Raw genomic sequence first — 55,785 nt, 5'->3', positions numbered from 1 at the left:
AGCAAAGGGCCGGATGCCAGTCAGTTCCTGCGCTTCAATGTGGCTCACAGTGACAGTTTGCAGGTGCGCGAGCGGTTTTTCCGCTTGCTCGATACACAAAGTAAATAACCGACGCCCCCCAACCCTGTGGGAGCGAGCTTGCTCGCGATGAGGCCGTCACATTCAAAATTGATGCTGCCTGACACGCCGCCATCGCGAGCAAGCTCGCTCCCACAGGGGCCCGCGTCATGCTCGATATCAGCGATGACGCTAGTCCAATGTGGGAGCGGGCTTGCTCGCGAAGAGGCCGTCACATCCAGCATCAATATTGCCTGACCCACCGCCTTCGCGAGCAAGCCCGCTCCCACAGGGATTGCGGTGCCCAATGAGATCCCCGGCCACCAGATCGCTACGATTGCCGACCTCATCCTTGCCAGCTAACTTCGCCCGGTCGCTGCCAATTCAGCGACCGGGCCTGATAACCCGGGTAAGATGCCACGCAGCTGCGCCCCACGATGGTTGGCGTTTTTCTACGCCTGAGTATTCGTGTTATGGCGGCTGTGTGTGGGAGACCTTCGGGTCTGCCGGGTCCTGCATCTCCGGTTTATCAGCCTGCGCACAGCTGCCACCCATTCGCCTGATAACGAACGGGACAGCTTCACTTATGCAGGAGTTACAAATGAACACTATCGATCCGTCTGCTACACCAGTCATACCCTTCCACCTCCAGCCCAACAGGAGGTGAAGCCCAATGACCAATCCCCAAGACCTCAAAACCATCGGCCTCACCCCCTTCTCCTACCACGCCAACGAACCCCTGTTCCGCATCAATGCCGGCGTCCCGGTAACCGAAGCCCTCTACCACGCCTCCGACCTGCTCCACCTCGCGAAACTGCTCGCCTCAGACGCCGCCATGGTTCGCGACTCCGACCGACACGCCTGGGCATCACATTTTTTGCAGGACATGAGCAAGGCAATCATCGATGACGTGGTGAAGGTGCTCGATGCACCGTGTAACAACCGCGCGTAAATGAAAAAGCCCCACCGTTCTCTCGAAAGGAGGGGCTTTTGCGCTGCAAGCCGTTTCAACTTTTGGGCCAAACGATGCAGCCTATTCGCTGCAACCAAAGCTCAGGAAAACATGGCGCGCTGCTCAGCTTCGTAATGCCGGGTCTGAAAAGGCATGAGGGTTTGGGCTTTTAGGCCGAGGCCCTCACTCAACCCCCAAGAGACAGCAAGTTCATCACGGCGTCGACGCAGTGGCGTGACGGCTTGTAGCATCACGGCTTGCACGCAAGTCGAATGTGCAAAAAGCTCGAGGACATTGAGAGTTTCCGACACCCGGAGATCGGATAAGCAAGTAAATCGAGTGAATCGCTCGAGCAGATAGCCAGCACGCCGAACCTCCACTTCGTCAGAATGACGATTCAAAAAAACGCTTATCTCGCTTTCAAGATTTGAATCCGAGTACCAGACAGCTTTGGCGGCGCTCACCAAGGCAGCGTCATCCGCTTGATTCAAAGGTCTTTTTACCAGCGTGTCCAAGGCGGATGAGAGGACGTGGCCGCTATGGGGCTTCGTCATCTGTGCTCTCCAGATAATCATGCAAAATATTCGTGAGGACGGAGATTGGTGACTCCTTGTTGCCAACATATACATCAATCGCCTGCAATGCCAGTCGACGAAACTCGGTAGTCAGGATGAAACCAGCCCTGAGAAGTGCCTTGATATCACCAATGTCCTGATCGGTCGCTCTGCCCAGCTTGGAAATGGCAATGTCGACAGGTGCCGCGATATGAACGTACAGCGGGGACTCAACCGGGAACTCTGTAAAGGGAAGGCTCCGTTCCCAATAGTCCTCATGAATTGGGCCAAAACTGGTGTTGTATTGCAGGTCGTAGTTCAGCTCCATCAAGCGACCGGATCGCTCATCAACAAACTGTTCGGGTATCTCTGCGAGCATGGTTTGCAGGTGTAAACCTTCGGGAACATGAGCCTCATAAATCTCGGCATCGACGTCGGTGGAAACGCGATGATGGGTATAAAGGTGAACAGCGCAGCCACCGAACAGAATAATTTTGACCGCCCCTGGTCCTGCGTTCTCAAGCTCCAGTTCCGCTTCGACAGATTTGAACATCGAAATCAAAGCCTGCCCCAACGCTGTATTCGTATTAACACGCGGGGTGATTACCTCTGGCAGTTCCATCGTAGATCCTCTGGGATGCTTGTAATAACGGCATCCCGAGGCTAGATAGGCAACTTCCGACCCTCAACCTGAAAAACTCGTGGGAAAGCTCAGGCAAATCCGTAGGCATTTTTGCCGGTCAGGTCGCCCTATCGTAAGCGAGCTTGGTCGCGATGGCGGCAACGGACGAAACACAGGAGATGGAAACCCAATGACAAATCCCCCCAAGACCTCGGAACCATCCGCCTTACCCCATTTATTGGGTCTGACCGTGCATTTTTTCTTAAGTGGGCCAAGAAAATCTTAATAATTTGGGATTTTCTCAATTTTTTCTTAAGCGGACAGATATCGAATTCGCCTGTTAGTCCGCGTCGCGGCCATCGCGAGCAGGCTCACTCCTACAGAGATCGGTGTGCACTCAATCCAATGTAGGAGTGAGCCTGCTCGCGATGGCGGCAACACGGTCCACCAGAATCACCCCCAACAAAAAGCCCCGCTCTTCTCTCGAAGGCGGGGCTTTTTCTTTACAGCATCCGACGCTTAAGGCGCGTACGTCAGCAGCAACTCGCTCGGCACTTTGAAGTCCAGGGACATCATCACGCTCAACGCGGTAATGGTGAAGATCGAGAACACGAACAGCTTGCGTGCCCAGACCGTGTCATCCACTGCCTTGTAGCCGGTCCAGGCCATGTACAGCCAGTACATGCCCATGGCCGCGGCGACGGCGAGGTAGCTCATGCCGGCGTAGCCGCTGAAGGTCAGCATCAAGGTCGCCACGAGGAAGGCCAGGATGTAGAGCAGGATGTGCTTCTTGGCCACCTGGATGCCGCGCTTCACAGGCAGCACCGGAATCGATGCGGCCAGGTAATCGTTGAAGCGGAAGATCGCGATGGCGTAGGAATGCGGCATCTGCCACAGGCTGAACATCACCAGCAGGGTCAGCGCGGCCATGTCGAAGGTGTTGCTGACTGCGACGTAGCCAATCACTGGCGGCATGGCGCCCGACAGACTGCCCACCAGCGTGCCGTGAACCGACTTGCGCTTGAGGTACAGGCTGTAGAAGCCGACGTAGATGACGAAGCCGATGACTGCGAACAGCGCGGCCAACGGGTTGGCCACCTTGTACAACAGGGCAACGCCGGCGACACCCAGGACGGTCGCATAGATCAGGGCCAGTTTCAGGGAGATCAAGCCCTGGACCAGCACCCGGTTCTTGGTGCGTTCCATCTTCAGGTCGATGTCGCGGTCGATGCAGTTGTTGAACACGCAACCGGAGGCAACCACCAGAGACGTGCCGATCATGGCGGCCAGGAAAATGGCCAGATCGACATGCCCTTTGGAGGCCAGGAAAAATCCGCCTGCCACAGAAAGCACGTTACCGAAAATGATCCCCGGTTTGGTGATTTGGATAAAGTGCTTAAGGGACATGCGGATCTACCTCACTTCGCCATCATGAACGTGTGGATGCTGAACATGATCCACAGCGACAAGCCAACCAGCAGGACAATCACGATCGCGGCAAAGACAAACGCAATCACGTTGTTACGCTGCGCGGCCGAACGGTCCAGGTGCAGGAAGTACACCAGGTGCACCAGCACCTGGATGACTGCGAACGCGACGACGATCATCAGGGTGATCGACTTCGGCAGCGTCGGGTACATCACCAGACCGAACGGAATCAGGGTCAGGATCACCGACAGGATGAAACCGATGCCGTAGGACTTGACGCTGCCGTGACCGGCGTCGTGGCTGTCATGGCCATTTTGGGAATGAGCTGCGTTAGCCATTTACATAGTCCCCATCAGATAAACAACGGTGAATACGCAGATCCACACGACGTCCAGGAAGTGCCAGAACAGGCTCAGGCAGCTCAGACGGGTCTTGTTGGTCGCCGTCAGGCCGTTTTTCTGCACCTGATACATCATGATCGCCATCCAGATCAGACCGCTGGTCACGTGCAGACCGTGGGTGCCGACCAGGGTGAAGAACCCGGACAGGAAGCCGGAACGGCTAGGGCCGTAGCCCTCGGAGATCAACATGTGGAACTCGTTGATCTCCATGCCGATGAAGCCGGCACCGAACACGAAGGTCATGGCCAGCCAGCCCAGGACCTGCTTCTTGTTACCCCGGAAGAACGCCAGCATGGCGAAGCCGTAGGTGATCGAACTGAACAGCAGCAGAGCGGTTTCGCCCAGTACGTATGGCAGTTCGAAGATGTCGTGGCCCGACGGGCCACCCGCTACGTTGTTAACCAGTACCGCGTACGCCGCGAAGATCGATGCAAACAGAATGCAGTCGGTCATCAGATAGAGCCAGAAACCGAATACGGTCATCTCGCCCGAGTCGTGGTGATGGTCATCATGCCCATGTCCATCGACATGGGTGTGTCCAGCATTGGTCACTAAGTTCGACATGGTTTAAGCCTGTTCCAACGAGGTTTCAACACGGGTGGCGGTGGCCGGGATTTTCCCTGCCGCTACCAGACGCTTGTGCTGCTCGGCTTCGATGCGCTCGATCACGTCGACCGGCACCATATAGCCTTGATCATCACGGGCCGCGTGGATCACGAAGTAGATCACGGTGCCGGCAAGACCCGCGATGGCCAGCCACCAGATGTGCCAGATCATCGCGAAACCGAACACGGTCAACAGAGCACCCATGACCACACCGGTCGCGGTGTTGTTTGGCATGTGGATCGGTTCGTACTTGGCCGGGGCCTTGTACGCGGTGCCGTTTTCCTTGGCTTCGGTGAACGGGTCGACAACGTCGGCTTTTGGCAGCACGGCGAAGTTGTAGAACGGAGGTGGCGACGAGGTCGACCATTCCAGGGTGTGTGCATTCCACGGGTCGCCGTGTTCGCACATGTTTTCTGGTTTGTTGCGGTCACGCACGCTGACGTACAGCTGGATCAGCTGGCAAGCGATACCTACGGCGATCATCACCGCACCGAACATGGCAACGTACAGGTACGGCACCCACTCAGGGTTGGTGGTGGCGTTCAGACGACGGGTCATGCCCATGAAGCCCAGTGCATAGAGCGGCATGAACGCGACGAAGAAGCCGGAGATCCAGAACCAGAATGCTGCCTTGCCCCAACCTTCGTGCAGCTTGAAGCCGAACGCTTTAGGGAAGTAGAAACCGAAACCAGCGATGTAACCGAATACCGCACCGCCGATGATCACGTTATGGAAGTGTGCGATCACGAACAGGCTGTTGTGCAGAACGAAGTCAGCACCCGGGATGGCCAACAATACGCCGGTCATGCCGCCGATGGCGAAGGTCACCATGAAGCCCAGGGTCCACAGCACCTGGCTGGTGAAGCGCAGACGGCCCTGGTAGATGGTGAACAGCCAGTTGAATAGCTTCACACCCGTCGGGATGGAGATCAGCATCGTCGCCAGACCGAAGAAGGCGTTGACGCTGGCACCCGAACCCATGGTGAAGAAGTGGTGCAGCCAAACCATGAAGCCCAGGATCGAGATCGCGCCCGATGCGTAGACCATCGAGTGGTGGCCGAACAGTTTCTTGCCGGTGAAGGTCGAGATGACTTCGGAGAAGATACCGAACGCTGGCAGGATCAGGATGTACACCTCAGGGTGACCCCACGCCCAGAACAGGTTCACGTACATCATCGGATTGCCACCAAGTTCATTGGTGAAAATGTGGAAATCCATGTAACGGTCAAGCGTCAGCAGTGCCAGGGTAGCGGTCAGGATCGGGAACGAAGCCACGATCAGGACGTTGGCCCAGGTGCAGGTCCAGGTGAAGATCGGCATGTCCATCAGCTTCATGCCAGGGGTACGCATTTTCAGCACGGTGGCCAGGAAGTTGACCCCCGTCAGCGTTGTCCCCAGACCCGATAGCTGTAGCGCCCAGATGTAGTAGTCCATCCCCACGCCAGGGCTGTATTGCAGGCCCGAGAGCGGCGGATAGGCAACCCAGCCGGTCTTGGCGAATTCGCCGACGCCCAGGGACAGGTTGATCAGCACTACGCCGGAAACCAGCAGCCAGAAGCTCAGGGAGTTCAGGAACGGGTAGGCAACGTCACGCGCGCCGATCTGCAGCGGCACTGCAAGGTTCATCAGGCCGGTGAAGAATGGCATCGCCATGAAGATGATCATGATCACACCGTGAGCGGTGAAGATCTGGTCATAGTGTTCAGGTGGCAGGTAGCCAGGCGAACCCTCGGTGGCCATGGCCAGCTGGGTACGCATCATGATGGCGTCGGCAAAGCCGCGCAGCAGCATGACCATGGCGACGATGATGTACATCACGCCGATTTTCTTGTGGTCGACCGACGTCAGCCACTCGGTCCACAGGTAGGTCCACTTCTTGAAGTAGGTGATTGCAGCGAACAGCGCCAGACCACCGAGCGCGATCATGGAGATGGTAATCATCACGATCGGTTCGTGGAACGGGATCGCTTCCCAACTTAATTTACCAAACATCGTTTACTCCTCTGCCCCGGCAGCTGAATGCGAACTCATGTCCATCCCTTCCATTTGGGCCACTTCTTTCTCTGCTTTCTCGTGCTTGACCTTAGGACCCGGTTTCATGCCTTCGTACTTGTCGACGATGGCCTGGAACATGCCTGGGGTAACCGAGGAGTAGAGCTCGACTGGGTTGTTCTGGCTTGGCTTGGAAAGGGCTGCGTATTCAGCTTGTTCAAGCTGTTTAGGTGCCTTTTTGACTTCACTTACCCAGGCGTCGAAATCTTCCTGGGAAGTTGCGATCGCTTTGAATTTCATACCGGTGAAACCCGCGCCGCTGTAGTTGGCGGAGATACCGTCCATTTCAGCGTTCTCGTTGGCGATCAGGTGCAGCTTGGTCTGCATGCCCGCCATTGCGTAGATCTGGCCACCCAGAGCGGGGATGAAGAACGAGTTCATCACGGCGTCGGAAGTGATCTTGAAGTTGACTGGGGTGTGCGCCGGGAACACGATCTTGTTGACCGTGGCGATGCCTTGTTCCGGGTAGATGAACAGCCATTTCCAGTCCAGCGCGACCACTTCGATGGTCACAGGCTTGACGTCGGATTCCAGCGGCTTGTACGGATCCAGTGCGTGGGTCGACTTGTAGGTGACGTAACCCAGGGCAATGATGATCAGCACTGGAACAGCCCACACCGCAATCTCGATCTTGGTGGAGTGGTTCCATTTCGGGGTGTAGGTGGCGTTGGTGTTGGACGCGCGGTATTTCCAGGCGAACAGGAAGGTCATGACGATGACCGGCACCACGACCAACAGCATCAGCAGCGTTGCGGTGATGATCAGGTTTCGCTCGTCCAGACCAACCTGGCCCTTGGGATTGAGCAAGGTCATGTTGCAGCCTGACAGCAACAACGTGCCGATCAGCGGCAATAAGCCTAGTAGTCTGGGGTACCTGTTTTTACTCATCTCACGACCTCTAAAGCAGCTTGCGCAATGCAGTTGGGTTTTGATCGCCAACACTTCACCCTGCCAAGGGTTGGCATTTTTCTTGGATTGAATAAGGGCATGCCCGTTGTGCGTCAGACGCTGTACGACAAATCCCGGGCCTGCGGTGAGTTCTTATTCGAATTCGTGGTCAAAGGCCTTGTTACAGACCAATTCCATTTGGTGCGGGTAGTTGGAGGCTCCGACACCTGGGCATCGCATGAAGCCACCAGACCTCTCGACACCCTGTTTCTGCTCACGTCTGGTTAAGATTTGAGCAGTGCCGGGGATTCAGTGCGGGCGATTGTAGATATGTAACGTTGTATAAACCATGTCTCATCCCGAAATAATTTTTATCCGAACCGGCAACAATCATTAACCGTTTTCGCAAAAGTGGCGCATCTTATCGAAATTAATTCTCAACAAAAACACCACAATAAGTAGGTCTTCCACCCACAGTTCAGACAGTATCGGCCCCCTCTTCACTGCCCTTTACCTTGCCCGGAGCCCGATATGACGGGGGCTTCGGCCATTCGCCAGACCCTGTTAAAACTGCCTGCTCGCGTTCGCAATGGAAAAAACCGCAAGCCTGCAAAACAGCCCAATTTCGTTACGTTTCCATGTACCAATCCGGCCTCTTCGAACGCCCTGCGACACTGACTCTGTGACAACATGTCGCACATGTGTCGCACCCTTGGCTGTCGCACATCACGGTCTTTTTACCCGGCCTCTGAAATGCGCTGAGCAAGACAAAAAAGCCCCGGTCCTCTCTTCAAGGACCGGGGCTTTTTTGTCCGACAATTCCTGCCGACAGATGACCTCAGCGCAGCGCTTTGCGGTTACGCGACGTGAGCAAAGGCACCAGCACCACAATCAGCACGAAGGCGACCAACGCCCACTGTGCCAACGACAGACCGAGGATCGGCGGGTATGGCGTGGAGCAGAAACCATCGACCTGGAAACCCAGCGGAAAGATCTTCGCCAGCGGCAAGTCATCCACAATCGGTTGCAGCACATCGATGCCGCAACTGACCGCCGGATAGAACTGCGTATAGACGTGATGTCCGGCAACGCCTGCGCCTGCCAGCGCGCAGATCACCACCAGGGTTTCGAACACCGTGATGCTGCGACGGGTGCGCATGGCGGCGCCGATGAAGGCGAAGATCGCGATCAGCAGCAACGCATAACGCTGCAGGATGCACAGCGGGCAAGGGGCCTCGCCCAGAACAATTTGCATGTACAGCGCGCCGCCGATCAGCGCCAGGCAAATGATGCCCAACAACACCAGGTAGCGCCGTTCACGCCCCAACCGCATGGATTCATCGCTCATCGCGTTTCCCTTGAAAATTTCGATTGCCCGCCAGTCTACACGCTGGCCTGATCTTTGAGAGCTGGCGCGTAGCAAGGGGGATGTCGCAGGGAATAGACGACAGGACGGTTAAGGAGGGATTAACTTTTAACCAGAAAGATCAAAAGATCGCAGCCTCCGGCAGCTCCTACATCGGAATGGATTGCATCCTGTAGGAGCTGCCGAAGGCTGCGATCTTTATTAGGGGTTACTCCAGCGCCGCTGCCGGCCCGAAGAACTCGTAACGGCTTTGCTTCTCCGGCACACCCAGGGCTTTGAGGTGACGCTTGATGGACGCCATGAAACCTTTCGGCCCCAGGAAGTAAACATCCAGGTCACGCTGCTCCGGCAGCCATGCATGCAACTGCTGCTGGCTCAACAAACCGACCTTGTGCGCCGCCGGGCTCACGCCGTCATCTTCGGCGTAGCAGTAGAAGCGCTTGAGCTGCGGGTGACGCTCGGCCAGGCCATCGATCCAGTCGCGGAAGGCATGGACGCTGCCGTTGCGCGCGCAGTGGATGAAATGCACCGGCCGCTGAGTTTCCAGCGCAGCTTCGAGCATCGCCAGGGTCGGGGTAATGCCGACGCCGCCGCTGATCAGCACCAGAGGTTTGTCGCTGGCGGTCAGGGTGAACTCGCCCGATGGCGGGAACAACTGGATGCTGGCGCCGACATGCAACTGGTCATGCAAGTAGTTGGAAGCGCGGCCACCGGCTTCACGCTTGACGCTGATGCGGTACTGGCCTTTGTTCGCCAGCGCTGACAGCGAGTAGTTACGACGGATCTCTTCACCGTCGAGGATCAGTTTCATGCCGATGTACTGGCCGGGTTCTGCCTCCAGGATCGGGCCTTTGTCTGCAGGTTCAAAGTAGAACGAGGTGATCTCGGCGCTCTCCTCGACCTTGCCGGCCACGATGAATGCCCGCGCCCCGCGCCAGCCGCCCGGTGCCTGTTCCTTCTGGTCGTAGATGCTGGTTTCGGCACCGATGAGGATGTCCGCCAGTTGCCCGTAGGCCGCACCCCAGGCCGCGATCACTTCCGGGGTGGCGATCTCTTCGCCCAATACTTCGGCAATGGCCCGCAGCAGGCAGCTGCCGACAATCGGGTAGTGCTCCGGCAGAATCTGCAGGGCCACGTGCTTGTTGATGATCTTGGCCACCAGGTCGCCCAACTGGTCGAGTTGGTCGATATGGCGCGCATACATCAATACGCCGTTGGCCAGGGCTCGCGGCTGATCACCACTGGCCTGGTGGGCCTGGTTGAACAGTGGGCGGACTTCCGGGTATTCGGAGAGCATCATGCGGTAGAAGTGTGTGATCAGCGCTTCACCACCGCTTTCGAGAAGTGGCACAGTGGATTTGACGATGGCACGATCTTGAACGCTCAGCATAAAGTGACTCCTGGTCTTCTTGGATTGCTAACGGATTACCCTATGCCTATCAGTTTCCATGCCAACTATTTAGTCTTTATAAATCAATAAGTTAATAACTTAATAGTCATTTAGACACTGCCTGACTTATAGTCATACCGACTACACGGAGTCACTATGACTGCAAAACCCCTGCTCACCGCCCTGCTGCCCCTTGTCTCCGACCTGTCCCGCGAACTGCCCGAGGGCGAGCGTTATCGCCGCCTGCTGGAAGCCATGCGCGCCCTGCTGCCATGCGACGCCGCCGCTCTGCTGCGTCTCGACGGTGAATGGCTGGTGCCGCTGGCGGTCGACGGCTTGAGTACCGATACCCTCGGTCGGCGCTTCAAGGTCAGCGAGCACCCGCGTTTCCAAGCGCTGCTCAGCGGCCCAGGCCCGACCCGTTTCGCTGCCGACAGCGACTTGCCTGACCCCTATGACGGCCTGGTCGATGGCCTGGATGATCATCTGGAAGTTCATGACTGCATGGGTTGCCCGTTATTCATCGACGAGCGCCCATGGGGCCTGCTGACCCTCGACGCCCTCGATCCGGAGCGCTTCGAACCGATCGAGCTGGATGCCCTGCAAGCCTTCGCCAGCCTCGCGGCCGCCACAGTCAACGCCGCTGAGCGCATCGAGCGCTTGAACAACCGGGTCGAAGACGAGCATCAGCGCGCCGAGGTCTACCGCCAGGCCAGCGGCCAGCAGACTCGCGAGATGATCGGCCAAAGCAAGGCCCACAAGCGTCTGGCCGAAGAAATCAGTCTGGTGGGCGGCAGCGACCTGACCGTGTTGATCACCGGCGAAACCGGGGTCGGCAAGGAGTTGGTGGCCCAGGCCATCCATGCCGCCTCGCCCCGCTCCGACAAACCGATCATCAGCCTCAACTGCGCCGCGTTGCCCGACACACTGGTGGAAAGCGAATTGTTCGGCCATGTCCGCGGTGCTTTTACCGGTGCGCTGAACGACCGCCGTGGCAAGTTCGAACTGGCCAACGGCGGCACGCTGTTTCTCGATGAAGTCGGTGAGTTGTCGCTGACCGTGCAGGCCAAGTTGCTGCGCGTGTTGCAGAGCGGTCAACTGCAGCGACTGGGCTCGGACAAGGAGCATCAGGTCGACGTGCGCCTGATCGCGGCGACCAACCGCGACCTCGCCGAAGAAGTGCGCAGCGGCCGTTACCGCGCCGACTTCTACCATCGCCTCAGCGTTTATCCGCTGCTGGTGCCGGCCCTGCGCGATCGCGGACGCGATGTGCTGCTGCTCAGCGGTTACTTCCTGGAGCAGAACCGCTCGCGCATGGGCCTCAACAGCCTGCGCCTGAACAGCGACGCCCAGGCCGCGCTATTGGCCTACGACTGGCCCGGCAACGTGCGCGAGCTTGAACACTTGATCGGCCGCAGCGCCTTGAAAGCCTTGGGCAACTGCAAGGAACGGCCGAAGATTCTCAGCTTGAGTGCAGCCGACCTGGACTTGCCCAACGCCAGCGTTGAAGCTTCTGCCGAGCAACCTGTCGCCAGCGTCACGCAAGCGGTGATCGGCGACTTGCGCGAGGCTACCGAGCGTTATCAGCGTCAATTGATCGGTGCCTGCCTGGAACGGCACAACAACAATTGGGCAAGCGCGGCCCGTGAGCTGGGCCTGGATCGGGCGAACCTGGGGCGGATGGCCAAGCGGTTGGGGATGAAATAGTGTCGCTATAGGGTGAGTGGAGTCTTTGTGGCGAGGGGGCTTGTCGGATCGCCGCACCGCCCCGTTGGGTCGCGACGCGGCCCCTGGCTTTCACCGACAAACCGAGTCGCTGGATTTACGACCGCTTCGCGGCCGAACGGGGGCGAGCCCCCTCGCCACAATGGTCCTGTGTTTGACCCGAGAGAGGTATTCACCCTAAAGCCTGCCCCCGACAAGTCGATAACCCGGCATCGAAGTCATTGGCGATCCCGGGATTGCCCGTCACCTTTTTCCAGAGAAGGTTCCTATGTCCTCCACCAAAGCCCGCGCAGACTCACTTTCGCTTCTGCTGTTTACCTTGCGCAGCGGCAAGCTGATGGCAATCAACCTGCTCAAGGTCAGTGAAATCATTCCCTGCCCGCCGCTGACCAAACTGCCGGAGTCGCACCCCCACGTCAAAGGCATCGCCAGCCTGCGCGGTGCCTCGCTGTCGGTGATCGACCTCAGCCGTGCCATTGGCGAACGTCCGCTGGAAGACCCGAACGGCGGCTGCCTGATCGTCACCGACGTCAGCCGCTCCAAGCAGGGCCTGCACGTGCAGGCCGTGAGCAAGATCGTCCATTGCCTGACCACCGACATCCGCCCGCCGCCCTTCGGCTCCGGTGGTTCGCGCGCCTACATCACCGGCGTGACGTCGGTCGATGGCACCCTGGTGCAAGTGCTGGACATCGAAAAAGTCATCCACGGCATCGCCCCGGCACAAATCGAAATGGCGCCGACCGAGCTGAGCATGGAAGACGCCGAACTGCTCGGCAACGCGCGCATCCTGGTGGTCGATGACAGCCAGGTGGCCTTGCAGCAATCGGTGCACACCCTGCGCAACCTCGGCCTGCAATGCCATACGGCCCGCAGCGCCAAGGAAGCCATCGACTGCCTGCTGGACCTGCAAGGCACCGCACAACAGATCAACCTGATCGTCTCGGACATCGAAATGTCGGAGATGGACGGCTACGCCTTCACCCGTACCCTGCGGGAAACTCCGGATTTCGCGCATCTTTATGTACTGCTGCACACCTCGCTGGACAGTGCGATGAACGCCGAGAAAGCACGACTGGCGGGGGCGAACGCGGTACTGACCAAATTCTCTTCACCGGAATTGACCCAGTGCCTGATCACCGCGGCCAAGGCTGTCGCCGAACAGGGTTATTGAGTGTTGACCGAAGATTACTGCTGGCTGATGCGACGCGACCTCTCTGTCGTCGTGCCGCCCCCCGATTGGCCAGCCGGCCTGCAACTGGGCGAATACCGCCCCGAACTGGGCGCCGCCGTGCACCGGCTGATGGAGCTCGGTTATCTCGACGGCGCTGGGCGTGTAGCCGCGCTGGACATGTGGCAACGGCAGTTCGAGACCGATCCGGAATATGACCCGGCCCTGTGCTTCATTGCCCAGGATGCCGAAGGTGTGGTGGGTGTGTGTCAGTGCTGGACCAGTGCCTACATCAAGAACCTGGTGGTGCATCCGCGGTTTCAGGGCCGTGGATTGGGGCGTGCCTTGCTGTTGCAAGCGTTCAAGGTATTCCAGCAGCGGCGTGAAGGCTTCGTGGACCTGAAGGTTCTGGAAGACAACCTTCGGGCGCGGCGCTTGTATGAAAGCGTCGGGATGCGCGCAGTCCGCCGGGAGCCGGTTCCTCTCTGACATGCCGCCTTCGCTGGCAAGCCAGCTCCTACAGTGACCGAGCCGATCACAAAACATGTGTAGGGCGCGATTCCTGTAGGAGCGGGCTTGCTCCGGCCGGCGAGGCCAACTGAGTGGCGCATAATTTGCTTCGATAGCGGCTTTTGTGGCGGCATTCTGTCGCCGTTTCATGCCCTGTAATGCGAATGAACACTCAATGAATACAAGGTTTTCCTGCGTAGGCTGCGGCAAATGCTGCAACGGCCACCATGTGCCCCTGACCCTGAGCGAAGCCCGGATGTGGGCAGCCGACGGTGCTCAGGTGATCGTGCTGGTGGAAGCGTTTCTGGACAACGGCCTGGGCCTGCCAGTGCAACAACGGGAGCACACCGTACGCCGTTCGGCGGCGGTGCGCAGCGGCGAATCCGACGCGTACGTGGCCATCACCTTCGCCGCCTACAATGTCGGCCCCTGCCGGAATCTTGACGAAGACAACCGCTGCCGCATCTACGAACGCCGGCCGTTGGTGTGTCGCATCTATCCGATGGAAATCAATCCGCACATTCCCCTGAACCCCACCGCCAAGGAGTGCCCGCCAGAGTCCTGGGAAACAGGGCCAGAGCTGATTGTCGGTGGCAAACTGGTCGACCGGGAGTTATCGGAATTGATCCAGCGTTCCCGTCAGGCGGATCGCGACGAAATTCAGACCAAGGATGCGATTTGCGCACAGCTGGGCATCCGCACGACGGCCCTGAAGGGCGACGGGTTTACCGCATATCTTCCGGATATGGCGGAGTTCGCCAGAATCATCGACGAACTGACCGGGCAAATGTTGCCGGAGTGGGGCAGCGAGTGGCTGTTTCATGTGTCGGGGGACGATATCGCCGGGCAGATTGTTGCGGCCGGGGCGAAAGTGGCGGCGGATGCGCCGACGAACTTTGCGTTCATTTCGTTGCGCACGGCTTGAGAGGTCAGGTGCGCAGCTTTGCGAGCTGCGCACGCGCCTTCAGACAGGTAAAGATTTAAAGCGTCGTGACCGCCAGACACTCCACTTCCACCCCTGCGTCCAGTACAAGCTTGCCAGCAAATGTAGTACGAGCGGGTAACCGATCCGCCGGAAAGTAGCTGCGATAAACAGCATTCATGGCAGCAAAGTCCTTCATGTCGGAAAGAATAACCGTGCATTTGGCCACCTGCGCCAGAGACGACCCATGATGCTGCAGTGCGTTGCGCAGATTGGCCATGGCCTGTTCCATTTGCGGCCCTATACCACCTTTCACCAACTCCCCTGCCTCCGTCATTCCGATTACGCCAGAGAGGTAAAGTGTCTGACCAACCTGAACCGCATTGGAAAATGGCATGCCTTCTTCGTTTGGAAAGTACCGAGGAAACTCGAGAGCCGGCGTCGGCAAGTAGCGCTGGGTAATTGCTTGCAGCTGACCATTTTGTTTCAACCGCTCAAGAGCAGCATTCAGGTTATTGCGCAGCAGGGTGTCGTTTTTGCGAACCGCCATGGCCACGCCGCTGCCCAGCATGGGATCGCTAATCGCCGGGCCGGCGAAGTCAAAACCTTGCCCCTGCGGTTTACTCAATAGCGCGTAGGTAATTTCGATCGAGTCTTGCAAAGTCGCATCCAGCTCTCCCGCCAGCAGGCTGGCGATCAATTGATCATTGAGGTTGAAGCTGCGTACTGTTACCCCCGCCTGCGCCCAACGCGCCTTGGCGAACGCCTCGCGACTGGTACCGGCCAGCACGCCGACACGCTTGCCCCGGAGCGATTGAGCATCGGGTTGCAGATTCGCCCCCTTGGGAGCCACCAGCCTGCTGCTCAGGGGATACAGGTTTTCGGTGAAATCGACACGCTCGCGACGCAACGATGTGGCTGTCATCGGCATGATTGCGTCGAAACGACCGCCTTCGAGCGCATCGATGTTGGTGGCGTAATCCTGGTCAACCCAGACACAGCGGGACTTGAGTTCGGCACACAGCGCATTGCCCAACTCGATATTGAGCCCTTCCAGTTCGCCATTCTCGTTACGGAATTCAAACGGCGATACAAGCGGCTCGACACCGAAACGGATCTGTGGATCGACGACAGCTGTAGTACAACCCGCGGCCAGAGCCACTATCAGGGGTGCAGAAAAAAACTTAAGCAGACGCATGAGAAAACCTTCATCAAGATTCATGGAAATGAATCCTCGACGAATGGCCTTCGAGATTCCCAGAGGGCGAATCGCCAACCGGTGTAGGAACGCTCTGACTTACAGCAAGGAATACGGGCGACCTGAAAATGCCTGAACCTTAACGCTTACCCATCGATCGACGAGTTCCCGGCGGCGCCATGCCCGGTGTCTTGGTGTGGCCGTTCTTGGCGCCGTTCTTGTACCACGGCTGGTTGGAGCCCTTGGCGGCCGCCAGTTCGCCCGGTTTGAACGGGAACTTGAAGGCCGGGATTTCGGCTTTGGTTTCGCTGTCGGCGCTGGAGTCGACGCTGTCTGGCAGCTCTGCCTGCACGTCGCTCAGGGCGTCGGCGACCGGCGGTTGTTTCGGGGAAGTCATGAAAGCTCCGGGTGGTGCATGAAGTGTCGGGCCCGGTGAACGAGCCGCATGCCACAGTATAAGAAGTGCGGCAGTATAACTGGATGGAGCACCGCAAGCTGCAAGCTTGCATTGACCGCCTGACGACTCGCACAAATCCCGCGAAGAATGTTAGCGTGCTCATCATTCTTCACCGCCCGACGAGCCCGCCTCCCATGAAAAAGACTGTCCTGGCCTTCAGCCGCGTCACCCCGGAAATGGTCGAACGCCTGCAACAAGACTTCGATGTCATCGTGCCGAATCCGAAAAACGGCGACATCAACGCCCAATTCAACGAAGCCCTGCCCCACGCCCACGGCCTGATCGGCGTGGGTCGCAAACTCGGCCGCGCCCAGTTGGAAAACGCCGCCAGGCTGGAAGTGGTGTCCAGCGTCTCGGTGGGCTATGACAACTATGACCTGGCCTACTTCAACGAACGCGGGATCATGCTGACCAACACGCCGGATGTGCTCACCGAAAGCACCGCCGACCTGGCGTTTGCTCTGTTGATGAGCAGCGCGCGTCGCGTCGCCGAACTGGATGCCTGGACCAAGGCCGGGCAATGGCAGGCCACTGTCGGTGCGCAGCTGTTCGGTTGTGATGTGCATGGCAAGACGCTGGGCATCGTCGGCATGGGCAACATCGGTGCCGCCATCGCCCGGCGTGGCCGCCTGGGGTTCAACATGCCGGTCATCTACAGCGGTAACAGCCGCAAGACCGAACTGGAACAGGAACTCGGCGCGCAGTACCGCAGCCTCGATCAATTGCTGGCCGAAGCTGATTTCGTCTGCCTGGTGGTGCCGCTCAGCGAGAAAACCAAACACTTGATCAGCCATCGTGAACTGGCACTGATGAAGCCAAGTGCCATTCTGGTGAACATTTCCCGTGGTCCGGTGGTGGATGAACCGGCGCTGATCGAAGCGCTGCAAAACAACCGCATTCGGGGTGCAGGGCTGGACGTGTACGAAAAAGAACCACTGGCCGAGTCGCCACTGTTCCAGCTGAAAAATGCCGTGACCTTGCCGCACATCGGCTCGGCCACCCATGAGACCCGCGATGCCATGGCCAACCGAGCACTGGCCAACTTGCGCAGCGCCTTGTTGGGCGAGCGACCGCAGGATCTGGTCAATCCCCAGGTCTGGAAAGGCTGATGAAATGACGGCACGTCTTAATTGACGTGCCAGACTTCACAAGTGCTCAAGCACACAATACTCATTTAATAAAAAGCAAAATACGACACAGCTTGCAACTCAGTCGTCGCATCAACTGCATTCATCCAATATAAACTCCGTGCAACTAGCCACACACCCGGAGAACATATGAATGTTCAACATCACAACCATAACAATGATTAGGCGAAGCAAAATTATTGTCGTATTACTGGCGGCATTGTTCGGACTTATGACGCTCGCCAACAATTTCACCGACTATACGGCATATGCCGAATACATCGGACGCATCATAAGCATGAGCGTTACCGAGGGCAATGAATCCAGGCGATACAGGGCAATTGCCTCAACACTGTTTCATCATCGTTTTTACTGGGCAATAATAACAATTGAAACCATATTCACCTTGAGCTGCCTGATTGGAACTTATCAGCTCATCCAAACAATTAACGCACCCCACCATGAGTTCCATGAAGCAAAAAAATTCGCCATAGTGGGATTCACCATGGCGATTTTTGTTTATCAAACATTTTACGTCATCATACTCAATGAATGGTTTGACCTGGAGTACTCCGCCCAGCGCAGCGCTTTTGACTGGGCACGGAATAACATTGAGTACATGTTTCTCGGTCTGATTTACCTCGTGGGGGTAAAGGATAGCTGAATAGCCTGAAGTTCACGCCAGTTTGCGCGCCATGGGACTGGCACTCGTCCCGGGTTTGCGGAACACCAGCACATTACCCAGCATGACCAACCCCAACCCCGCCAATGCAGGGGCGGTCCATTGGTAACCCTCGGCAAACGCCGACACATTGAGCGCCACCACCGGAAACAGCACCGTGCAATACGCAGCCCGCTCAGGCCCCATGCGGCCGACCAGGGTCAGGTAGGCGGTGAAACCGATCACCGATCCCGGAATCACCAGGTACAACAGTGACCCGATGTAACGTGCGCTCATTTCCATGTCGAAGGGAATGCCTTTGACCAGGCACCACACCGTGAGCATCGCCGCCCCGTAAGCCATGCCCCAGGCATTGGTGGTCAGCGGTTTGAGACCGGCCTTCTGCTGCAGGCTCGAAAGCATGTTGCCCGCCGAGAAACACAAGGTGCCGCACAGGGCCAGACCGAGACCGAGCAAGGTTTCCGGACTCGCGGTATGCCCGGCCAGCTCCGGCCAGAACAGCAGGCCCAGACCAAGCAGGCCCAGCGCACCGCCCATCAGCACATTGCGGGCGATTTTCTGACCGAAGAACACCCGCGCGTTGAGGGCATTCCACAGGGTGGCGGTGGAAAACACCACCGCCACCAGACCGCTGGGAATCCACTGACTCGCCGTGAGGAAGCACATGAAGTTGACGCAGAACAGGCACAAGCCCTGAGCCAGGCAGATCAGGTGCCCGCGGCGGTTCATCATTTGCAGGCGCCGGCTGAGCAGCAGGATCACGAACAGCACCAGCGCGGCGAGGCCGAAGCGATAGACGATCGACACGGGAATGGCCACCACGCCCAGTTGCCATTTCAAGGCAATCCAGGTGGTACCCCAGATCAGCACGGTCAGCAGGTACAACGAAAGGTTCATGACTAAGGCTCCTCGATAGGTGCCCAGTGTCCAGCGCCACGCCTGGACGCACTTGCATAAACTTGCGCTTTTGTCTGGCGACAGGCTGGCAGGCAAGCGTCTACGGAGTAGGATGCAAGGCGTTGGATGCAGGTGTTAGAGAGCAACGATCATGGCTGCACTGGATACCCTACAAGTTTTTCAAGCCCTCAACCGCTCGCCGAATGCTCGCCTCGAGCACAGCGCCGAGCTCGGTGACGGCTTGTCTGCAGCCTTGTGGAGCAATCACCACGACGCCCAGGAATACGAAGCGCCCAGCCACCACACGTTGTCCTGTTACATCGCCGGCGGCACCGGCACCTTTCGCCGCGACCAGCCCGGCAACAAGGGTGGCCCGGACAAACTTTGCATCCTCCCGGCTGATCACCAGTCAGGCTGGGTGATCAACGGCGACATTCGCCTGGCACACCTGTATTTCAGCCCCGAACAATTTGCCCTCGGCTGTGTCACCCTGCTCGATCGCGAGCCACGGGAAATGCAACTGCGCGAGCAGACCTTTCTCGATGATCCGCAGCAGGCGCTGCGCTTTCGACAGTTGATCACCCTGAACTGGGACGAGCCGGGCGAGCGCCTGCTCACCAGCAGCCTGGCTCACGAACTGCTCAGCCATGCCCTGCTCAGCCAGGTCAATGCCCGGCAAGGCCTGCGCCTTAAAGGTGGGTTGGCCGCGCATCAGCGCCGACATCTGGTGGAGTACATCGACAGCCATCTGGACGAGGCCATCAGTCTCGGCCAGTTGGCGGCGTTGTGCGCGTTGTCGGAATACCACTTCGCGCGGATGTTCCGCGAAAGCTTCGGCTTGCCACCCCACCAGTATGTGCTGGCACGACGCCTGAACCGGGCGCAGGAGTTGCTGCGCACGACCTTGCAGCCACTGGGGGAGATTGCGCTGGCCTGCGGATTTTCCAGTGCCAGCCATTTCACCAACCGGTTTCGCCAGGCCCTCGGTGGAACGCCCGGCGAATATCGCCAGGCGTTTTTGCGCTAGGCGCGGGATTTTCGGCGTCCTTCAGACCGCCATCGCGAGCAGGCTCGCTCCCACAGGGAGAAACAGTCGTCAGAACTCCAAGGTGCTCGACAACGTCACCTGCCGCGAGTCACCCATCGACACAAAGAACCGACTCGCCGCCGAGGTGTAGTAAGTACGGTCAAACAGGTTCTTCACGTTGAGCTGGAACTTGACCTTCTGCCCTTCGACCTTTGTGTCGTAGGTGGCGAACGCATCGGCCACGGTGTAGCTCGGCAGGTCGAAATCGTTCACCGCATTGCCCGCGCGCTCCCCCACATAACGCGCCCCGGCGCCGACCCGCAGTTGGTCGCCGCCGACGATGGTGCCGAAGTCATAGACGGCCGACAGCGAGCCGCTGTTCTTTGCCACGTTTTGCAGTTGATTGCCCTTGTAAACAGGGTCTTCGGTGACTTCGGCATCGGTGTAGGCGTAGCTGCCGATCATGCTCCAGCGATCCGTCAGCTGACCGCTCAAGTCCACTTCCAGGCCACGGGAACGCACTTCGCCGGCGGCACTGTAAATCGTGGTCGGGCCTTCGGCGTTGGCCACCAGCACGTTGCGTTTCTTGATGTCGAACAGCGCGATGTTGCCAGTGACGCGGCCCGGCAGATCGAGCTTGGCACCCAGCTCCCAGGACTTGGCTTCTTCCGGCGCGATGCCGCCGTCAAGCACGGTGCTGCTGCCGCTCAACGGCGCGATGGTCGAGTTGGGTTTGAACGACTCGGTGTAGCTGCCATAAAACGACAAGGCATCGGTGTATTTGTATACCAGGCCCGCGCGCGGCACCCATTTCTGCCCGTTACTGTCGGTGTTGGCGTGGAACGGTACGCCTTTGCCGGCGTATTGGTCGTACGCCTGGAAGCGCGCGCCGGCCACCAGAATCCATTGGTCGTTGAGGTGGATGGAATCCTGCAGGAACACCGAATCGCTACGCAGTTCATCGGTCTGCGCGCTGTCGGCCGCACTGACAGTGGTGCCCGGCACTTCCTGGCCATAGATCGGGTTCACGTAGCTGAACTGGGTGCGGCTTTTCTGGCGGATCAGGTCTTCGCGGAAAATCTTGCGGTACTCGTCATCGACGCCGAACAGCAGGTCATGCTGCATGCCGAACACATCCACGTTGCCTTCGAGGCTGGCGGTGGTGAAGCGGTCGGTGCTGATCGCATTCCGGGTGCCGTCCATGCTGCGGGTCAGGGCGCCCTTATTGGTGTCGATTGCAGTCACGCGCACCTGGCTGGCGTCGTAGGTTTCGCGGTTCCAGCTGTAGCCGAAATGGGCCTTCCAGTTGTCGTTGAGCTCGTGATCGGCCTCGAAGTGATAGAGGTCCGAACGCCCCTCCATGTTGTTGAACGGCTCGTCGAGACGCTCGTTGCGCGAGATGTCCAGCGGATGGTTGGTCCGTGGATCGATCAGCGTGCCTCGGTCAAACGGCGTGAGGAATTCGCGGTGCTCATAGGAGAACAGCAACTTGGTGCTTTCACCGTACCAGGCCAGCGACGGCGCGATCAGGCTCTCACGATGTACACCGAAGTTGCGCCAGTAATCTTCGTCTTCGTAGTCGAGCACCATGCGGTACGCCAGCCCGGAGTCGCCCAGGGCACCGGTGCTGTCGAGACCGCCGCCGCTGCCATTCTTGCCGTCGCCATAGCTCGAGCCGCGCACGGTCAAGGCGTTGTACTGCTCAAGCTCGGGTTTCTTGCTGACTATGTTGACCACGCCGCCCGGATCCTGGATGCCGTAGAGCAACGAGGCCGGGCCCTTGAGTACTTCGACCCGGTCGACGCTGGCGTTGAGACCACGACCCTGCACGATCGGCATGCCGTCTCGCATGATCGAGCCGTTACGGTTGTCGCCAAAGCCGCGGACCATCACCGAGTCCTGGGTGCTGCCAAGGGTGTTGGCCTGGGTGATGCCGCTGACATTGGCCAGGGCGTCATCGAGATTGCGCGGAGCCTGGTCGCGAATGACCTGGGCCGGGACGACATTGACGGTCTGCGGGATTTCCTGAATCGGGGCCGAGGAGCGCATCACTGAAGAAGTCGGTGGCGGCTGGTAACTCATGGACTCATCCATCACCGAGGTAATGGTGGTAGCGCCCAGGCTCAACGCACCTTCGGTCGGCCGTGGTTCCAGTGCAATGGTGTGCCCATCGGTGCGGCGGAACGTCAATCCCGAACCGGTGAGCAGACGTTGCAGGGCCTGTTCGGCACTCATCTGGCCATTGACCGCTGGCGCATTGAGGCCGTACGGCGCTTCATCGGTGTAGACGACACTGATGCCGGTCACCCGGCTGAAATCACTCAAGGCTTGGGGCAGCGGTTTGGCGGCCAGGGAAAAACTGAACTGCGCGAGTTGCTGGCTGTTGCCAGCCTCAGCGGCCAGCACCACGCTCAGCGGCAACAACGCCAATGCCGAAAAGCTCAACGCAGACACACCCAACCATTGTTTGACCGACCCCGATTTTGCCCTGGACTTCATGACTCATGACCTGTGTAGAACCACAACGGATGCGAATGACTCGCAGTTTCAGTCACTACACGGATGGCAATCGGATTTACCTCACTACAATTCTGAAAATATTTTTATTCCGGGCGAGGTAGTGATTGAACTTGCCCGCGAAGAGGCCAGCAGCTTCAACGTAAAATAATCAGGTGCCCCAAAACCTGATGCTGCTCAAACCCCAACACGCCTTGCAGTGAACTCAACACCGCCTGCGGGTTCCTGCTCGGAAAGCTGCCACTGACCCGGCGTGCCGCCAGTTCATCATTGAGCAGCACGATCCGTCCGGGGTAATAGCGCCCCAAATCCTGCACCACATCGGCCAACGTCGCCTTGTAGTAATTGAGCCAGCCCTGGCGCCAGGCTAACTGCGCTTCGCTGTCCACCCCGTGGAGTTTTTCCGCTGTGCCTTCGCCATAGGCCACTTGCTGGCCGGCGGTGAGAATTTGCTGTTCCGCGTTCTGGTCCGCCGTCACGCCAACCCGTCCCGACAACACCGTGACCTGTGCACCGTGAGGCTGCAAACGGACTTCGAACTGCGTACCCAGGACCCGCGCCTGGCCTTTCTCGGCATCCACCACAAACGGCTCGCCGGTGTGGGTGACACTGAAAAAACCGGCGCCGCGACGCAGTTGCACATGCCGCTCACCGCGACTGAAATCCACGGCGATGGCGCTGTCGGCATCCAGTGTCACCTGCGACTGATCGGCCAGAATGACAGTGCGGATTTCCCCCGGTGCCGAGACATAATCCGCCCCCAGGTCATCCATCCAACGCATCGGCTGCCAACCCGTGCCGAGACTGATCATCAACAGCAGGCACGCGGCCATCGCCAGCGCACCCGACCAACGTCCGACCGTGCTGCGCCGCGAGCGTTTGATGGCATTGAGATAGTCTTGCATGGCAAAAGCGTCTTCATCGGCCAGCGTGCGCGCCGGCCCTTCGCTCAACTCCCACAAGACCTGCGCCTGGGCATACGCCTGCGCATGAGCGGTATCGGCTCGCAACCACTGGCTGAACGCCGCCTGATCACCACTGCCAGGCTGGTCATGCAACAGGCTCAGCCAGGCCAGCGCGGCCTGCTCCTGAGCGGGCGTCGGGGTGACGCGTTCGAAGTGGTTCACGGTGCTTTCCCTGGCGTTCGTGTTTCAGGCTCCCGAAGGCTGGCCTTGCAGGCTTCGAGGGCGCGCATCATATGTTTTTCCACGGCACTTTGGGACAAACCCATGGCCTTGGCGATCTCGGCGTATTTACGGCCGTGAATGCGATTGAGTAAAAAGATCTGCCGCGTGCGCTGCGGTAATGCGCGCAACGCCGCTTCGACGTGGCGCAAATCGTTGCCCGCCTCCAGCGCCGCTTGCGGTCCGCAGCCGTGGCTGTCCGGTGGCTCCACCATCAAGCCTTCGCTGGCCCGGACCCGCGTGCCTTCACTGCGCAAATGGTCGATGGCGATATTGCCGGCGCAGCGCAGCAGATACGTGCCGAGCTCCTCGACCTGCACCAGCGGCCGCCGCCAGAAACGCAGGAACAAGTCCTGCACCAGGTCAGCCGCCGTCGCCCGGCAACCGACGCGCCGACTCACCAGTGCCTCCATTTGTGAACGCTGGGAGAGAAACACCTGGAGAAAATGCGCACGGTCGCCACGCTGTTCGTCGCGTTCGATATCGTGGGGGTCTGGGGGCAGAGTGATCATCGTTCATGTTCCGACCTGAAAACCGGGGAGGCCACGACAGCGTCAGGGGGCCGGCAAGGTTGCGATATTAATGATAAATATTCTCATATGCAAAAGGATCGGGTGCAGCCCTCTATTACGCCCATTGGCTGCACCGCAAACTCGGCCGTCCCGATAGCCCAGTCCAATGGCCATGGAATCCAAAAGCCACCCAAACGAAAACGGGCCTGCAATGCAGGCCCGTTCTAATGGGAAGGTAAAAAGTGAATCAGGTGTCAGCCGTTAAGCGCCGCCTGTTCGTTTTCCAGAAACTCTTCTTCCAGCAGCTGGTCGGCATGGGCGCCACTCTCGATGGGCACCACATTGGCTCGTTTGCCGCGTAATTTGCCGAACATATGCTCCAGCGCATGTTCAAGTTTGGTAGCTGCTCCGTCGATCGCCTGCTCCATGGTGGAGGCTTTATGGGTGACGGAAACCGGTTGATGGCCTTTTGGCCGCGCCTCCAGTTGGCAGCGCATGTCATGGGGACCCGGCTTGTCGCCGTTCTCGTCCCGCAGGTGAACCTCGACGCGTGTCAGGTCCTCTTCGTAGCGTTCGAGCGTGCTCTCAATGGTCGTACGTACCCACTCCTCCAGTCGTTTACTGCCTTGAATATGGTTATCGCTATTGACTTGGATTTGCATAGTTCATCCCTTATTTCAGCTAGCTCGCGAGAGGCCGGTCAGCTAAGCCCTTGGGCGTCATCACCGTGACCTCTTGCTTACACAATCGGTCTGTACGCTGAACAATTCAACCCCCTAAAAAAGATAAATTTTCAATCGCAAAAAAAGCCGGACAACCGGTAAAAGCGCTGTTAAGGTCGGGAGTTGGGTCGCCCTGCTCTTACGTAATAATTGCTCACATTTGCCGCTCCCCCAACGGGTGCAAACTGCGAAAAGCGCCCGCCTCCTCCACCAACCAATCGTGCACCGCGCGCACACCCGGATGGCTCAATGCCCCTGGTGCGTAAAGCAGCATGTAGCGCTTGTGATTGGGCACCGCCAGGCCGAACGGCACGATCAACGCCCCACGCTCCAGCTCATCGTTGAGCAGTGTCCGTCGGGCAATCGCCACCCCCATCCCGGCGATGGCCGCTTCGATCGTCAGGTGATTGCGATTGAACGTATGCCCGCGTCGCACATCCGCCCCCTCGAAACCGATGGCGTTGAGGTAAAACTCCCATTCCGCGTACTCATAGCTGCCGCGCCAGGCGGTGATGTCGTGCAGCAAGGGAAAGTGCATCAGGTCTGCCGGACCGTGCAGAGGCGGACGACCGCGCAACAGGCTCGGTGCACACACAGGAAAAATCTGCTCATCGAGCAAGGCTGTGGATAACAGGCCCGGGTAGCTGCCGTCGTTCAGGTCGATCGCCAGGTCGAAGTCGCCTTCATGCAACGGCACGCTGCTGTCCTCGGCCACCAGGCGCAACTGAATATCCGGAAAACGCTGCTGCAAACGCGGCAGACGCGGCGTCAGCCATTTGCTCAGGAACGACGGAATCGAACGTACCCGCAGAATCCCGCTGATCATGCCCGCATCCAGTCGCCGCAATTCCGCGTCGATGCTGCCAAATGCCTCGTTGACGGTAATGGCCAGACGCTGGCCCTCAGCGCTCAACTCCACTCCGCGGGCGCGGCGGTGAAACAGACGAAAACCCAGGCGTTCTTCCAGCTGACGGATCTGCTGGCTGACCGCCCCCGGTGTGATGTGCAGCTCTTCGGCGCAGCGGGTGAACGACAAGTGCCGCGCGGCACAGGCAAACACGTTCAGCCAGACATACGTCTGGGCGTGTAATTGACGGCTCATCGTTTAGTCCTGCTAAAGGATGTCTTAGGAATTTTCGTTGGTCACGTAGGATCGTGACAGGCAGTATCGCCCAAATTGCGCTTGTCCTACAGAAATGGCAGCGATTACCCTTCCATTGCATGTAAAGGCTTTAGCATGGCTATCAGTGTTTTCGATCTATTCAAAGTCGGCATCGGCCCGTCCAGCTCCCATACCGTCGGTCCGATGCGCGCTGCCGCAACCTTTGCCCAAGCGCTGGTCGATCACGGTTTTCTGGCTGACGTGCGACGTGTGGAAATTCGCCTCTATGGTTCTCTGTCAGCGACCGGCGTCGGCCACGCAACGGACCGCGCCTGCGTCATGGGTCTGATGGGCGAATGGCCCGACCGCATCGATCCCACCACCATCGACAGCCGCATTCACACCCTGCGCGAAACCGGCAAATTGTGCCTGGCAGGCGTTGCGGACATTGCCTTCGACTGGCAACGCGATCTCCTGCTGCTAAACGAGAGCCTGCCCTACCACCCCAACGCCATGTCCCTGGCAGCCTTCGGTGAAACCGGCGAACTGTTCGAGCAGACCTATTACTCGGTGGGTGGCGGTTTCATCATCGAAGCGGCTGAAGCCGAATCCGGTATCGCACCGGCTGGCGATGTGGTGCTGCCTTACGATTTCTCCAGCGCCGCCGAACTGCTCAAGCTGTGCAACGAGCACGGCCTGCGGGTGAGCGAACTGATGATGGCCAACGAACGGGCATGGCGTGGTGATGCCGAGATTCGCCAGGGCCTGTTGCATATCTGGTCGGTGATGCGCGAATGCGTCGAACAGGGCTTGCGTCACGAAGGCATCTTGCCCGGCGGTCTGAATGTTCCACGTCGAGCGGCGAAACTGCATCGCAGCCTGCAGGAAATCGGCAAGCCGAATGTCATTACGTCCACTTTGTCGGCAATGGAATGGGTCAACCTGTATGCCCTTGCCGTGAACGAAGAAAACGCAGCCGGCGGGCGCATGGTCACGGCACCGACCAACGGCGCGGCGGGGATCATTCCCGCGGTGCTGCACTACTACATGAAATTCAATGCCGATGCGTCTGACGATGACGTGGTCGCGTTCTTCCTGGGCGCAGCGGCCGTCGGCATCCTGTGCAAGAAAAACGCTTCGATCTCCGGGGCCGAAGTCGGCTGCCAGGGTGAAGTCGGCTCCGCCTGCGCCATGGCCGCCGCCGGCCTGGCAGAGGTGCTTGGCGCCACCCCGGAGCAGCTGGAAAACGCCGCCGAAATCGGCCTGGAACACAACCTCGGCCTCACCTGCGACCCGGTTGGCGGACTGGTACAAGTGCCGTGCATCGAGCGCAATGCGATCGCCGCAGTGAAAGCCATCAACGCCACGCAAATGGCCCTGCGTGGCGACGGCCAGCACTTCATTTCCCTGGACCGGGTGATTCGCACCATGCGCGACACCGGCGCCGACATGCACGACAAGTACAAAGAGACGTCGCGGGGCGGACTGGCGGTGAACTGGGTGGAATGTTGACCGTTTTGGTTGCACACCGAGGTTTATTGCCCTGAAACGTGCAGAAAACGCGGCCCCTGTAGGAGCGAGCTTGCTCGCGAAAAACCCTCAGGCGCCGCAAACCATCTGGTTTGACGCGTTATCGTTCACGACCATCGCGAGCAGGCTCGCTCCTACAGAACGTTTTTTTGTCCGACAATTTTGTCGGCATGCCCCTTGCTACATCCTGGTTGGAACAATGATGGCGAGATGGCCGGTGGTCAGGCATTGCGAACCAACCCGATCACGGCCGGTCAACAACTGCACGTTCAATCAGGCGGTGACGCATCATGGACAACCCTTTCCAGCTCATTACCGATGCCTTTGCAGCGGATTACCAGATCAACCTGAGCATTCAGGGCCTGGATGGCAGCATCATGCTGACCCTGTCCAACAGTGGACGCGTAGTCGCAAAGCGCATGATCAGTGCCGAACAACGCAATGACCCCGAGCGCCTGAAACGACTGGTGCAAAGCATTCAGTTCGGCATTGCCATCGAGCAGGGCCACAGTGCCGTGGCCATCCTCGAATCCATGACCGATGGCGGCATGCACAGCCTGCCGCCACCAGCCAAAGGCCGGCCCCGACCCGCCATGGGGCTTTAAAGCTCGCCCTTTTCTACTTCGGAATGCTCACTGGTGCCCGCACCTGTTTTGCGGTGCGGGTTCTCAATCTTCACCGAAGGAAATTGCGACGAAGCATAACGCACCACCAGAATCGCAAACGCCAGCAGCAGAATCCCGCCGCACAGGTAGATGATCCCAAGGTCCGGCGGGTTGTGGTGCGAAACGTTGGAAATCAGCAGCCGCGTCAGCGCGGTGATCGCCACGTAGATCAGGAAGCGCACCGGCATGTGATTGGTCTTGAAGTAAATCCCGACCATCGCTCCCAGTTCCAGATAGATGAACAGCAGCAAGATGTCATCGATCTTGATGTGCCCCTCTTCGATCATCCCGAGGAATTCCATCACCGCCGCCCACGCGGTCACCGCACCAATGGCGAACAGCGCCAGGTAGTGGAAGGTTTCGACGAACAGATTGCCCAGGGACTCGGCCAGTCCATGCACGTTCTGCCGCAGTTTTTCGGCCCAGTTGATTTTCACGATGATGCTTCCTTAGGTCGGTTCGACCGGATGATGCGGGTTGGACGTGACGGTTTTTCTGCATGCAGAAAAAAGGCCAGCCCATGATGGCGAGCCGCTCTGGATCGCGCGCCGTGGCGTTTGGTCGCACCCGTACAGCGCCTCACCTGACAAATCTCGAATCCGGTCTACATTGAAAAGCCACTATCCAAAAGACAGGGTTTCGCTTATCCTTTAGCTGTATATAGATACAGTAGTCGAAATCGACAACCAATGTGAAGGCATGTGAGGTGGTGAATGGCCGTCGAAGTGGTATACCGCAGCAGCCGAGATCTGGAGCGCTTGTTCATGGATAAAGCCGAAGCTGACCGTCATGACAAAATGCTCGAACTGGCCGAATTGCTGGCTGAAGTGTTGCAAAAAGCCGTTCCGTCCCTGACCGAGCAGCAAGTGGAAGAAGCCGGGATCTACATGGCGAAGAATCGCGACGTGTTCGCCAAGGCGTTCAAGAGCCAGCCGGACGCTCTGTCCGAATTGCTCAGCGCACCGGTTGAAGTCGCAGAAGCTGTCGCAGCGCTCGAGGTCGTTGAAGCCGCTGAGCCGATCGCCCCGGCCAAGCCTGCCAAGGCCCCCAAAGCCGCCAAGTAAGCAACGCGCAAATTGAACAGGCCCTGAGTCGAATGGCTCAGGGCCTTTTTCATGCCTGTGGAAAACTCATGCCTGACTCACCGGTACAACACTTTCTCCGCCAGTTCGTCCGCCACCCGGGCCGGTGAGCGTTTTTCCGCTTGGGCGTGGGCGAACACTTCAGTCAGGCGCGAACTGATTTTCGACAGGTGCGCGGTGATGGTTCCCAGTTCTTCGCCCCGATGTTTGAGCGAAACATAGATCAAACCGCCGGCATTGATCACGTAGTCCGGCGCATACAGGATGCCCCGCCGTTCCAACTGATCGGCGACGTCCAGATGGGTCAGTTGGTTGTTCGCCGAACCGGCCACTGCCGAGCAGCGCAGTTGCGTCACGCTGTGGCTGTTCAGCACTCCGCCCAAACCGCACGGCGCAAGAATATCGCAAGGCGTGCTGAGCAGTGCGTCGTTGGCGATGGGGTGAGCCCCGAGTTGCTCCATCGCCAGTTGCACCTTGCCGTGATCGATATCGCTGACCAGCAGTTCGGCCCCGGCGGCGTGCAACTGTTCTGCCAGGGCATAACCGACGTTGCCCAGGCCTTGAATGGCGACGCGCAGGCCTTCGAGGTTATCGCTGCCCAGTCGCGCCATTGCAGTGGCGCGAATACCGGTGAATACACCCATCGCCGCGTGCGGCGCGGGGTCGCCCGCCGAGGTGGTGCTGGTGACGTGTTGGGTCTGTTGGGCAATGCAATCCATGTCCGCCACTGAGGTGCCACTGTCGATAGCCGTGATGTAGCGCCCGTCGAGCTGATTGATACAGCGCCCGAAGGCTTCGAACAGCGCGGCGCGGTTGGCCACGTGAACGGGGCGGATGATCACCGCCACGCCGCCGCCCTGAGCCAGGCCGGCCAGTGCCGCCTTGTAACTCATGCCTTGGGCAAGGCGCACCGCATCCTCGACCGCAGACTCGTCGCTGGGATAGGCAAGGTAACGACAGCCGCCCAGGGCAGGCCCCAAGCGGCTGTTATGAATGGCAATGACCGCCTTCAACCCGGTGACCGAGTCAACGCTCAGATGCAGCGATTCAAGGCGGGTGCTTTGCATGAGAGCGAACATCGTAAGGCTCCCGAATCACTTCTTGTAGTCGCCAGTATAGGCTTGCGCCCAAAAATTGCAGAAGCGCACCGGAATAAGCACGGCCACGATGCAAGCTTTAGGAAATAACCTGCATTCGACCTTGTACGGCACTGGACGAACGCCGGAGAGGGGGCTAAAACGAGGCATTGCCCGGAGATTTTGATGACCCCGCGCCAATCGTTCTTCGCCTGCCTGCAACGTTCACCGCCCGCGCTGTTCGAGGCGGCACTGTGGATTGCGGTCGAGCACGACAGCGAAGTGGAGCCGCAAGCACTGCTGGCCGATTTCCAGGAGTTGCAGCAACGGGTCAGCGGCGGCTTGCCGATGCTGCCGGTCAGTGAACTGGCCCAGCCGCTGCTGCGGCGCCTGAATGACCTTGGCTTCGCCCAGGACGATTTCACGCCGTTGCGCCCGCAAGTGGCACTGCTGAACAAGGTACTGGAACGCCGAAGAGGGCAACCCTTGACGCTGGCGCTGATAGCACTGGAGTTGGCCAGGGGCCTGGAGATTCCCCTGGTCGGGGTCAACTTTCCCGGGCATTTCCTGCTGCGGGTGCCGGGCGCCGATCATTTGCTCGATCCCTGCGGCGGCCGTCGCCTTTATCCCAACGATTGTCGGGAGTTGTTGCACCGCCAGTACGGCCCGAACATCAAGCTCAGCGCCGAGCACCTGGAAACCGCCGAGCCGGTACAGATGCTGCAACGGCTGTCGCGCAACCTGCGCCAGTTGTACCTGTCCCACGACGATTTCATCAATGCCTTGATCGACGCCGAGCGTGTCCTGGAACTGGGCAACGCCAGCGCCGCCGACTATCTGGCCCGGGCCAGCTTGTACCAACGACTGGACTGCCCGAACGCCGAGCGTTTTGACCTGGAGCACGCACTGCTGCTCAGCGACGATCCGATCCAGCGGATTCGCCTGACGGAACGGTTGGGGCATTTGCCGCCGAACGCCATCGTTCATTAAAAGCAAAAGATCCTGCTTCTGACTTAAGGCGTATCTGGCTGATTCGCCGGATGCGCCTTGATGAACGCCGGGTGTGTCGCCGCCAATGCCGCCACTCGCCGGATTCGCGGGTAAGCTTCAAGAGAAACATTGAACCGCTCGGCCGCGTACAGTTGCGGGATCAAGTAGACATCCGCCAACCCGGGTTCGGTGCCGAAACAGTAACCCTCATCACCGATCAACTGCTCCACCGTCGCCAACCCTTGGCCGATCCAGTGGCCGATCCACTCCACCACCTGCGGTTCGTCGTGGCCCGACTGGCGCAGCCGATTGAGCACGCTGACGTTGTGCAGCGGGTGCACATCGCAGCCGATCACTGCCGCCACGCCGCGCTCGTGAGCACGGGCAGCCAGGTCTTTGGACAGCAGGGGCACCTGTGGATAACGCTCCTCCAGGTACTCGATGATCGCGGGAGACTGGATCAGCAATTCGCCTTCATCGGTGCGCAAGGCCGGCACACGGCCCTGCGGGTTGATGCCCAGATAAGGCGGCTGCCGATGCTCGCCACCCTGCGGTGCGATCAGGTTGACTGGCAAGGATTGATAATCCAGACCCTTGAGCGCCAACGCGATACGCACCCGGTACGACGAAGTCGAACGGTAGTAGGTATAGAGTTCCATGCCCTGCTCCTGTCAGCGCGCCGGCAGCACTTTGCCGCGGCATTCGCCGAAGCCAATGGACGCGAACCCGTCGCGGCGGCAACGTCCGCGCAGGATGATTTCGTCGCCGTCCTCGAGGAATTTACGCACCTCGCCCGAGGCCAGTTCGATCGGCTTTTTACCGCCCTCGGTAATTTCCAGCAGGCTGCCGAACTGACCGCTCTGCGGTCCCGACAACGTGCCCGAGCCGAACAAGTCCCCGGCCTGCAATTGGCAACCATTGACGCTGTGGTGCGCGACCATTTGTGCCACGGTCCAGTACATGTGCCCGGTGTTGCTCAGGGTCAGGCGATGGGCTGGCAGGTTCTGCTCGCGCATGGCCTCGGTGAGCAGCAACACTTCCAGTTCGATGTCGAACGCACCAGCGGCCTGATCGCGCTTGTCGAGCAGGTACGGCAGCGGCTGCGGATCGCCTTGCGGACGCGCAGGCTGGGCACGACGGAACGGCTCCAGTGCTTCGGCGGTGACCACCCACGGCGAGATGCTGGTGATGAAGCTTTTCGACAGGAACGGCCCCAGCGGCTGGTATTCCCAGGCCTGGATGTCCCGTGCCGACCAGTCGTTGAGCAGGCAGAAACCGGCGATGTGATTGGCGGCGTCGCCAATGGCAATCGAGTCGCCCATGTCGTTGCCCTGGCCGATCCAGATGCCCAGCTCCAGTTCGTAGTCCAGGCGCGCACAAGGGCCAAACGTCGGTTCGCTCTGACCGGCCGGCAACGTCTGGCCTTTCGGGCGGCGGACGTCAGTACCGGACGGGCGAATGGTCGACGCACGACCGTGGTAGCCGATTGGCACGTACTTGTAGTTCGGCAGCAGCGGGTTGTCGGGACGGAACAGTTTGCCGACGTTCTGCGCGTGCTCGATGCCGACGTAGAAATCGGTGTAATCGTTGATTTTCGCCGGCAGGTGCATCTCGCAATCCACCGCCAGCGGCAGCAGTTTTGCGCCCTGGGCTTCGATCTTGCCGTGCAGGGTGCTGCCTTCGGCGAACAGTTCCAGCAAGCGTTCACGCAGGGCCACACGGGCCTCGCGGCCCAGTTCGAAGAACGCATTCAACTGGCCGCAACAAGTAGCCTCGACCGCAGCCTTCGCGGCGCCATCGAACAACCCGACTTCAAGGGCCGCTTGCAGATCAAAGATATGCTCGCCAATAGCCACGCCACTGCGCGGAGCCGAGCCATTGAGGCTGAACACGCCCAGCGGCAGGTTTTGCAGGGGGAAGTCCGCGTGGCCGTTGGCGGACGCAACCCAGCTGCGAGTGATGGAAGTCTGCGTCATGGGTTATCTCCGGGTCGGGTCGAAAGTGGCGGGCAGCGTAGCCCAGCAGGCGTCGTAGGTATTTTGCAGTTGTGGGCAATCGAGGGCGAAACGGCTTGGGCGCAACACTTGGCTGGTTTCGAACATGAACGCCATGGTGTTGTCGATTTTCGCCGGCTTGAGGTCAGCGTTGATCGCTTTGGTGCAAGTCTCACCGTCGGGACCGTGGGCGCTCATGCAGCTGTGCAACGAAGCACCGCCGGGCACAAAACCTTCAGCCTTGGCGTCGTATTCGCCCTGGATCAAACCCATGAATTCGTTCATCAGGTTGCGATGGAACCACGGCGGGCGGAAGGTTTTCTCGGCCACCATCCAGCGCGGCGGGAAGATCACGAAGTCGAGGTTGGCCAGGCCGTGGACGCTGGTTGGCGAGGTCAATACCGTGAAGATCGACGGATCAGGGTGATCGAAACTGACGGTGCCGATGGTGTTGAAACGGCGCAGGTCATATTTGTACGGCACGTTATTACCGTGCCAGGCAACCACGTTGAGCGGCGAATGATCAAGCTCGCACGCCCACAACTGGCCGAGGAATTTCTGCACCAGCGTGGTCGGTTGTTGCAGGTTTTCGTAGGCCGCCACCGGGGTCAGGAAGTCCCGCGGATTGGCCAGGCCATTGCTGCCAATCGGCCCCAGGTCCGGCAGACGCAGCGGCGCGCCATGGTTTTCGGCGACATAACCGCGGGCTTGCGGGTCAAGCAGTTCGATGCGGAATTTAAGGCCGCGTGGCAGTACGGCAATTTCCAGCGGTTCCAGTTCAAGCACGCCGAGTTCGGTGGCAATGCGCAGGCGCCCCAGTTCAGGCACCAGCAACATCTCGCCGTCGGCGTTGAAGAACACACGCTCCATGGAACGGTTGGCGCGGTAGTTGTAGATGCTGATCCCGGCCGGTTTTTCCGCGCCCGAGTTGGCCGCCATGCTCACCAGACCGTCGATGAAATCGGTCGGCTCGGCAGGAATATCCAACGGGTTCCAGCGCAGGCGATTGGGGGTCACGTCACCCAGCGGACCGCCGGCCAGTTGCCGGTCAAGTTTGACGAATGCCGGGTGATTGGCCGACGGCTGGATGCGGTACATCCAGGTGCGCCGCGCCTCGCTGCGCGGCATGGTGAACGCCGTGCCGGAGAACAGTTCGGTGTAGAGGCCGTACGGGGCTTTTTGCGGGGAGTTCTGGCCGACGGGCAGTGCGCCGGGCAACGCTTCGCTGCTGAATTCGTTGCCGAAGCCTGACAGGTAGGCCAGCGCTGGCGTCGTTGAATCGGGGTTCATGGAGCCTCCTGAACAGGGAGTCGGCAATGCCGGTCACCCTTTGGAAGAGTGACTGGCCAGCCTCGGTTATTTTTATCGTAATTAGATTACGCATAACGTAATTTGATTGGTATTGACCGTCAAGCTATAAAGACGCCCATTCGTTACAGGATCAAACCGCCACCATGGAAAAACCTACCAGCGACAGCAACGGCAAACAGAAAGTCCGCTCGGCTGAGGTTGGCACCGACATCCTCAAGGCTCTGGCCGAGTTGTCGCCCTCGACTTCGCTGTCGCGCCTGGCTGAACACGTGCAGATGCCGGCGAGCAAGGTTCACCGCTATTTGCAGGCCTTGATCGCCAGCGGTTTTGCCGAACAGAACGCCGCCACCAACCATTACGGCCTGGGCCGCGAAGCCTTGCGCGTAGGGTTGGCGGCACTCAACAGTATGGACGTGCTGAAAGTTGCCGCCCTGCCCTTGTCCGAGTTGCGTGACGACTTGAACGAAACCTGTTTTCTGGCGGTATGGGGTAACCAGGGCGCGACCGTGGTGCATATCGAACCGGCGGTGCGTGCGGTGACGGTGGTGACACAACTGGGCTCGGTGTTGCCATTGCTCAGTTCTTCGACGGGACTGGTATTTGGCGCCTACCTGCCCAGGCGTGAAACCGTGGACCTGCGCGATCAAGAGTTGCAGAGCAGCGCCACCCACAGCTTGGCGGATGATCAGGCGTACACGACGATGTGCGAACAGATCCGCCAACGGGGCCTGCATCATGTGCATGGATTGTTGATGCCCGGTGTGGATGCCTTGTCGGCACCGGTATTCAACGCCATGGGCAAGATTGCGGCAGTACTGACCGTGGTCGGGCCGACCTCGCTGTTCCATGCCGATGAAAACGGTCCCGCGGCGCAGCGTTTGCTGTCTGCCACACGAGCAGTGAGTTGGCGCATGGGTTATCAGCCAGACGCATTGACAACCTGAACGCAACGGCGCTGATCAGACGGGCAGGATCAGCCCCAGCTTCTTGCCCATCGCCACGGCTTGCGTCCGACGCTCAACCCCCAATTTGCTGTGGATTCTCCGGGCGTGGGTTTTCACCGTATGCAAGGAGATGAACAGTCGCTCGGCAATTTGCTGATTGGAACTGCCTTGGGCAATGAGACCCAGCACCTCAATCTCCCGGGTACTCAGCGGGCTGACATCGGCGAGCATGGCCGTCACCGACTCTTCCCCGCGCAAACGGCTGAGCAAGTTCGGCTGGCGCAGCCCCAGTTCACGCAACGCCTGTTGCCCATTACAACGCTTCACCAGCGCCAGGCCCGCCTCCAAAGCCGCCCTGGCCAGCCTGGGCTCCGCGGTCAGGTCCGCCACTTCGCTGATCGCCAAATGCAATTCCGTTTCCAGCGCCAGCATGGCATGCCGTTGCGCGTGATCGAGCAACTCCTGCAGCCGATCCAGCGGCTTTTGCGTCTGTTGCAAATGCATCTGCGCCAACACCAATTGGTACTCGATACGGGCAATCAGTTGAAGCGTGGCCGGTGGCGCCTGGCGTGCACGAGGCCCGCGATAGTGACGCAAGACACGGGTCAGCGCTTCACAGGCCAACTCCGGTCGCCCTTGCTGCAACCAGAAATGGCTGCTGATTTGCAGCAGCACCCCGCGATACACCGTATCGGGAATCTGGCGCTGCTGCATCACGCGTTCGGCTTCGCGCAAACGATCAAACGCAAGGGCGTAATCGCGCTGATTGGCGGCCATCTGCGCTTGCCCGAGAAAGCCATACAGCGCGTGCTTGTCCTGGCTTTGCAGGCAGTCCTCCAGGCCGGACTGGAAGAAACCGGCGGCCAACTCATCTTGTCCCTGACAGAGGGCCAACCGCCCTCGCCGCAGGGCAATTCGCCCCAATAACGGCGTCGGTCGATCAGCCTGTCGGGACAACAGGTCAAAAACTTCAGCCAACAAGCTCTCGGCGCGTCGGGGCGCACCGCGCATCTCCAGCAACTGCGCGTGATCGAGTTCAAGCAGCCCTTCGAACAATAGCGAGCCTTGGGCGCGCGCCAGACACAGCGCCTCACGATTGAACGTCTGCGCCGCATCGAGTTCGGCGTTGAGCAAGGCCTGCTGGGTCAGACCCGACAGGCACAACAATCGCACCGGCCAGGCATCGACGCTCAACTCGGCCAGCGCATCGAGAAAGTGCGCACGGGCCGCCTCCATGCGGCCTTGCAAATGCAGCAACCAGCCCTGTTGCGCCTGCCAGCGTGCCAGCAGTTGCCGTTGCAGTTTTTGCGTAGGCTGTGGGGCAAATCGAGCCAGTTGCTCGATGCACACGGCAGCATGATCGAAGCGCCCGGCAAACAACAACGCCGCAGTAACCAGTCCCACCAATTGCGGTGTAACAAGGGTCAACTCAGCCTGTTGACGCTCGTGTAGATTCAACAACAGACAAGCATTTTCACGCCGGAACAAATGCTCGAAGCTGAAGTGCTGCAACAGGCTGACCGCAACTTCGAACTCCTGCGCCAACAGAGCCTGCTCGAACGCACCTTGCCAGTCTTCTTCGGTGCTGAACCATTGGCACGCGCGGCGATGCCAGGATCGCCCGGCCGGGGTCGGCTCTTCACGCATCGCCCGGGCCAATGGCTCGAAGATCCGCAACCACTCGACGGAGTCCTCCCTGGGTTCAATGAAGCAGCCCATTTCCTGCAACGCGTGCAGCCACTGTGCGCCCTCACCCGTACCGAAAAGATGCTCGCACAGGCTGGCGTTGAAGCGTGGCAGATGAACCAACACCTGCCAGACTTCAACCAACTCCGGCGGCAAGGTGTTGAACAACTCATGCTGCAGATAATCGAGCAGCGTCGCCGAACGCCCCTGTTCACCAGACCACGGACAACCATTGAGCAACGCGATCCGCACGCCAGCGCACCAGCCACCGCTGCGCTCAACTACCCTTTTGGCGGTTTGTGCCGCCAGGGTCGGCTCGACATGACCGAGCAACTGCCCGACCTCGGCCTCGGTAAACGCCAGCGTCCGGCCTTCGCACTCGTACAACTCATCATCCAGCAGCAGCCGCGGCCAATTGCAGGATGGTCGTCGACGGGAGCTCAGCCACCAGGTCAGCGCCGGGCTGGCGACGGCCAACAGGCGATCGAGCATCCGGTCGAGTTCCGGATTGGGTGCGCGGCAGTAATCATCCAGAAACAGCCAGGTCGGCGCCTGTAATCGGGCCAGATGCGCCAGCAGCCCGGGCTCATCCGCCGAGGGCAGACCCAGCGCTTGCGTCAGGCGCAACAGAAAATCGGCTGCACTCAACGACGCCCCCGCCAGCGGCAGCCAACAGACCCGAGAGTGCTCCGGCGCCCGCAGCAGGCATTCGGTGAGCAACGCGCTCTTGCCACTACCGGCCGGCGCGCAAAGTAACTTCACCCGCGCGGTCGAGACCAGCATGGGCTCGATCAGCCGCTCGCGGGACAGATGATGGGACGACAGTCGGGGCAGGAAACCGGGGTGGTCCAGACAGTGCGTCATTGCAGTCATTGTGGTGCGCCTTTTTTATAATTCTGGCGCCACCCTAGTCCCCTCCCGAGCGCTTGTTGAAGAAGTATTCAACACACTGATCAACCCCTATAAAAAAGGTGACCGCGAAGTCACCCTTTTGTTTAAGAGTCTGTAGGAAACCTACCGAACCCCCGTACTACGCAAGGCTGCTGGCGTGTAGTCCCCCGCTTTTGCATCGATGTTGAATTCGAAGCTGCGCTTCTCTTCGTTCTTCATTCCCAGGGCGATATAGCGGCCGGCAATCAGGTCATACAGCGCTTCGACGGTGTAGGTCGGCACCTGGTGATCGTAGTAGAACTGGGCATGCCCTTCGGCGACGCGCCAAAGCTGGCCACGCCCGTCGTAGTGGTCGGCCAGCGCCACTTGCCAGCTGTCTTCATCGATGTACATGTGGCGTTTGGCGTACACGTGGCGCTCGCTCGGCTTGACCGTGGCGACGACTTCCCAGACCCGGTGCAACTCATAGCGAGTCAGGTCCTGATTGATGTGCCCGGCCTTGATCACATCGGTGTATTTGAGGTCTGGCGAGTCGAGCTTGTAGCTGTTGTAGGGGATGTACATCTCCTTCTTGCCGATCAGTTTCCAGTCGTAGCGATCCGGTGCGCCGGAAAACATATCGAAGTTATCGGTAGTGCGCAGGCCGTCGGATGAGGTGCCGACGCCGTCATAAGCGACCTGTGGCGCACGCCGTACCCGGCGCTGTCCAGCGTTGTAGATCCAGGCCTTGCGCGGTTCCTTGACCTGGTCGAGGGTCTCGTGGACCAGCAACACGTTGCCCGCCAGCCGCGCCGGTGCGGTCACTTCCTGCTTGAAGTAGTTGAGGACGTTATCGTCGCTGCCCGGTTTCAGATCACCGAGCAACGACGGCACGGCGACCTCGTCCTTGAAGCGGATCACGGTGAAATCGCCATTGGACTGCGGTGTCGCCTGGGTGATGGTGCGGCGCAGATTGCCGCCGTGGTAACGCGTGACGTGGTTCCAGATCACTTCCACGCCATTCTTCGGAATCGGGAACGCGTAGTAGCGATTGCCGGTGAAATTGGCCAGACCGTTACCGTCGTTGATCGGTGTTACGTTCAGAGCGCTGCGTTTGGCCGACTCATAGATTTCCGCCGGTAACGCCACGGTGCGGTGGCTGGGATAGACCGGAATCTTGTAAGTCTCTGGATAGCGCTTGAACATCGCGATCTGGCCGTCGGAGAGTTTGTCCTTGTACTTGTCGACGGTCGCCGCGGTGATCACGAACAACGGCTTTTCGTTGGCGAATGGGTCGGCCAGGAAACCTTTGCTGTCCACCGCGCCAGCATTTTTCGGGATGCCGCCGGTCCAGGCCGGAATCGAGCCATCGGCATTGCCGGCCTTCTCGGCACCGAGTGGGGTCAGGCTGGTGCCGAGCTTGTTGGCTTCTTCCGGCGACACCGCGGCCATCACGTTGGCAGCCAGCAGACTCAGGGCCAGAACGGTGCCCAATTGCAGAATCATCTTGCGCATTGAATTCATCCTTTTCAGCCAGATCAGAAGTTCACACCAAAGCTCAACGCCACGAAGTCACGGTCAGTGAGGACGTTGTAGTCCCCGCCGAAAAAGTCGGTGTAACTGAGGCTCGCGGTATAGGTGTTGCGATAGTCCGCGTCGACACCGAGGCTGATGGCCTTGGCGCCTTCGTTGAACAGACCGTTGGGGCCAAAGCCGGAGACGTCGTGGGACCACGAGAGGTTGGGTCTGAAATTGATCCCGGCGATCAGGTTGTTGTAATCGAGAATGGCCCGGGCGCGATAACCCCACGACGTCGAGGTCACGAAGCCGCCGGTATCACCGCCGAAACCATACTGACCAAACACCGAGTCGCGGCCGTAGCGCAGTTTGGTGCGCGGCTCCAGGCCGCCGACCCGAACCACCGCCGCCTCGCCCACCAGGGTCAGGCGATCCGCACCCGCGACCTGATCGATGAAATGCGTCAGGGTGCTCTGGACCTGCGTCACCTCCTTGCGGCGGTAGCCTTTGTTGTCGGCCCCCGGTGTAGTGGCGATGGGCGATGCCGCACCACCTGCAATCGGATTGAGCATGGCCAGGGTCAGGTCATTGGTGTTGACCTGCACCGGGAGGTTGGGGCGGTAGCTGATTTCGCCGCTCCACGCGGTGCCGGTGGATAACGTGGTGGAGAAGCTCGCGCCGTAGAGGCGGATGTCCTCCGGGTATTCGAGGTAATACTGGCCACGACCGAGCATCACACTTTGGGCCAGGCCCGAACCGCTGCCGGGCGCGATGCGGTTGGCGGCGGCAACGATCCCCGGAAGGCTTGCCAGCGTACCGGGGCCAGCGGTGGTGGTCCCGACATTCGGTGAGCGGCTGTGGTAGTTCATGAAGTACAGGCCGTACTCGGTGTCGTCCCCCAGCCAGCGCAATGCCGTCCCCCACTGTCCGGAGTCCCGGGCATCGCGGTCGCCACCACGGGGAACGATCACCCCCTCCTTGCTGACTTCGAAGCCCTGGCCAAAGGCAGCAGCAATCGGCTGCAGCGGTGCAATGGCCGGGCTGGCGACGGTGTAACCCTTGTTGCAACCATCGGCTACCACGTCCACACCGAAGAAGGTGCCGCAGTTATCGACAACCGTCTGGTCCCACTCCAGTTGATAGAAGCCTTCGACCGTCAATTTGTCCGTCAGCCCCTGGGAGGCAAACAGCATGTTGACCGGAATCAGGCCTTCCTTGATCTCTGCCCCCGGTCGACGGAACGCGGACACGTCGACCGGGTTGATGCTGTTGATCGAGTTGCCGATGAAAGTACTTTCGCCCCAACTGACCACCTGCTTGCCGGCGCGGACCGTGCCCGGCAAATCGGCGAGGGAGTAGTTGTGATAGACGAAAGCGTCGAGGATTTGTCCGCCTGAAGACTTGGCGCCCTCTTTGCGATTGTGATCGCTGATGTCCTTGAATGGCCGGCTCTCATCTTTCAGTTCAAAGTCGTACCAGTACTTGCCACGCACAAACGCACCGGTATCGCCGTACTTCAGTTCGAGGTCGTGAATCCCCTTGAAGATTTTCGAGAAGGTTTCACCCTTCTTGAAATTCAATCGCCCGTCGTCGCCGGTCGAAGACTGGCCGGAACCGCCGTTGACGGTGCCCACCAGGGCGTTATCCGCATCACGCACGCCCCAACTCGCGCCGACCGACAGCGAGGAATCGAACGTCCCCTCGATTTCCCCAATGTTGAACGAAATGGCCTGTGCCTGGGCACAGCAGCCCAATGCAACCGCAGCCGCCAGCGCCTGTGGTGTGAAGATGGCGCGCATTGTTGTTTTTGTCATGCGTCTTCCCCGGTGAGTGACAGAAGGCCTCACCCTACTGCCGGGCACCGGGGTCGATAAGCGCACCAAGGAGGTATTCGTGGTGTACCTCTAAAGGATGACCGGCACAGGGTCATCACCCAGAGGACGAGCAGCCGAATCCTGACTGTTGCCGGGGTTGCAACAGTGCATGTCCGTAATTGGTATTTTTCCTACGACACCAAGGGCTTATTCTTGCCTGGCTGTCACGGTAAACCACCGCAGGCACGATGTACCGGCCTGCGCCGTGATGAAAGATTTCAGATGAATTGAGGATTCGGTTCATCGCCCCGCGTTCACTGACGTTGATTTGTAGCTCCTGATCCAACGTCTTACCTTGGCCGCTGCGTTTGCAGCGGCCTTTTTTATGGGCGATGTTTTTTGATGAGTAACGGCTGCCCGTCAGTCCCCCCTGAGCATCCAGAAAAAACTTAGCGCGCCTACATTTTTTTCAGAAAGCGCCTACAGCCAAAGGTAAACACCAAAAGCACTCGAGCCATTAAGTTGAACAACAAGTCGGCGCACGATTTTTATTTTCGTCCGGCTTCAAACTTATTTATTGCGAGTGCAACCATGAAATCCATCAACTACAACCAGTATCGCTCAATCCGAAGCTTCAACAGTCGAATACACTTTCTGATTCTTCACTACACGGCCGCTAACTTTTCAAGTTCTGTCAGTGCCCTGACCGGCCCGTATGTCAGCGCGCACTATCTGATTCCAGATATCACTGACCCCAGTTACCTGAGCGCCGGTCATACCGGGCAGGAAGTTTTCAACCTGGTGGATGAAACCCATCGCGCTTGGCACGCGGGCGTCAGTCAGTGGGGCAACCGCAGCAATTTGAATGACACGTCCATCGGCATTGAAGTCGTCAACCTGGCGACTGACAACAACGGCGAATTCACCTTTCCGCCGTATCACCCCGAGCAGATCGCTGCGATTGAACAACTGGCCCTGAACATCCTCAAGCGCTACCCGGATATCACGCCGACGAAGGTTTTGGGCCACTCCGATGTTTCGATCGGCCGCAAGAGTGACCCGGGGCCGATGTTTCCCTGGCAGGCGCTGTACTTGAAAGGCGTCGGCGCCTGGTTCGATGCAACCACTCGGGACAAGTATCTGCGCCAATACAACACTTCGGGCGTTCCAGCCCGAAGCGAATTGCTGAAGCTGTTCAAAACCTATGGATACGATGTTTCGGGCGCTTCCACTGAAGGCGGTTTTCAACAGTTGGTGCGGGCATTCCAGATGCATTTTCGCCCGGAAAACTTCGACGGAAAAATGGACGTGCAAACAGCCGCCAATCTGAAGGCACTGGTAGTCAAATACTTTCCCGGCTGATCGGTAACAAATGGCTCCCAGCCGACAAATGCAACAACCGGCAAGGTCAATCAATGTGGCCTTGCCGGCGGTATCAGAGCGTATATCTCTGCAAATTCCCCATCATTTCCTTCAGCGCTTCGATGTTGTCTTTCGGATGCGCCGCGCCTTCGAAATCACAGATCTGCTGCCAATGAGCTGCCACGTCTTCCGGGGAGAAACCTGTCCGTGGATCGAACCCGGCACCGAGGCTGCGCTCCCAGCGGACCTTGCCCATCCAGCCGCCGCCGACTTCAAACAGGCCGGAAGTTTCCTGGCAATTCTCGCTGGCCAGGTACACCACCAGCGGGCTGACCAGTTCCGGCTTGAGCTGTTCGAAGACTTGCGGCGGGATCAGGCCTTCGGTCATGCGTGTGCCGCCGGTGGGGGCGATGGCGTTGACCAGGATGTTGTTCTTGCGGCCTTCAATGGCCAGGGTGCGGGTCAGGCCGTAGAGACCGAGCTTGGCCATGCCGTAGTTGGACTGGCCGAAGTTGCCATAGATGCCCGAGGTCGACGCGGTGAAAATCACCCGGCCGTAGTTCTGCTCGCGCATGTGCGGCCAGGCGGCGCGGGTGACTTTGTAGGCACCTTCGACGTGGACGCGGTAAACCAGGTCCCAGTCGGCGTCATCCATTTTGTGGAAGGTCTTGTCACGCAGGATCCCGGCGTTGTTGACCACTACGTCGACTCGACCGAAGACGTCCAGAGCGTGCTGGACCAGTTTGTCACCGTCAGTGACCGAGTCGTGGTTGGCCTCGGCGATGCCACCAGCCTCGCGAATGTCCGCCACCACGCGGTCGGCGGCCGAGGCGTTGGCGCCCTCACCCTGGGCCGAGCCGCCAAGATCGTTGACCAGCACCCTGGCGCCCTGTTTGGCGAACAGCAGTGCATGCGCCCGTCCCAGGCCGCCACCGGCTCCGGTGATGATCACGACTTTATCTTCGAAGCGCACAGACTCATTCATGGGGGACTCCAGCAGGCCAGGGGACAATGAGTCCGAGTTTCAGGCACTGCGCAGCGGGTCACAATGAACAAGGGGGAGGCTGAATGGTGGGCGATAAGGCTGGGGGATGATGATCGCGTCGGACAGGATGACGCGCCCCCTGTGGCGAGGGAGCTTGCTCCCTCGCCACAGAAGCAGAACAGGTTCAACGCTACGAATCAGGAACACGCCACCTTGCGCGACGGCAAGAGCAGTTGATCGCGAAACGCCAGGTAGTGCTTGAGCACCTCGCAGGGCGCCTCGATCTGTGGGTAGTGGCCAATGTCGGGCAACACCACCGTGTCCGCCTTCGGGATCAGTTCCCGGTAACGCTCGACCATGTGCACGCCGGAGATCGGATCGACCCCGCCGTCGATCACTCGCAGCGGCACTTCACCGCGTTGCATCGCGCTCACCCAGCGGTTGCGCCAGACGCGTCGCTCCGGGATGTAGGCGATCAATTTGTGCATGATCCGTGGCCCGCGCTGGCTTTCGACCAGGCTCCAGAAGTCATCCATCTGGCTTTCACTGGGACGGGTTTGCGGACCGAAAATCTGCCGGAAGCTTCTCACCAGGCCATCACGGCTGAAGGCACGGCCAATGATCCAGCCCAAAGGGCTGAGCAAGAGTTTTTGCATCAATACCGGGCGATGGGTTTCCGGAAACAACCCGCCATTGAGAAACACGCAACTGGCCAGCTCCACCCGCGACTCGTAATGCCGGGCCAGCAGTTCCTGGGCCACGCTGTCGCCGTAATCGTGGGCAAACAGGTGCACCGGCTGTTCGACATTCAGGTGTTCAAGCAGTGCCTGTTGCAGATCCGCTTGCTCCAGCAGGCTGTATTCGTGATTCGCAGGTTTAGCTGAATCGCCGAAGCCCAGCATGTCGCAAGCGATCACGCGAAACCGCTGGGTCAAAGGCTGCCACAGGTAATGCCAGTCCCAACTGGCGGACGGAAAGCCGTGAATGAGCAGCAGTGGCTCACCCTGCCCTGCTGTCCAGTAACGGATGCTCTGGTCACGAAAGATGAACGTCTGGCTGCGCTTGCGCCAGACACACAGAGGGATCTCGGCGAGTTCCATCAGAGTTTATAGCCCGGGTCCAGTTTATCGAGTTTGCGCAGCAGCGCCGGCCACGCCAGCGCTCCGCCCATGCCTTGAGCACTTCTGGTGACACCCGCGATCATGGCTTTGGCGCCGGCCAGAATCCGCGGTTCGATGGCGATCAGTTCAGTGGCACCGTTTTGCGCCATGACCTGAATGTCGCAGGCACGCTGAAAGGTGAACATCATCAGGAACGTATCGGCGATGGTGCTGCCGCAGGTCAGCAGACCGTGGTTATGCAGCATCAGGAAATTGTTTTCACCGAGGTCGGCCTGCAGCCGCACTTTCTCTTCATGGTTGAGCGCTACGCCTTCGTAGGCGTGGTAGGCCAGGCTGGAAAGCACGAACAACGACTGTTGGCTGATCGGCAAAACGCCCTGCTTCTGTGCCGACACCGCCACCCCTGAAGCGGTGTGGGTGTGGAGCACGCAGACGACATCGTGACGAACTTCATGCACGGCGCTGTGGATGGTGTATCCCGCCGGATTGATCTCGTAAGGACTGTCCATCAGCTTGTTGCCGGCCTGATCCACCTTGACCAGGCTCGACGCGGTAATTTCATGAAACATCAACCCGAACGGGTTGATCAGGAAATCTTCGGTGCCAGGCACCTTGGCGGAGATATGGGTGAAGATCAGGTCATCCCAGCCGTGTTGAGCGACCAGGCGATAACAAGCCGCCAGGTCGACGCGGGTCTGCCACTCGGCAGCACTGACCTGGTGTTTGACTCTGTGTGGCGATTGGACAGGAGCGACAGTCACGGCAAGGAACCTCGGTGTTTTTATGATGGAGTGTTTCCTATGTTTACCGAGTCTAGTCACCCCTTGAGGTTCGTGTACTTGCATTCGCAGCCAGCTTTGTGGCCCTGCGAGTCAGTCGCCCAGCCACCCTGGATCCATGTCAAACGACCGGCGCCAGCGATGGTCTGACAGACAGTTTTTTACCGTACTGTCAGAACCCTGACTGGCAAGGATGCCGGGGCAACGATCAGGCGCGCAGTGCGTTGATCAGGTCCGCCAGCCAGGGCTCGGCGTCCGTCTCGGGGGTCACGCTCTCGCTGGCATCCAGCCGCAGCATTGGCAGTACTTCGCGAATGCCCAGCTCACCGAACAATTCGCGCATCTGCTCGCCGCCGCCACAAAAAGTATCGCCATAACTCGCATCACCCAATCCGATCACCGCGCCCGGCAAACCGCGCCAGGCCGCTGGCAATTGGTCGCGAATGGTCGAATACAGCGGTTGCAGGTTGTCCGGCAGCTCACCCATGCCGGTGGTCGAGGTCACCGCCAGAAAGGCTTCGGGGCCGAACGCCTGGAGATCGGCGAGGGTCGCACGCGGGTTGTGAAAGGTTTCGAAACCGGCGGCTTTCAACAGGCTGGCGGCGTGGCGGGCAACTTCTTCGGCCGTGCCGTACACCGAGCCGGAAATGATGGCGACTTTCATCAATCTGATCCTGAATCCGAGTAAAAGACCCGGATATTAACAGCACGGTCGTGATTGTTCTTTTAGAATGCAATCGACAATCAATCAGGAAAGGATCCTCCGATGATTAATGCGCAACTGCTGCAAATGGCGATCAACACCTCCAACGACGGTATCGTGATTGCGGAAAAGGAAGGCGATCAGGACAAAATCCTCATTTACGTCAACCCCGCGTTCGAACGCCTGACGGGGTACTCCAGCGAAGAAATCCTCTATCAGGATTGCCGCTTCCTGCAGTCGGGAGACCGCGACCAGGAAGCCCTGCCGTTGATTCGCGACGCCTTGAACCGTGAAGGATCCTGCCGGGAAATACTGCGCAACTACCGCAAGGACGGCACACCGTTCTGGAACGAGCTGTCCCTTTCAACGGTGAAAAATCCAGCGGACGGGCAAACCTACTTTGTCGGCGTGCAGAAAGATGTCACCGCGCAGGTCAAGACACAACAGCGCGTGACACAGCTTGAAGCGCAGTTGGCTGAACTCCAGGCCGAACTGACGGCGCTCAAGGCGACGAACGGCAAAAACCAAATCAAGAATTAATGGTCAGTAACTACAATCACCGCTGACTTTGTAACTATATCTTTTGAGCTGGCCATGCAACGCGACGCACTCCTGACCCAGGATGAGCTGGATTTCATCCAGAGCATGCAACACAACCCGCAACTCAATGTGCGGGACGCGACGTCGAGCCTGCTCGTCAACGGGGGATCGCAAATTCGTGACCTGCTCACCCGCCTGGCGGCCCATGAGCAGGTGACCATTCAAGCCACCTTCGAAAACCAGCAAATGACCTTCCCCCTGCACCTGGTGGAAGACGAGTTCCATGCGCTACACCTGCGCCTCGGCGTGCCGAGCATCTATGAAGACGGACCGATGGTCCGGCCTTGGCGCCTGGTACTGGACGAACCGGTAGCACTGGAAAACGCCAAGGGTCAAACAGGCACCCTCTGGGTGCACGAAGTGTCGTGCAAAGGGGTTTTGCTGGAGGTTCGCAACAAGACCAAGCCGCCGAAGCATTTCGCCTTGTGGTTCAGCCCGTCAGGCTATGAGCGGATTGCCTTGCGTGGCACTTTCGAGAAAGAAAACGAACAGGGCTTCTATGCCTATCAACTGAGCCAGAGCGATACGGACGAAACCGAGCGCCTGCGCCAGTTCATCCTGCAACAACATCGGTTGACTCATCCCGCGCTGCACCTCTGAACCTCAAGTATCCAGACTACCCGCCAGGAACTGCTTCAGACGCTGGCTCATGACCTCCCCTTCATTGCCCAGGCATCCGATCGATGACCCGGCCAGGCTCTCCTGTACCAGATCGCAAGCATCACCGGCCAACAACAATCGGCACTCCAGACTCATGGCCAGGCGATTCAAGCGCCGCGGCAACTCGGGAGCCGGCACATGATTGGAAAACAACACCAGCGCCAAGGGCTTGACCCTTTCACACGTCAGCACCAGCTCATCGAACGGCTGACCAATGTTCAGCACGCGAACGGCCGCTGGCCCGGCACTCAGAAACAGGGCGGCGACCAACAGTTCCAGCTCGCGGCAATGGCCAACCAAGGCACAGATGACCACCCGAGGCGGCTGTTTGTCTCGCAGCAACAACAGACGCTGCACCACCCGGGAACGCAAAAATCCATCCAGGAACAACCACTCGCTGGTCCCGCCGAACTGGTCCTGTCGTTGCAACAATTGCTTCCAGACAGGGATCAGAATGTCCTGAAACACCACCGGCAGGGCGTGACTGGAAAAGATTTGCCCGTAGACCTGCTCCAGCCGAATGTCGTCAAACCCGTTGACCGCAGCAAGAACCTGCTGCTGCCACTGTGCATAATCGGCTTCCACGAGGTTGTTGGGGATAATGTGCGACAACGCCTGGAGCGGCTGGGTTTTGGCCAGGATCCTGCCGATCTTGCTGACGACTACACCGCGCTCGACCCAGCCGAGGACATTGCGAACCCGTTCGATATCGGTCAGCGAATACAGGCGATGCCCACTTTCGGTGCGCATTGGAACAATCAGGCCATAACGTCGCTCCCAGGCTCGAAGCGTGACCGGATTGACGCCTGTCAGGCGCGCCACCTCGCGAATCGGATAGAGCTGTTCCTGTTCAAGGGAGACAGCCCGCGGTACACCTGAAACTACGTCAGTAAGGACAGGCATCTAGGATTGTATGTCCATGTGCAGATGGGACCCCATTTAACTCCTCTGCCCCACAACGATTCAAGTTCATAATCGAAAAAAATCGCTCAAAGACGAAACCGGCAGAATCAGGAATAATCCTTGCTTGTTTCAAGCCGCAGCCCACTACCCCGGCGCTGCGCCTGGCGAAGTTCCTATCCGGAGCGACGCAAATGTCTACGGAGATGCACAATGTCTACCCCTCCCGTCACGCTGATGGTTGCGCGCCGCGTTGCCAATGGACGTTATCAAGACCTGATCGCCTGGCTGCGCGAAGGCGAACAACTGGCCACCGACTTTCCTGGCTACCTTGGCTCCGGGGTACTCGCACCGCCGCCCGGTGATGACGAGTTCCAGATTATCTTCCGCTTCGCCGACGAGCAGACCCTGCATGCCTGGGAGCATTCCGCTTCGCGCAGCGCCTGGCTCGGACGCGGCAGCGAGTTGTTCGCCCACCCGACGGAACATCGGGTCAGCGGCATCGAGGGCTGGTTCGGTGCCGTCGGTCAGCGCCCGCCGCGCTGGAAACAGGCCGTGGCAATCTGGTTGGCGTTCTTTCCGGTTTCCCTGCTGTTCAACTTTGCGCTGGGGTCGCTGCTGAGTGAGATGGCGCTGCTGCTCCGCATGTTCATCAGCACCCTGTGCCTGACGCCGTTGATGGTGTATTTCTTCATTCCACTGTCGACCCGTTTGCTGGCCAATTGGCTGAACAGCACGCCCGTACGCCGCTTGCCCGCCGCCCCCTCCACCCAAAACCACTGATATTGCGCACAATAGGTAGAGCGCTCCCGTCGCTGGTATAGTTTTGTTCTCACCGCGACGCGAGCCGTTCATGACTTTTTCTGCAGCCCCCATCCTCATTACCGGAGCCGGCCAGCGTGTCGGCCTGCATTGCGCCCGGCGACTGCTGGAAGATGGCCAGCGCGTGATTTTCAGCTACCGCAGCGAACGACCCGGCGTACAAGCCCTGCGCGATCTGGGGGCCACCGCGGTGTTCGCGGACTTCGCCAGCGAGGCCGGGATCCTCGCCTTCATCAGCGAACTGAAAACCCACACCGACTGTTTACGGGCGATTGTCCACAACGCCTCCGAATGGCTGGCCGAAACGCCGGACACCGACGCTGCAGCGTTCACCCGCATGTTCAGCGTGCACATGCTGGCGCCCTACCTGATCAACCTGCATTGCGCCGACCTGCTGCAACGCTCAAGCCCCGCAGACATCGTGCACATCAGCGATGACGTGACCCGCAAGGGCAGTAGCAGGCACATCGGCTATTGCGCCAGCAAAGCCGGGCTCGACAGCCTGACCCTGTCCTTCGCCGCCAGGTACGCGCCGGCCATCAAGGTCAACGGGATCGCGCCAGCCCTGCTACTGTTCAACCCTGAGGACGACGCGGCCCACCGCGCCAAGGTGCTGGCCAAGTCCGCGCTGGGCATCGAACCCGGCTGCGAAGTGATCTACCAGAGCCTGCGCTATCTGCTCGACAACCCTTATGTCACCGGCACCACCCTGACCGTCAACGGCGGAAGGCACATCAAATAAGTGTCCCGCGAGGATTTTCCATGACGTTATCGCTGCCCCAGAATTATCGAGAGATCCTCATCGGCCTCGGCGAAAACCCCGACCGCGAGGGTTTGCTCGATACACCGACGCGTGCAGCCAAAGCCATGCAGTACCTTTGCCATGGTTACGAGCAAAGTGTCGAAGAGATCGTCAATGGCGCGCTGTTCGCCTCCGACAACGATGAAATGGTCATCGTCGACAACATCGAGCTGTACTCGCTTTGCGAACACCACATGCTGCCCTTCATCGGCAAGGCGCATGTGGCTTATATTCCAACCGGCAAAGTGCTGGGCCTGTCGAAGATCGCACGGCTGGTGGACATGTTCGCCCGGCGCCTGCAAATCCAGGAAAACCTCACCCGGCAAATCGCCGACGCCGTGCAACAGGTGACCGGCGCGGCAGGCGTCGCGGTGGTCATCGAGGCACAGCACATGTGCATGATGATGCGCGGCGTCGAGAAACAGAATTCGACCATGAACACCTCGGTGATGCTCGGCGCCTTCCGCGAGTCGAGCAACACCCGCCAGGAGTTCCTGCAATTGATTGGACGGAGCAAGTAGCAATGCCACAACTTCAGCCAGGCATGGCACGCATCCGGGTCAAAGACCTGTGCCTGCGTACCTTCATCGGCATCAACGAGGATGAAATCCTCAACAAGCAGGATGTGCTGATCAACCTCACCATCCTGTACGCAGCCCAGGAAGCGGTGCGGGACAACGACATCGATCACGCGTTGAACTACCGAACCATTACCAAGGCGATCATTGCCCATGTGGAAGGCAACCGCTTTGCGCTGCTCGAACGCCTGACCCAGGAAATTCTCGACCTGGTGATGGCTAACGCATCGGTGCTCTACGCCGAGGTCGAGGTCGACAAGCCCCACGCGCTGCGATTTGCCGAGTCGGTGTCGATTACGCTGGCAGCGAGCCGCTAGCTTCAAGCCACAAGCGCCAGGCTGTAAACTTGCAGCCACCGCCATCCAACTTGCAGCTTCAAGCGTGCCGCTTGAAGCTGTCTCGCAGAGACCGCCATGACCGATCAACAACGCCTGGAACTCGAAGCCGCCGCCTTTCGCCGGCTGGTGGCCCACCTCGACAGCCGTAAGGATGTGCAAAACATCGACCTGATGAACCTCTCGGGCTTCTGCCGCAACTGCCTGTCCAAGTGGTACAAGGCGGCGGCTGACGAACGCCAGATCGAGGTCAGCCTCGATGAAGCCCGCGAAGTGGTTTACGGCATGCCGTACGCCGAGTGGAAAGCCCAATTTCAGCAAGAAGCCAACGCCGAACAACAGGCGGCGTTCGCCAAAGGAAAACCCAATGAGTGATTTGAACACCCTGCGCGCCAGCCTCAACAGCGGCGAACACGCCTTCGCCGATACTCTGGCGTTCATTGCTGCCGGTTACGACTACCAGCCTCAGGCTTTCAACAATGGTGGCGTGGAAAACGCGGCCGGGCAGAACGAAGGCTCGTGCAAGACCCTGGGTCTGGCGTTGCTCGAAGGCTTGAGTGATGCAGAAGCCCTGCTGGCTTTCGGCGAGCATTACCGTTCGGTGCTGGCGACGCCGGAAGGCAGCGACCATGGCAATATCCGCGCGTTGATTGCCCATGGCCTGGCCGGGGTGAAGTTCGCTCAGCAACCGCTGACCCGCCGATAACCGCATTCCTGTAGGAGCCGGCTTGCCGGCGAAGGGTCCATTGAGTTTTGCATCATTCTTGCGGACGCCTTCGCTGGCAAGCCAGCTCCTACAGGTTCAGCTGTGTTTGAAACCACAACCCGACTTTTAAGATTGACCCGGCAACTTTATTTCGTTTGCCGGGTACCACCGCTCACGGCTTAGATAAAAAGAAGCCTCCCTTCTTTCGAGCCGGTCATCCATGCGCAGCGAATCCATCAGCCAGTCGATCAACATCGTTCACCCTGTCACGCTCAGCCACGGTAAAAACGCCGAGGTCTGGGACACCGATGGCAAACGCTACATCGACTTTGTCGGCGGCATCGGCGTGTTGAACCTCGGCCATTGCCATCCGCGTATCGTCGAAGCCATCCGCGAACAAGCCACCCGACTGACCCATTACGCGTTCAATGCAGCGCCCCATGTGCCTTACCTCGAACTGATGGATCGCCTCAGCGCGTTCATGCCGGTGAGTTACCCGGTCAGCGGCATGCTCACCAACAGCGGCGCGGAAGCAGCGGAAAACGCCCTGAAGATCGTCCGTGGCGCCACCGGCCGTAGCGTGGTCATCGCCTTCGACGGCGCTTTCCACGGCCGCACACTGGCCACCCTCAACCTCAACGGCAAAGTCGCGCCCTACAAACAGAAAGTCGGCGTGCTGCCGGGGCCGGTATTTCACCTGCCCTTCCCCAGCCAGGACAACGGCGTCACCGGTGCCGAGGCCCTCAAAGCCATGGAGCGCCTGTTCAGCGTCGAGATCGATGTCGAGGACGTCGCCTGCTTTATCGTCGAACCGGTGCAGGGCGAAGCGGGCTTCCTGGCCATGGAGGCCGAGTTCGCCCAGGCGCTGCGCAAGTTCTGCGACGACAAGGGCATTGTGCTGATCGCCGATGAAATCCAGTCCGGTTTCGGCCGAACCGGCCAGCGCTTCGCGTTCTCGCGATTAGGCATCGAACCAGACCTGATCCTGCTCGGCAAAAGCATCGCCGGCGGTGTGCCGCTGGGTGCGGTGGTCGGGCGCAAGTCGCTGCTCGACAACTTGCCCAAGGGCGGACTCGGCGGCACTTACTCCGGCAATCCCATCGCCTGTGCAGCGGCATTGGCAACCCTGGACGAAATGACCGATGCCAACCTGCACGCTTGGGGTGCCCAACAGGAAGAAGCGATTGTCGGCCGCCATGCAACCTGGCGCGCGAACAAGCTGACGCCGTACGTGGGACGCCTGACCGGCGTCGGCGCCATGCGTGGCATCGAGCTGATCAACGCCGATGGCTCGCCCGCACCGGCCCAATTGACCCAACTGCTGGCCCTGGCGCGGGACGCGGGCCTGCTGTTGATGCCCAGCGGCAAATCGCGGAACATCATTCGCCTGCTGGCACCGTTGACCATCGAGGCAACGGTGCTGGAGGAAGGGCTCGACATCCTTGAGGCGTGCCTGGCCAAACTGGCCTAAGCATATCTCCCCTGTAGGAGCTGCCGAAGGTTCGGCAGCTCCTACAGGGAGCGCATTTGTGTTGCCCATAAAAAACCGGCCGAAGCCGGTTTTTTCATTTCGACGAAAGCAGAATCAAGCGTTCTGCAGATTGTCGAGGTAACGCTCGGCATCCAGTGCCGCCATGCAACCGGCGCCAGCGGAGGTGATGGCCTGACGGTACACGTGGTCAGCCACGTCACCGGCGGCGAAGATGCCTTCGAGGCTGGTGGCGGTGGCGTTGCCGTCACGGCCGCCCTGCACAACAAGGTAGCCGTCTTTCAGGGTCAACTGGCCTTCGAACAGCGAAGTGTTTGGCGTGTGGCCGATGGCGATGAACACGCCGTCGACTTTCACTTCGTCGAAGCTGCCGTCGTTGTTCTTCAGGCGCGCACCGGTCACACCCATGTTGTCGCCCAGCACTTCGTCCAGGGTCGCGTTCAGCTTCAGCTCGATCTTGCCTTCGGCAACACGGGCATTCAGCTTGTCGATCAGGATCTTCTCGGCGCGGAAAGTCTCGCGACGGTGGATCAAGGTCACCTTGCTGGCGATGTTGGCCAGGTACAGGGCCTCTTCAACAGCGGTGTTGCCGCCGCCGACCACGGCAACCGGCTTGTTGCGGTAGAAGAAACCGTCGCAGGTCGCGCAGGCCGAAACGCCTTTGCCCATGAAGGCATCTTCCGATGGCAGGCCCAGGTAACGAGCGCTGGCGCCGGTGGCGATGATCAGGGCGTCGCAGGTGTAAGTCGCGCTGTCGCCGGTCAGGGTGTACGGCTTGGCGGCGAAGTCCACGGCATTGATGTGATCGAAAACGATCTCGGTTTCGAAACGCTCGGCGTGCTCGCGCATCCGCTCCATCAGCGCCGGGCCGGTCAGGCCGTGGACGTCGCCCGGCCAGTTGTCGACTTCGGTGGTGGTGGTCAGTTGACCGCCAGCCTGCATGCCGGTGATCAGCAGTGGCTTGAGGTTGGCACGGGCGGCATAGACCGCGGCGCTGTAACCGGCAGGGCCGGAACCGAGAATAATCACTCGCGAATGACGGACTTCAGACATGACCTGCTCCTGTTGACCGGCCCGGAACACCTGGCGCGGAACGCCGGATTGCCGGCTGGAATAAAAAAGAACGGTTGAAAGCACTTGGGGAAGGCTTGAACCCGACCGTCCTGTAAAAAGATTGGGTGCAGCGTATCGAGGGGGCGAAGATTAAGGAAATACGGATTAACAATCCAGCTCATAGGTGGTCTCTATGCCATCTGACCGACGATATCGACGTCTTTGTTACAGTGAATGTCGATACCACTGCCGCGCTTTCGCACATGAAGCAAAGCCGGTAAGGTCGGCGCGTTTTCCCTTTGCTCGGAGCACATCATGCCTGCCCCCGTTCTGTCCGGCCCGCAATACCTGCGCGAAGGCCTCAAGCTGGTGCTGAGCCCCAGCCTGCGTTTGTTCGTGTTGTTGCCGTTGGCGATCAACCTGGTGCTGTTCGTCGGATTGATCTACCTGGCCGGCCATCAATTCAGCTTGTGGGTCGATACGCTGATGCCGTCCCTGCCCGACTGGCTGAGTTTTCTCAGCTACATCCTCTGGCCGCTGTTCGTGGTGCTCGTCGTGCTGATGGTGTTCTTCACCTTCACCATGCTCGCCAACGTCATTGCCGCGCCATTCAACGGTTTCCTGGCGGAGAAAGTCGAGGTGGTGGTGCGCGGCACCGACGACTTCCCGACCTTCAGCTGGGGCGAACTGATTGCGATGATCCCGCGCACCCTGGCCCGGGAAATGCGCAAGCTCGGCTACTTCCTGCCCCGGGCTATCGGGCTGTTCATCCTCTCGTTCATCCCGGTGGTGAACATCATCGCCGCGCCGCTGTGGCTGTTGTTCGGGGTGTGGATGATGGCGATCCAGTACATCGACTACCCGGCGGACAACCACAAACTGGGCTGGAACGAAATGCTCGCCTGGCTGCGACAGAAGCGCTGGCAAAGCATGAGCTTCGGCGGCATCGTCTACCTGGTGCTGCTGATCCCGGTGGTCAACATCCTGATGATGCCGGCCGCCGTGGCCGGGGCAACGCTGTTCTGGGTGCGTGAGCGCGGCGCGGAAAACCTGGTGGCGCAGCGCTGAGCCATCAGCTCCGGTACCGCAGTCACAAATCCATCATCCAGACGTCACACTGACGACATGCCCCCAGCCGACACTGGGGTCATGACGACAGCTCTGCATATCACCCTGATCACCGAAACCTTCCCTCCGGAAATCAACGGCGTGGCCAATACCCTGGGGCACTTGTGCGACGGTTTGCGCGCACGCGGGCATCAGGTGGAACTGGTGCGACCGCGTCAGGGCTGCGACCAACAGCTGGGCAGCGACGATGAACTGCTGCTATGCCGCGGCTGGCCG

At 59.4% G+C, this 55,785-nt stretch carries 57 protein-coding genes and 1 pseudogene (2 of these 58 only partly in view); 27 read left to right on the top strand and 31 right to left on the bottom strand.

Features of this window, described 5'->3' with window-relative positions; translation table 11 throughout:
- On the top strand, positions 1-108 hold the 3' portion of the coding sequence (locus AC1DWG_RS19535; protein ID WP_477753556.1) for an aminotransferase-like domain-containing protein. Its footprint begins 1,311 nt before the window's first position; only the last 108 of its 1,419 coding nucleotides appear in the window; its start codon lies off the left edge, out of view; its stop codon occupies positions 106-108.
- Between the two features lie 622 nt (positions 109-730).
- Positions 731-1,009 (top strand): DUF3077 domain-containing protein, encoded by a 279-nt coding sequence (locus AC1DWG_RS19530; RefSeq protein ID WP_477755608.1) that lies wholly within the window; start codon positions 731-733, stop codon positions 1,007-1,009.
- A 101-nt stretch (positions 1,010-1,110) separates the two neighbouring features.
- Here the strand turns inward: AC1DWG_RS19530 and AC1DWG_RS19525 are convergent, their stop codons facing one another.
- The 7 genes from AC1DWG_RS19525 to cyoA all read right to left on the bottom strand — a co-directional run bounded on the left by AC1DWG_RS19525 (position 1,111) and on the right by cyoA (position 7,560).
- Positions 1,111-1,563 (bottom strand): hypothetical protein, encoded by a 453-nt coding sequence (locus AC1DWG_RS19525; protein ID WP_477755607.1) that lies wholly within the window; start codon positions 1,561-1,563, stop codon positions 1,111-1,113.
- Positions 1,547-2,185 carry a DUF6036 family nucleotidyltransferase gene (locus AC1DWG_RS19520; protein WP_477755606.1) on the bottom strand — a complete coding sequence of 213 codons (639 nt, stop codon included), beginning with the start codon at positions 2,183-2,185 and terminating at the stop codon, positions 1,547-1,549. Before AC1DWG_RS19520 ends, AC1DWG_RS19525 begins: the two co-directional genes overlap by 17 nt.
- A 519-nt stretch (positions 2,186-2,704) precedes the next feature.
- Entirely contained in the window at positions 2,705-3,592 is an 888-nt protein-coding gene (gene cyoE / locus AC1DWG_RS19515) for a heme o synthase (protein ID WP_477755605.1), read from the bottom strand.
- Positions 3,593-3,603: 11 nt separating this feature from the next.
- Positions 3,604-3,951, bottom strand: coding sequence for a cytochrome o ubiquinol oxidase subunit IV (gene cyoD / locus AC1DWG_RS19510; RefSeq protein WP_223459110.1), 348 nt, complete (start codon positions 3,949-3,951; stop codon positions 3,604-3,606).
- Entirely contained in the window at positions 3,952-4,578 is a 627-nt protein-coding gene (locus tag AC1DWG_RS19505; protein WP_046040171.1) for a cytochrome o ubiquinol oxidase subunit III, read from the bottom strand.
- Between the two features lie 3 nt (positions 4,579-4,581).
- Positions 4,582-6,612, bottom strand: a complete 2,031-nt coding sequence (gene cyoB / locus AC1DWG_RS19500; RefSeq protein WP_110660131.1) for a cytochrome o ubiquinol oxidase subunit I — start codon at positions 6,610-6,612, stop codon at positions 4,582-4,584.
- A gap of 3 nt (positions 6,613-6,615) precedes the next feature.
- Entirely contained in the window at positions 6,616-7,560 is a 945-nt protein-coding gene (gene cyoA / locus AC1DWG_RS19495) for a ubiquinol oxidase subunit II (RefSeq protein WP_115948065.1), read from the bottom strand.
- Positions 7,561-7,587: 27 nt separating this feature from the next.
- Between cyoA and AC1DWG_RS19490 the strand changes: the two genes are divergently transcribed.
- Positions 7,588-7,848: a hypothetical protein gene (locus tag AC1DWG_RS19490; RefSeq protein ID WP_218480045.1), complete on the top strand. Its 261-nt coding sequence runs from the start codon at positions 7,588-7,590 to the stop codon at positions 7,846-7,848.
- A gap of 550 nt (positions 7,849-8,398) precedes the next feature.
- On the opposite strand, the gene AC1DWG_RS19485 is transcribed toward AC1DWG_RS19490, so the two are convergent.
- Both AC1DWG_RS19485 and hmpA read right to left on the bottom strand, forming a co-directional pair.
- Positions 8,399-8,908, bottom strand: a complete 510-nt coding sequence (locus AC1DWG_RS19485; RefSeq protein ID WP_477763249.1) for a disulfide bond formation protein B — start codon at positions 8,906-8,908, stop codon at positions 8,399-8,401.
- A gap of 226 nt (positions 8,909-9,134) precedes the next feature.
- On the bottom strand, positions 9,135-10,316 hold the full coding sequence (hmpA, locus tag AC1DWG_RS19480; protein ID WP_477763248.1) for an NO-inducible flavohemoprotein: 1,182 nt from the start codon (positions 10,314-10,316) through the stop codon (positions 9,135-9,137).
- A gap of 156 nt (positions 10,317-10,472) precedes the next feature.
- On the opposite strand from hmpA, the gene norR reads away from it, so the two are divergent.
- The 4 genes from norR to AC1DWG_RS19460 all read left to right on the top strand — a co-directional run bounded on the left by norR (position 10,473) and on the right by AC1DWG_RS19460 (position 14,644).
- Positions 10,473-12,023 carry a nitric oxide reductase transcriptional regulator NorR gene (norR, locus tag AC1DWG_RS19475; RefSeq protein WP_477788210.1) on the top strand — a complete coding sequence of 517 codons (1,551 nt, stop codon included), beginning with the start codon at positions 10,473-10,475 and terminating at the stop codon, positions 12,021-12,023.
- 286 nt (positions 12,024-12,309) lie between these two features.
- Positions 12,310-13,212, top strand: coding sequence for a chemotaxis protein CheW (locus AC1DWG_RS19470; protein ID WP_477763246.1), 903 nt, complete (start codon positions 12,310-12,312; stop codon positions 13,210-13,212).
- Positions 13,213-13,239: 27 nt separating this feature from the next.
- Positions 13,240-13,698, top strand: a complete 459-nt coding sequence (locus tag AC1DWG_RS19465) for a GNAT family N-acetyltransferase (protein ID WP_477752955.1) — start codon at positions 13,240-13,242, stop codon at positions 13,696-13,698.
- A gap of 196 nt (positions 13,699-13,894) precedes the next feature.
- Entirely contained in the window at positions 13,895-14,644 is a 750-nt protein-coding gene (locus AC1DWG_RS19460) for a YkgJ family cysteine cluster protein (protein ID WP_477788209.1), read from the top strand.
- 55 nt (positions 14,645-14,699) lie between these two features.
- Here AC1DWG_RS19460 and AC1DWG_RS19455 read toward each other — a convergent pair whose 3' ends face one another.
- Both AC1DWG_RS19455 and AC1DWG_RS19450 read right to left on the bottom strand, forming a co-directional pair.
- Positions 14,700-15,839 (bottom strand): transporter substrate-binding domain-containing protein, encoded by a 1,140-nt coding sequence (locus AC1DWG_RS19455; RefSeq protein WP_477788226.1) that lies wholly within the window; start codon positions 15,837-15,839, stop codon positions 14,700-14,702.
- A 139-nt stretch (positions 15,840-15,978) separates the two neighbouring features.
- The gene (locus AC1DWG_RS19450) at positions 15,979-16,236 is read right to left on the bottom strand and encodes a hypothetical protein (RefSeq protein WP_103394221.1); all 258 of its coding nucleotides are present in this window, start codon (positions 16,234-16,236) and stop codon (positions 15,979-15,981) included.
- Positions 16,237-16,430: 194 nt separating this feature from the next.
- Between AC1DWG_RS19450 and AC1DWG_RS19445 the strand changes: the two genes are divergently transcribed.
- A complete protein-coding gene (locus tag AC1DWG_RS19445) occupies positions 16,431-17,405 on the top strand; it encodes a 2-hydroxyacid dehydrogenase (protein ID WP_477752923.1) in 975 nt (324 codons plus the stop codon).
- Between the two features lie 172 nt (positions 17,406-17,577).
- A complete protein-coding gene (locus AC1DWG_RS19440) occupies positions 17,578-18,087 on the top strand; it encodes a DUF2165 family protein (RefSeq protein WP_477788208.1) in 510 nt (169 codons plus the stop codon).
- A 12-nt stretch (positions 18,088-18,099) separates the two neighbouring features.
- Here the strand turns inward: AC1DWG_RS19440 and AC1DWG_RS19435 are convergent, their stop codons facing one another.
- Positions 18,100-19,002: a DMT family transporter gene (locus AC1DWG_RS19435; RefSeq protein WP_477788207.1), complete on the bottom strand. Its 903-nt coding sequence runs from the start codon at positions 19,000-19,002 to the stop codon at positions 18,100-18,102.
- Between the two features lie 151 nt (positions 19,003-19,153).
- On the opposite strand from AC1DWG_RS19435, the gene AC1DWG_RS19430 reads away from it, so the two are divergent.
- Complete coding sequence (locus tag AC1DWG_RS19430) at positions 19,154-20,029, top strand: helix-turn-helix domain-containing protein (protein ID WP_477788206.1); 876 nt, start codon at positions 19,154-19,156, stop codon at positions 20,027-20,029.
- Positions 20,030-20,098: 69 nt separating this feature from the next.
- Here AC1DWG_RS19430 and AC1DWG_RS19425 read toward each other — a convergent pair whose 3' ends face one another.
- The 5 genes from AC1DWG_RS19425 to AC1DWG_RS19405 all read right to left on the bottom strand — a co-directional run bounded on the left by AC1DWG_RS19425 (position 20,099) and on the right by AC1DWG_RS19405 (position 26,066).
- Positions 20,099-22,528 carry a TonB-dependent siderophore receptor gene (locus AC1DWG_RS19425; protein ID WP_477788205.1) on the bottom strand — a complete coding sequence of 810 codons (2,430 nt, stop codon included), beginning with the start codon at positions 22,526-22,528 and terminating at the stop codon, positions 20,099-20,101.
- Positions 22,529-22,683: 155 nt separating this feature from the next.
- Entirely contained in the window at positions 22,684-23,673 is a 990-nt protein-coding gene (locus AC1DWG_RS19420) for a FecR family protein (protein ID WP_477788204.1), read from the bottom strand.
- On the bottom strand, positions 23,670-24,242 hold the full coding sequence (locus AC1DWG_RS19415; RefSeq protein WP_477763239.1) for an RNA polymerase sigma factor: 573 nt from the start codon (positions 24,240-24,242) through the stop codon (positions 23,670-23,672). The genes AC1DWG_RS19420 and AC1DWG_RS19415 overlap by 4 nt, the downstream gene beginning before the upstream one ends.
- A gap of 254 nt (positions 24,243-24,496) precedes the next feature.
- Positions 24,497-24,904 (bottom strand): HPF/RaiA family ribosome-associated protein, encoded by a 408-nt coding sequence (locus AC1DWG_RS19410; RefSeq protein ID WP_007970346.1) that lies wholly within the window; start codon positions 24,902-24,904, stop codon positions 24,497-24,499.
- Positions 24,905-25,118: 214 nt separating this feature from the next.
- The gene (locus AC1DWG_RS19405; RefSeq protein ID WP_008046773.1) at positions 25,119-26,066 is read right to left on the bottom strand and encodes a LysR substrate-binding domain-containing protein; all 948 of its coding nucleotides are present in this window, start codon (positions 26,064-26,066) and stop codon (positions 25,119-25,121) included.
- Positions 26,067-26,201: 135 nt separating this feature from the next.
- Between AC1DWG_RS19405 and AC1DWG_RS19400 the strand changes: the two genes are divergently transcribed.
- Together AC1DWG_RS19400 and AC1DWG_RS19395 are read left to right on the top strand one after the other, a co-directional pair.
- Positions 26,202-27,578 (top strand): L-serine ammonia-lyase, encoded by a 1,377-nt coding sequence (locus AC1DWG_RS19400; protein WP_477763238.1) that lies wholly within the window; start codon positions 26,202-26,204, stop codon positions 27,576-27,578.
- Positions 27,579-27,886: 308 nt separating this feature from the next.
- Positions 27,887-28,201 (top strand): DUF3509 domain-containing protein, encoded by a 315-nt coding sequence (locus AC1DWG_RS19395; protein WP_477752931.1) that lies wholly within the window; start codon positions 27,887-27,889, stop codon positions 28,199-28,201.
- Here AC1DWG_RS19395 and AC1DWG_RS19390 read toward each other — a convergent pair.
- Positions 28,198-28,698 carry a phosphate-starvation-inducible protein PsiE gene (locus AC1DWG_RS19390; protein WP_477763237.1) on the bottom strand — a complete coding sequence of 167 codons (501 nt, stop codon included), beginning with the start codon at positions 28,696-28,698 and terminating at the stop codon, positions 28,198-28,200. The two genes, AC1DWG_RS19395 and AC1DWG_RS19390, sit on opposite strands and share 4 nt — an antisense overlap.
- A 276-nt stretch (positions 28,699-28,974) precedes the next feature.
- Here AC1DWG_RS19390 and AC1DWG_RS19385 point away from each other — a divergent pair.
- Positions 28,975-29,214, top strand: a pseudogene (locus tag AC1DWG_RS19385) (YebG family protein); the annotation flags it as partial.
- A gap of 188 nt (positions 29,215-29,402) precedes the next feature.
- On the opposite strand, the gene AC1DWG_RS19380 reads toward AC1DWG_RS19385, so the two are convergent.
- A complete protein-coding gene (locus AC1DWG_RS19380; protein ID WP_477760005.1) occupies positions 29,403-30,422 on the bottom strand; it encodes a Glu/Leu/Phe/Val dehydrogenase family protein in 1,020 nt (339 codons plus the stop codon).
- A gap of 183 nt (positions 30,423-30,605) precedes the next feature.
- Between AC1DWG_RS19380 and AC1DWG_RS19375 the strand changes: the two genes are divergently transcribed.
- Positions 30,606-31,409 carry a SirB1 family protein gene (locus AC1DWG_RS19375; protein WP_477752934.1) on the top strand — a complete coding sequence of 268 codons (804 nt, stop codon included), beginning with the start codon at positions 30,606-30,608 and terminating at the stop codon, positions 31,407-31,409.
- Between the two features lie 23 nt (positions 31,410-31,432).
- Here the strand turns inward: AC1DWG_RS19375 and maiA are convergent, their stop codons facing one another.
- Genes maiA through hmgA form a run of 3 tightly spaced genes read right to left on the bottom strand, consistent with a single transcriptional unit; the run spans position 31,433 to position 34,693 of the window.
- A complete protein-coding gene (maiA, locus tag AC1DWG_RS19370; protein WP_477752935.1) occupies positions 31,433-32,068 on the bottom strand; it encodes a maleylacetoacetate isomerase in 636 nt (211 codons plus the stop codon).
- A gap of 12 nt (positions 32,069-32,080) precedes the next feature.
- A complete protein-coding gene (gene fahA, locus AC1DWG_RS19365) occupies positions 32,081-33,385 on the bottom strand; it encodes a fumarylacetoacetase (protein ID WP_477763235.1) in 1,305 nt (434 codons plus the stop codon).
- A gap of 3 nt (positions 33,386-33,388) precedes the next feature.
- Positions 33,389-34,693, bottom strand: a complete 1,305-nt coding sequence (hmgA, locus tag AC1DWG_RS19360; RefSeq protein WP_477763234.1) for a homogentisate 1,2-dioxygenase — start codon at positions 34,691-34,693, stop codon at positions 33,389-33,391.
- 164 nt (positions 34,694-34,857) lie between these two features.
- Between hmgA and AC1DWG_RS19355 the strand changes: the two genes are divergently transcribed.
- The gene (locus tag AC1DWG_RS19355; protein WP_477752938.1) at positions 34,858-35,658 is read left to right on the top strand and encodes an IclR family transcriptional regulator; all 801 of its coding nucleotides are present in this window, start codon (positions 34,858-34,860) and stop codon (positions 35,656-35,658) included.
- 15 nt (positions 35,659-35,673) lie between these two features.
- On the opposite strand, the gene AC1DWG_RS19350 is transcribed toward AC1DWG_RS19355, so the two are convergent.
- The 3 genes from AC1DWG_RS19350 to AC1DWG_RS19340 all read right to left on the bottom strand — a co-directional run bounded on the left by AC1DWG_RS19350 (position 35,674) and on the right by AC1DWG_RS19340 (position 41,546).
- The gene (locus AC1DWG_RS19350) at positions 35,674-38,217 is read right to left on the bottom strand and encodes a LuxR C-terminal-related transcriptional regulator (protein WP_477763233.1); all 2,544 of its coding nucleotides are present in this window, start codon (positions 38,215-38,217) and stop codon (positions 35,674-35,676) included.
- A gap of 141 nt (positions 38,218-38,358) precedes the next feature.
- The gene (locus AC1DWG_RS19345) at positions 38,359-39,729 is read right to left on the bottom strand and encodes a DUF1329 domain-containing protein (protein ID WP_477752940.1); all 1,371 of its coding nucleotides are present in this window, start codon (positions 39,727-39,729) and stop codon (positions 38,359-38,361) included.
- A 23-nt stretch (positions 39,730-39,752) separates the two neighbouring features.
- Complete coding sequence (locus AC1DWG_RS19340) at positions 39,753-41,546, bottom strand: DUF1302 domain-containing protein (RefSeq protein WP_477788203.1); 1,794 nt, start codon at positions 41,544-41,546, stop codon at positions 39,753-39,755.
- A 591-nt stretch (positions 41,547-42,137) separates the two neighbouring features.
- Between AC1DWG_RS19340 and AC1DWG_RS19335 the strand changes: the two genes are divergently transcribed.
- Positions 42,138-42,908, top strand: coding sequence for an N-acetylmuramoyl-L-alanine amidase (locus tag AC1DWG_RS19335; RefSeq protein WP_477788225.1), 771 nt, complete (start codon positions 42,138-42,140; stop codon positions 42,906-42,908).
- Between the two features lie 73 nt (positions 42,909-42,981).
- On the opposite strand, the gene AC1DWG_RS19330 is transcribed toward AC1DWG_RS19335, so the two are convergent.
- The 4 genes from AC1DWG_RS19330 to AC1DWG_RS19315 form a co-directional block, all read right to left on the bottom strand.
- A complete protein-coding gene (locus AC1DWG_RS19330; protein ID WP_115948084.1) occupies positions 42,982-43,893 on the bottom strand; it encodes an SDR family oxidoreductase in 912 nt (303 codons plus the stop codon).
- Positions 43,894-44,090: 197 nt separating this feature from the next.
- Complete coding sequence (locus AC1DWG_RS19325) at positions 44,091-44,993, bottom strand: alpha/beta fold hydrolase (RefSeq protein WP_477752944.1); 903 nt, start codon at positions 44,991-44,993, stop codon at positions 44,091-44,093.
- A complete protein-coding gene (locus tag AC1DWG_RS19320; protein ID WP_477763231.1) occupies positions 44,993-45,775 on the bottom strand; it encodes a class II aldolase/adducin family protein in 783 nt (260 codons plus the stop codon). The genes AC1DWG_RS19325 and AC1DWG_RS19320 overlap by 1 nt, the downstream gene beginning before the upstream one ends.
- Before the next feature lie 226 nt (positions 45,776-46,001).
- Positions 46,002-46,457, bottom strand: coding sequence for a flavodoxin (locus tag AC1DWG_RS19315; RefSeq protein WP_477752946.1), 456 nt, complete (start codon positions 46,455-46,457; stop codon positions 46,002-46,004).
- Positions 46,458-46,559: 102 nt separating this feature from the next.
- Between AC1DWG_RS19315 and AC1DWG_RS19310 the strand changes: the two genes are divergently transcribed.
- Together AC1DWG_RS19310 and AC1DWG_RS19305 are read left to right on the top strand one after the other, a co-directional pair.
- A complete protein-coding gene (locus AC1DWG_RS19310; protein ID WP_477752947.1) occupies positions 46,560-47,036 on the top strand; it encodes a PAS domain S-box protein in 477 nt (158 codons plus the stop codon).
- A gap of 54 nt (positions 47,037-47,090) precedes the next feature.
- Complete coding sequence (locus tag AC1DWG_RS19305) at positions 47,091-47,696, top strand: hypothetical protein (protein ID WP_477752948.1); 606 nt, start codon at positions 47,091-47,093, stop codon at positions 47,694-47,696.
- Positions 47,697-47,699: 3 nt separating this feature from the next.
- On the opposite strand, the gene AC1DWG_RS19300 is transcribed toward AC1DWG_RS19305, so the two are convergent.
- Positions 47,700-48,659 (bottom strand): MerR family transcriptional regulator, encoded by a 960-nt coding sequence (locus AC1DWG_RS19300; protein ID WP_477763230.1) that lies wholly within the window; start codon positions 48,657-48,659, stop codon positions 47,700-47,702.
- 210 nt (positions 48,660-48,869) lie between these two features.
- Between AC1DWG_RS19300 and AC1DWG_RS19295 the strand changes: the two genes are divergently transcribed.
- The 7 genes from AC1DWG_RS19295 to AC1DWG_RS19265 all read left to right on the top strand — a co-directional run bounded on the left by AC1DWG_RS19295 (position 48,870) and on the right by AC1DWG_RS19265 (position 53,370).
- Positions 48,870-49,439, top strand: a complete 570-nt coding sequence (locus AC1DWG_RS19295; protein ID WP_477763229.1) for an antibiotic biosynthesis monooxygenase — start codon at positions 48,870-48,872, stop codon at positions 49,437-49,439.
- 70 nt (positions 49,440-49,509) lie between these two features.
- Complete coding sequence (gene folM / locus AC1DWG_RS19290; RefSeq protein WP_477788202.1) at positions 49,510-50,220, top strand: dihydromonapterin reductase; 711 nt, start codon at positions 49,510-49,512, stop codon at positions 50,218-50,220.
- A 20-nt stretch (positions 50,221-50,240) separates the two neighbouring features.
- On the top strand, positions 50,241-50,801 hold the full coding sequence (gene folE, locus AC1DWG_RS19285; protein ID WP_223455605.1) for a GTP cyclohydrolase I FolE: 561 nt from the start codon (positions 50,241-50,243) through the stop codon (positions 50,799-50,801).
- 2 nt (positions 50,802-50,803) lie between these two features.
- Positions 50,804-51,175 carry a dihydroneopterin triphosphate 2'-epimerase gene (folX, locus tag AC1DWG_RS19280; RefSeq protein WP_007970304.1) on the top strand — a complete coding sequence of 124 codons (372 nt, stop codon included), beginning with the start codon at positions 50,804-50,806 and terminating at the stop codon, positions 51,173-51,175.
- Between the two features lie 96 nt (positions 51,176-51,271).
- Complete coding sequence (locus tag AC1DWG_RS19275; protein ID WP_218429330.1) at positions 51,272-51,568, top strand: DUF1244 domain-containing protein; 297 nt, start codon at positions 51,272-51,274, stop codon at positions 51,566-51,568.
- Positions 51,561-51,899: a HopJ type III effector protein gene (locus AC1DWG_RS19270; protein ID WP_477788201.1), complete on the top strand. Its 339-nt coding sequence runs from the start codon at positions 51,561-51,563 to the stop codon at positions 51,897-51,899. Before AC1DWG_RS19275 ends, AC1DWG_RS19270 begins: the two co-directional genes overlap by 8 nt.
- Positions 51,900-52,119: 220 nt before the next feature.
- Entirely contained in the window at positions 52,120-53,370 is a 1,251-nt protein-coding gene (locus AC1DWG_RS19265) for a 2-aminoadipate transaminase (protein ID WP_477763227.1), read from the top strand.
- A 114-nt stretch (positions 53,371-53,484) separates the two neighbouring features.
- Here the strand turns inward: AC1DWG_RS19265 and trxB are convergent, their stop codons facing one another.
- Positions 53,485-54,441, bottom strand: a complete 957-nt coding sequence (gene trxB / locus AC1DWG_RS19260; protein ID WP_477763226.1) for a thioredoxin-disulfide reductase — start codon at positions 54,439-54,441, stop codon at positions 53,485-53,487.
- A gap of 315 nt (positions 54,442-54,756) precedes the next feature.
- On the opposite strand from trxB, the gene cysZ reads away from it, so the two are divergent.
- Together cysZ and AC1DWG_RS19250 are read left to right on the top strand one after the other, a co-directional pair.
- Positions 54,757-55,509, top strand: coding sequence for a sulfate transporter CysZ (gene cysZ / locus AC1DWG_RS19255; protein ID WP_477760007.1), 753 nt, complete (start codon positions 54,757-54,759; stop codon positions 55,507-55,509).
- A gap of 57 nt (positions 55,510-55,566) precedes the next feature.
- Positions 55,567-55,785, top strand: partial view of a glycosyltransferase family 4 protein gene (locus AC1DWG_RS19250; RefSeq protein ID WP_477763225.1) — the beginning only. Its footprint extends 981 nt past the window's final position; 219 of the gene's 1,200 nt are visible here — the first part of the coding sequence; its start codon is at positions 55,567-55,569; its stop codon lies off the right edge, out of view.

The sequence above is a fragment of the Pseudomonas sp. P4_B3 genome, assembly GCF_056402295.1.
The sequence above is the reverse complement of the archived record's forward strand: the minus strand, read 5'-3'. Positions and strand labels throughout refer to the sequence as shown.

Coding starts and splice junctions, on each gene's coding strand:
- AC1DWG_RS19530 (WP_477755608.1), top strand. CDS start 731: ATGACCAATCCCCAAGACCTCAAAACCATCGGCCTCACCCCCTTCTCC.
- AC1DWG_RS19525 (WP_477755607.1), bottom strand. CDS start 1,563: ATGACGAAGCCCCATAGCGGCCACGTCCTCTCATCCGCCTTGGACACG.
- AC1DWG_RS19520 (WP_477755606.1), bottom strand. CDS start 2,185: ATGGAACTGCCAGAGGTAATCACCCCGCGTGTTAATACGAATACAGCG.
- cyoE (WP_477755605.1), bottom strand. CDS start 3,592: ATGTCCCTTAAGCACTTTATCCAAATCACCAAACCGGGGATCATTTTC.
- cyoD (WP_223459110.1), bottom strand. CDS start 3,951: ATGGCTAACGCAGCTCATTCCCAAAATGGCCATGACAGCCACGACGCC.
- AC1DWG_RS19505 (WP_046040171.1), bottom strand. CDS start 4,578: ATGTCGAACTTAGTGACCAATGCTGGACACACCCATGTCGATGGACAT.
- cyoB (WP_110660131.1), bottom strand. CDS start 6,612: ATGTTTGGTAAATTAAGTTGGGAAGCGATCCCGTTCCACGAACCGATC.
- cyoA (WP_115948065.1), bottom strand. CDS start 7,560: ATGAGTAAAAACAGGTACCCCAGACTACTAGGCTTATTGCCGCTGATC.
- AC1DWG_RS19490 (WP_218480045.1), top strand. CDS start 7,588: ATGCAGTTGGGTTTTGATCGCCAACACTTCACCCTGCCAAGGGTTGGC.
- AC1DWG_RS19485 (WP_477763249.1), bottom strand. CDS start 8,908: ATGAGCGATGAATCCATGCGGTTGGGGCGTGAACGGCGCTACCTGGTG.
- hmpA (WP_477763248.1), bottom strand. CDS start 10,316: ATGCTGAGCGTTCAAGATCGTGCCATCGTCAAATCCACTGTGCCACTT.
- norR (WP_477788210.1), top strand. CDS start 10,473: ATGACTGCAAAACCCCTGCTCACCGCCCTGCTGCCCCTTGTCTCCGAC.
- AC1DWG_RS19470 (WP_477763246.1), top strand. CDS start 12,310: ATGTCCTCCACCAAAGCCCGCGCAGACTCACTTTCGCTTCTGCTGTTT.
- AC1DWG_RS19465 (WP_477752955.1), top strand. CDS start 13,240: ATGCGACGCGACCTCTCTGTCGTCGTGCCGCCCCCCGATTGGCCAGCC.
- AC1DWG_RS19460 (WP_477788209.1), top strand. CDS start 13,895: ATGAATACAAGGTTTTCCTGCGTAGGCTGCGGCAAATGCTGCAACGGC.
- AC1DWG_RS19455 (WP_477788226.1), bottom strand. CDS start 15,839: ATGCGTCTGCTTAAGTTTTTTTCTGCACCCCTGATAGTGGCTCTGGCC.
- AC1DWG_RS19450 (WP_103394221.1), bottom strand. CDS start 16,236: ATGACTTCCCCGAAACAACCGCCGGTCGCCGACGCCCTGAGCGACGTG.
- AC1DWG_RS19445 (WP_477752923.1), top strand. CDS start 16,431: ATGAAAAAGACTGTCCTGGCCTTCAGCCGCGTCACCCCGGAAATGGTC.
- AC1DWG_RS19440 (WP_477788208.1), top strand. CDS start 17,578: ATGTTCAACATCACAACCATAACAATGATTAGGCGAAGCAAAATTATT.
- AC1DWG_RS19435 (WP_477788207.1), bottom strand. CDS start 19,002: ATGAACCTTTCGTTGTACCTGCTGACCGTGCTGATCTGGGGTACCACC.
- AC1DWG_RS19430 (WP_477788206.1), top strand. CDS start 19,154: ATGGCTGCACTGGATACCCTACAAGTTTTTCAAGCCCTCAACCGCTCG.
- AC1DWG_RS19425 (WP_477788205.1), bottom strand. CDS start 22,528: ATGAAGTCCAGGGCAAAATCGGGGTCGGTCAAACAATGGTTGGGTGTG.
- AC1DWG_RS19415 (WP_477763239.1), bottom strand. CDS start 24,242: ATGATCACTCTGCCCCCAGACCCCCACGATATCGAACGCGACGAACAG.
- AC1DWG_RS19410 (WP_007970346.1), bottom strand. CDS start 24,904: ATGCAAATCCAAGTCAATAGCGATAACCATATTCAAGGCAGTAAACGA.
- AC1DWG_RS19405 (WP_008046773.1), bottom strand. CDS start 26,066: ATGAGCCGTCAATTACACGCCCAGACGTATGTCTGGCTGAACGTGTTT.
- AC1DWG_RS19400 (WP_477763238.1), top strand. CDS start 26,202: ATGGCTATCAGTGTTTTCGATCTATTCAAAGTCGGCATCGGCCCGTCC.
- AC1DWG_RS19395 (WP_477752931.1), top strand. CDS start 27,887: ATGGACAACCCTTTCCAGCTCATTACCGATGCCTTTGCAGCGGATTAC.
- AC1DWG_RS19380 (WP_477760005.1), bottom strand. CDS start 30,422: ATGTTCGCTCTCATGCAAAGCACCCGCCTTGAATCGCTGCATCTGAGC.
- AC1DWG_RS19375 (WP_477752934.1), top strand. CDS start 30,606: ATGACCCCGCGCCAATCGTTCTTCGCCTGCCTGCAACGTTCACCGCCC.
- maiA (WP_477752935.1), bottom strand. CDS start 32,068: ATGGAACTCTATACCTACTACCGTTCGACTTCGTCGTACCGGGTGCGT.
- fahA (WP_477763235.1), bottom strand. CDS start 33,385: ATGACGCAGACTTCCATCACTCGCAGCTGGGTTGCGTCCGCCAACGGC.
- hmgA (WP_477763234.1), bottom strand. CDS start 34,693: ATGAACCCCGATTCAACGACGCCAGCGCTGGCCTACCTGTCAGGCTTC.
- AC1DWG_RS19355 (WP_477752938.1), top strand. CDS start 34,858: ATGGAAAAACCTACCAGCGACAGCAACGGCAAACAGAAAGTCCGCTCG.
- AC1DWG_RS19350 (WP_477763233.1), bottom strand. CDS start 38,217: ATGACTGCAATGACGCACTGTCTGGACCACCCCGGTTTCCTGCCCCGA.
- AC1DWG_RS19345 (WP_477752940.1), bottom strand. CDS start 39,729: ATGCGCAAGATGATTCTGCAATTGGGCACCGTTCTGGCCCTGAGTCTG.
- AC1DWG_RS19340 (WP_477788203.1), bottom strand. CDS start 41,546: ATGACAAAAACAACAATGCGCGCCATCTTCACACCACAGGCGCTGGCG.
- AC1DWG_RS19335 (WP_477788225.1), top strand. CDS start 42,138: ATGAAATCCATCAACTACAACCAGTATCGCTCAATCCGAAGCTTCAAC.
- AC1DWG_RS19330 (WP_115948084.1), bottom strand. CDS start 43,893: ATGAATGAGTCTGTGCGCTTCGAAGATAAAGTCGTGATCATCACCGGA.
- AC1DWG_RS19325 (WP_477752944.1), bottom strand. CDS start 44,993: ATGGAACTCGCCGAGATCCCTCTGTGTGTCTGGCGCAAGCGCAGCCAG.
- AC1DWG_RS19315 (WP_477752946.1), bottom strand. CDS start 46,457: ATGAAAGTCGCCATCATTTCCGGCTCGGTGTACGGCACGGCCGAAGAA.
- AC1DWG_RS19310 (WP_477752947.1), top strand. CDS start 46,560: ATGATTAATGCGCAACTGCTGCAAATGGCGATCAACACCTCCAACGAC.
- AC1DWG_RS19305 (WP_477752948.1), top strand. CDS start 47,091: ATGCAACGCGACGCACTCCTGACCCAGGATGAGCTGGATTTCATCCAG.
- AC1DWG_RS19300 (WP_477763230.1), bottom strand. CDS start 48,659: ATGCCTGTCCTTACTGACGTAGTTTCAGGTGTACCGCGGGCTGTCTCC.
- AC1DWG_RS19295 (WP_477763229.1), top strand. CDS start 48,870: ATGTCTACCCCTCCCGTCACGCTGATGGTTGCGCGCCGCGTTGCCAAT.
- folM (WP_477788202.1), top strand. CDS start 49,510: ATGACTTTTTCTGCAGCCCCCATCCTCATTACCGGAGCCGGCCAGCGT.
- folE (WP_223455605.1), top strand. CDS start 50,241: ATGACGTTATCGCTGCCCCAGAATTATCGAGAGATCCTCATCGGCCTC.
- folX (WP_007970304.1), top strand. CDS start 50,804: ATGCCACAACTTCAGCCAGGCATGGCACGCATCCGGGTCAAAGACCTG.
- AC1DWG_RS19275 (WP_218429330.1), top strand. CDS start 51,272: ATGACCGATCAACAACGCCTGGAACTCGAAGCCGCCGCCTTTCGCCGG.
- AC1DWG_RS19270 (WP_477788201.1), top strand. CDS start 51,561: ATGAGTGATTTGAACACCCTGCGCGCCAGCCTCAACAGCGGCGAACAC.
- AC1DWG_RS19265 (WP_477763227.1), top strand. CDS start 52,120: ATGCGCAGCGAATCCATCAGCCAGTCGATCAACATCGTTCACCCTGTC.
- trxB (WP_477763226.1), bottom strand. CDS start 54,441: ATGTCTGAAGTCCGTCATTCGCGAGTGATTATTCTCGGTTCCGGCCCT.
- cysZ (WP_477760007.1), top strand. CDS start 54,757: ATGCCTGCCCCCGTTCTGTCCGGCCCGCAATACCTGCGCGAAGGCCTC.